This window comes from Actinomadura sp. NBRC 104425, from assembly GCF_030269545.1.
Classification (GTDB): domain Bacteria; phylum Actinomycetota; class Actinomycetes; order Streptosporangiales; family Streptosporangiaceae; genus Spirillospora; species Spirillospora keratinilytica.
The window spans coordinates 1-57,671 of record NZ_BSTN01000023.1 but is presented as its reverse complement, the minus strand read 5'-3'; the positions used below and the strand labels follow the sequence as shown (position 1 = coordinate 57,671).

General features: G+C 73.3%; 45 protein-coding genes, 2 tRNA genes, 2 pseudogenes and 1 riboswitch (1 of these 50 running past the window's edge). Of the genes and pseudogenes, 38 read left to right on the top strand and 11 right to left on the bottom strand.

From position 1 onward, the window contains the following. On the bottom strand, positions 1-621 hold the 5' end (the start) of the coding sequence (locus QSK22_RS34085) for an SNF2-related protein (protein ID WP_285497105.1). It extends 1,932 nt beyond the left edge of the window; 621 of the gene's 2,553 nt are visible here — the first part of the coding sequence; the start codon lies at positions 619-621; its stop codon lies beyond the left edge, outside the window. A gap of 186 nt (positions 622-807) precedes the next feature. Continuing rightward, positions 808-1,224 (bottom strand): annotated as a pseudogene (locus QSK22_RS34080) (SNF2 helicase-associated domain-containing protein); the annotation flags it as partial. A 1,196-nt stretch (positions 1,225-2,420) separates the two neighbouring features. Between QSK22_RS34080 and QSK22_RS26375 the strand changes: the two are divergent. Further along, on the top strand, positions 2,421-3,203 hold the full coding sequence (locus QSK22_RS26375; RefSeq protein ID WP_285497074.1) for an enoyl-CoA hydratase/isomerase family protein: 783 nt from the start codon (positions 2,421-2,423) through the stop codon (positions 3,201-3,203). 3 nt (positions 3,204-3,206) lie between these two features. On the opposite strand, the gene QSK22_RS26370 is transcribed toward QSK22_RS26375, so the two are convergent. Next, positions 3,207-3,575 (bottom strand): winged helix-turn-helix transcriptional regulator, encoded by a 369-nt coding sequence (locus tag QSK22_RS26370; protein ID WP_285497073.1) that lies wholly within the window; start codon positions 3,573-3,575, stop codon positions 3,207-3,209. Positions 3,576-3,672: 97 nt separating this feature from the next. On the opposite strand from QSK22_RS26370, the gene QSK22_RS26365 reads away from it, so the two are divergent. The 8 genes from QSK22_RS26365 to QSK22_RS26330 all read left to right on the top strand — a co-directional run bounded on the left by QSK22_RS26365 (position 3,673) and on the right by QSK22_RS26330 (position 12,647). Further along, positions 3,673-4,323 carry an NADPH-dependent F420 reductase gene (locus QSK22_RS26365; RefSeq protein ID WP_285497072.1) on the top strand — a complete coding sequence of 217 codons (651 nt, stop codon included), beginning with the start codon at positions 3,673-3,675 and terminating at the stop codon, positions 4,321-4,323. Between the two features lie 44 nt (positions 4,324-4,367). Then, positions 4,368-5,162 carry an SDR family NAD(P)-dependent oxidoreductase gene (locus QSK22_RS26360; RefSeq protein WP_285497071.1) on the top strand — a complete coding sequence of 265 codons (795 nt, stop codon included), beginning with the start codon at positions 4,368-4,370 and terminating at the stop codon, positions 5,160-5,162. A gap of 218 nt (positions 5,163-5,380) precedes the next feature. Continuing rightward, a complete protein-coding gene (locus QSK22_RS26355) occupies positions 5,381-6,325 on the top strand; it encodes an acyl-ACP desaturase (protein WP_502872368.1) in 945 nt (314 codons plus the stop codon). Between the two features lie 87 nt (positions 6,326-6,412). Beyond that, positions 6,413-7,237, top strand: a complete 825-nt coding sequence (locus QSK22_RS26350) for a serine/threonine-protein kinase (protein ID WP_285497069.1) — start codon at positions 6,413-6,415, stop codon at positions 7,235-7,237. 75 nt (positions 7,238-7,312) lie between these two features. Beyond that, on the top strand, positions 7,313-9,253 hold the full coding sequence (locus tag QSK22_RS26345; RefSeq protein ID WP_285497068.1) for a serine/threonine-protein kinase: 1,941 nt from the start codon (positions 7,313-7,315) through the stop codon (positions 9,251-9,253). Between the two features lie 39 nt (positions 9,254-9,292). After that, positions 9,293-10,603, top strand: coding sequence for a protein kinase domain-containing protein (locus QSK22_RS26340; RefSeq protein ID WP_285497067.1), 1,311 nt, complete (start codon positions 9,293-9,295; stop codon positions 10,601-10,603). Between the two features lie 289 nt (positions 10,604-10,892). After that, entirely contained in the window at positions 10,893-11,672 is a 780-nt protein-coding gene (locus QSK22_RS26335) for an electron transfer flavoprotein subunit beta/FixA family protein (RefSeq protein ID WP_285497066.1), read from the top strand. Positions 11,673-11,696: 24 nt separating this feature from the next. Continuing rightward, positions 11,697-12,647: an electron transfer flavoprotein subunit alpha/FixB family protein gene (locus tag QSK22_RS26330; RefSeq protein WP_285497065.1), complete on the top strand. Its 951-nt coding sequence runs from the start codon at positions 11,697-11,699 to the stop codon at positions 12,645-12,647. Between the two features lie 68 nt (positions 12,648-12,715). On the opposite strand, the gene QSK22_RS26325 is transcribed toward QSK22_RS26330, so the two are convergent. Continuing rightward, positions 12,716-13,936: an MFS transporter gene (locus tag QSK22_RS26325; protein WP_285497064.1), complete on the bottom strand. Its 1,221-nt coding sequence runs from the start codon at positions 13,934-13,936 to the stop codon at positions 12,716-12,718. A gap of 185 nt (positions 13,937-14,121) precedes the next feature. After that, the gene (locus QSK22_RS26320; protein WP_285497063.1) at positions 14,122-14,643 is read right to left on the bottom strand and encodes a TetR/AcrR family transcriptional regulator; all 522 of its coding nucleotides are present in this window, start codon (positions 14,641-14,643) and stop codon (positions 14,122-14,124) included. A 128-nt stretch (positions 14,644-14,771) separates the two neighbouring features. Here QSK22_RS26320 and QSK22_RS26315 point away from each other — a divergent pair, with 128 nt between their 5' ends. After that, entirely contained in the window at positions 14,772-15,935 is a 1,164-nt protein-coding gene (locus tag QSK22_RS26315; RefSeq protein ID WP_285497104.1) for a cysteine desulfurase family protein, read from the top strand. A gap of 40 nt (positions 15,936-15,975) precedes the next feature. Here the strand turns inward: QSK22_RS26315 and QSK22_RS26310 are convergent, their stop codons facing one another. After that, positions 15,976-17,013 (bottom strand): DUF695 domain-containing protein, encoded by a 1,038-nt coding sequence (locus QSK22_RS26310; RefSeq protein ID WP_285497062.1) that lies wholly within the window; start codon positions 17,011-17,013, stop codon positions 15,976-15,978. 63 nt (positions 17,014-17,076) lie between these two features. Here QSK22_RS26310 and mnmA point away from each other — a divergent pair, with 63 nt between their 5' ends. The 8 genes from mnmA (at position 17,077) to gatB (ending at position 28,171) form a co-directional block, all read left to right on the top strand. After that, positions 17,077-18,153 carry a tRNA 2-thiouridine(34) synthase MnmA gene (mnmA, locus tag QSK22_RS26305; protein WP_285497061.1) on the top strand — a complete coding sequence of 359 codons (1,077 nt, stop codon included), beginning with the start codon at positions 17,077-17,079 and terminating at the stop codon, positions 18,151-18,153. 29 nt (positions 18,154-18,182) lie between these two features. Next, positions 18,183-19,001 carry an LLM class F420-dependent oxidoreductase gene (locus QSK22_RS26300; protein WP_285497060.1) on the top strand — a complete coding sequence of 273 codons (819 nt, stop codon included), beginning with the start codon at positions 18,183-18,185 and terminating at the stop codon, positions 18,999-19,001. 58 nt (positions 19,002-19,059) lie between these two features. Further along, positions 19,060-20,070 carry a methionine synthase gene (locus tag QSK22_RS26295; RefSeq protein WP_285497103.1) on the top strand — a complete coding sequence of 337 codons (1,011 nt, stop codon included), beginning with the start codon at positions 19,060-19,062 and terminating at the stop codon, positions 20,068-20,070. Positions 20,071-20,185: 115 nt separating this feature from the next. Next, the gene (gene ligA, locus QSK22_RS26290; RefSeq protein ID WP_285497059.1) at positions 20,186-22,354 is read left to right on the top strand and encodes an NAD-dependent DNA ligase LigA; all 2,169 of its coding nucleotides are present in this window, start codon (positions 20,186-20,188) and stop codon (positions 22,352-22,354) included. Between the two features lie 279 nt (positions 22,355-22,633). Next, positions 22,634-24,718, top strand: coding sequence for a putative bifunctional diguanylate cyclase/phosphodiesterase (locus tag QSK22_RS26285; RefSeq protein WP_285497058.1), 2,085 nt, complete (start codon positions 22,634-22,636; stop codon positions 24,716-24,718). Positions 24,719-24,851: 133 nt separating this feature from the next. Then, positions 24,852-25,151, top strand: coding sequence for an Asp-tRNA(Asn)/Glu-tRNA(Gln) amidotransferase subunit GatC (gene gatC / locus QSK22_RS26280; protein ID WP_285497057.1), 300 nt, complete (start codon positions 24,852-24,854; stop codon positions 25,149-25,151). A gap of 3 nt (positions 25,152-25,154) precedes the next feature. Further along, a complete protein-coding gene (gene gatA / locus QSK22_RS26275; RefSeq protein ID WP_285497055.1) occupies positions 25,155-26,663 on the top strand; it encodes an Asp-tRNA(Asn)/Glu-tRNA(Gln) amidotransferase subunit GatA in 1,509 nt (502 codons plus the stop codon). Beyond that, entirely contained in the window at positions 26,660-28,171 is a 1,512-nt protein-coding gene (gatB, locus tag QSK22_RS26270) for an Asp-tRNA(Asn)/Glu-tRNA(Gln) amidotransferase subunit GatB (RefSeq protein WP_502872367.1), read from the top strand. The genes gatA and gatB overlap by 4 nt, the downstream gene beginning before the upstream one ends. 66 nt (positions 28,172-28,237) lie before the next feature. On the opposite strand, the gene QSK22_RS26265 is transcribed toward gatB, so the two are convergent. Then, positions 28,238-29,359, bottom strand: a complete 1,122-nt coding sequence (locus QSK22_RS26265; protein WP_285497054.1) for a PQQ-dependent sugar dehydrogenase — start codon at positions 29,357-29,359, stop codon at positions 28,238-28,240. A gap of 626 nt (positions 29,360-29,985) precedes the next feature. On the opposite strand from QSK22_RS26265, the gene QSK22_RS26260 reads away from it, so the two are divergent. The 4 genes and pseudogenes from QSK22_RS26260 (at position 29,986) to ilvC (ending at position 36,699) form a co-directional block, all read left to right on the top strand. Continuing rightward, positions 29,986-33,051: a putative bifunctional diguanylate cyclase/phosphodiesterase gene (locus QSK22_RS26260; RefSeq protein ID WP_285497053.1), complete on the top strand. Its 3,066-nt coding sequence runs from the start codon at positions 29,986-29,988 to the stop codon at positions 33,049-33,051. 311 nt (positions 33,052-33,362) lie between these two features. Then, a pseudogene (locus QSK22_RS26255) lies at positions 33,363-35,120 on the top strand (acetolactate synthase large subunit); the annotation flags it as partial. A 4-nt stretch (positions 35,121-35,124) separates the two neighbouring features. Then, the gene (ilvN, locus tag QSK22_RS26250) at positions 35,125-35,649 is read left to right on the top strand and encodes an acetolactate synthase small subunit (RefSeq protein WP_285497052.1); all 525 of its coding nucleotides are present in this window, start codon (positions 35,125-35,127) and stop codon (positions 35,647-35,649) included. 66 nt (positions 35,650-35,715) lie between these two features. Further along, positions 35,716-36,699 carry a ketol-acid reductoisomerase gene (gene ilvC / locus QSK22_RS26245; protein ID WP_285497101.1) on the top strand — a complete coding sequence of 328 codons (984 nt, stop codon included), beginning with the start codon at positions 35,716-35,718 and terminating at the stop codon, positions 36,697-36,699. 115 nt (positions 36,700-36,814) lie between these two features. Here the strand turns inward: ilvC and QSK22_RS26240 are convergent, their stop codons facing one another. Continuing rightward, entirely contained in the window at positions 36,815-37,606 is a 792-nt protein-coding gene (locus QSK22_RS26240; protein WP_285497051.1) for a hypothetical protein, read from the bottom strand. Between the two features lie 110 nt (positions 37,607-37,716). Here QSK22_RS26240 and QSK22_RS26235 point away from each other — a divergent pair, with 110 nt between their 5' ends. From QSK22_RS26235 to QSK22_RS26215, 5 genes are all read left to right on the top strand, one after another. After that, positions 37,717-38,298, top strand: a complete 582-nt coding sequence (locus QSK22_RS26235) for a PadR family transcriptional regulator (RefSeq protein ID WP_285497050.1) — start codon at positions 37,717-37,719, stop codon at positions 38,296-38,298. 147 nt (positions 38,299-38,445) lie between these two features. Next, a complete protein-coding gene (locus tag QSK22_RS26230) occupies positions 38,446-39,882 on the top strand; it encodes a DUF2079 domain-containing protein (RefSeq protein WP_285497049.1) in 1,437 nt (478 codons plus the stop codon). A 347-nt stretch (positions 39,883-40,229) separates the two neighbouring features. Then, positions 40,230-40,874, top strand: coding sequence for a thymidylate synthase family protein (locus QSK22_RS26225; RefSeq protein ID WP_285497048.1), 645 nt, complete (start codon positions 40,230-40,232; stop codon positions 40,872-40,874). 287 nt (positions 40,875-41,161) lie between these two features. Then, positions 41,162-42,751 carry a phosphoglycerate dehydrogenase gene (gene serA, locus QSK22_RS26220; RefSeq protein ID WP_285497047.1) on the top strand — a complete coding sequence of 530 codons (1,590 nt, stop codon included), beginning with the start codon at positions 41,162-41,164 and terminating at the stop codon, positions 42,749-42,751. A gap of 478 nt (positions 42,752-43,229) precedes the next feature. Further along, positions 43,230-43,943, top strand: a complete 714-nt coding sequence (locus QSK22_RS26215) for a (2Fe-2S)-binding protein (RefSeq protein ID WP_285497046.1) — start codon at positions 43,230-43,232, stop codon at positions 43,941-43,943. Between the two features lie 31 nt (positions 43,944-43,974). Here QSK22_RS26215 and QSK22_RS26210 read toward each other — a convergent pair whose 3' ends face one another. Next, on the bottom strand, positions 43,975-44,712 hold the full coding sequence (locus QSK22_RS26210; RefSeq protein WP_285497045.1) for a CbtA family protein: 738 nt from the start codon (positions 44,710-44,712) through the stop codon (positions 43,975-43,977). A 19-nt stretch (positions 44,713-44,731) separates the two neighbouring features. Continuing rightward, complete coding sequence (locus QSK22_RS26205) at positions 44,732-44,956, bottom strand: CbtB domain-containing protein (RefSeq protein ID WP_285497044.1); 225 nt, start codon at positions 44,954-44,956, stop codon at positions 44,732-44,734. A 34-nt stretch (positions 44,957-44,990) separates the two neighbouring features. Continuing rightward, positions 44,991-45,179, bottom strand: a riboswitch (cobalamin riboswitch). 306 nt (positions 45,180-45,485) lie between these two features. On the opposite strand from QSK22_RS26205, the gene QSK22_RS26200 reads away from it, so the two are divergent. The 4 genes from QSK22_RS26200 (at position 45,486) to cimA (ending at position 51,447) form a co-directional block, all read left to right on the top strand. Beyond that, positions 45,486-47,084 (top strand): cellulase family glycosylhydrolase, encoded by a 1,599-nt coding sequence (locus QSK22_RS26200; protein ID WP_285497043.1) that lies wholly within the window; start codon positions 45,486-45,488, stop codon positions 47,082-47,084. 199 nt (positions 47,085-47,283) lie between these two features. Continuing rightward, a complete protein-coding gene (locus tag QSK22_RS26195; RefSeq protein ID WP_285497042.1) occupies positions 47,284-48,339 on the top strand; it encodes a 3-isopropylmalate dehydrogenase in 1,056 nt (351 codons plus the stop codon). 180 nt (positions 48,340-48,519) lie between these two features. Then, positions 48,520-49,623, top strand: a complete 1,104-nt coding sequence (locus tag QSK22_RS26190) for a branched-chain amino acid aminotransferase (RefSeq protein ID WP_285497041.1) — start codon at positions 48,520-48,522, stop codon at positions 49,621-49,623. A 246-nt stretch (positions 49,624-49,869) separates the two neighbouring features. Continuing rightward, positions 49,870-51,447, top strand: coding sequence for a citramalate synthase (gene cimA / locus QSK22_RS26185; RefSeq protein ID WP_285497040.1), 1,578 nt, complete (start codon positions 49,870-49,872; stop codon positions 51,445-51,447). A gap of 36 nt (positions 51,448-51,483) precedes the next feature. On the opposite strand, the gene QSK22_RS26180 is transcribed toward cimA, so the two are convergent. Beyond that, positions 51,484-51,861 carry an antibiotic biosynthesis monooxygenase family protein gene (locus QSK22_RS26180; protein ID WP_285497039.1) on the bottom strand — a complete coding sequence of 126 codons (378 nt, stop codon included), beginning with the start codon at positions 51,859-51,861 and terminating at the stop codon, positions 51,484-51,486. A gap of 252 nt (positions 51,862-52,113) precedes the next feature. Here QSK22_RS26180 and QSK22_RS26175 point away from each other — a divergent pair, with 252 nt between their 5' ends. The 7 genes from QSK22_RS26175 (at position 52,114) to QSK22_RS26145 (ending at position 56,903) form a co-directional block, all read left to right on the top strand. Continuing rightward, a complete protein-coding gene (locus tag QSK22_RS26175; RefSeq protein WP_285497038.1) occupies positions 52,114-52,527 on the top strand; it encodes an SEL1-like repeat protein in 414 nt (137 codons plus the stop codon). An 87-nt stretch (positions 52,528-52,614) separates the two neighbouring features. Further along, positions 52,615-53,916, top strand: coding sequence for a cellulose binding domain-containing protein (locus QSK22_RS26170; RefSeq protein ID WP_285497037.1), 1,302 nt, complete (start codon positions 52,615-52,617; stop codon positions 53,914-53,916). Between the two features lie 119 nt (positions 53,917-54,035). Next, positions 54,036-54,800, top strand: coding sequence for a fumarylacetoacetate hydrolase family protein (locus QSK22_RS26165; RefSeq protein ID WP_285497035.1), 765 nt, complete (start codon positions 54,036-54,038; stop codon positions 54,798-54,800). 61 nt (positions 54,801-54,861) lie between these two features. Next, positions 54,862-55,494, top strand: a complete 633-nt coding sequence (locus tag QSK22_RS26160) for a DUF2461 domain-containing protein (RefSeq protein WP_285497034.1) — start codon at positions 54,862-54,864, stop codon at positions 55,492-55,494. A 191-nt stretch (positions 55,495-55,685) separates the two neighbouring features. Continuing rightward, positions 55,686-55,757 (top strand) — tRNA-Gln (locus tag QSK22_RS26155). 143 nt (positions 55,758-55,900) lie between these two features. Beyond that, a tRNA-Glu gene (locus tag QSK22_RS26150) sits at positions 55,901-55,973 on the top strand. A 195-nt stretch (positions 55,974-56,168) separates the two neighbouring features. Next, positions 56,169-56,903 carry an alanyl-tRNA editing protein gene (locus QSK22_RS26145; protein ID WP_285497033.1) on the top strand — a complete coding sequence of 245 codons (735 nt, stop codon included), beginning with the start codon at positions 56,169-56,171 and terminating at the stop codon, positions 56,901-56,903. The last annotated feature ends 768 nt before the right edge of the window (positions 56,904-57,671 follow it).

The following is a 57,671-nucleotide window of genomic DNA, read 5'->3' as shown; positions in this document are numbered from 1 at the left end:
GCTGGTGACCTCCAGGTGGGGGGTGCGCGGCGCCGCGGAGACCACCTGCGCCCGGCTCACGTCCAGGCCGAAGCGGGCACCGACGCGTCGCAGCCGCTCCGCCAGGTCGTGCAGGGTCTGCTCGTTCTTCTGGGAGATGAACGCGGTGTTGTGGACGGTCTCGCGGCCCTCGCTGATCTGCCAGGCGAGCAGCACGGTCAGGTCGGCGTCCAGCGGCAGGCCGTCGTGGACCAGGCGGGACGGGACGCAGATCCCCTGACCGGGGGCGAGCTCCCTGGTCCAGCCCTCGGGGCCGAGGAGCCGGTGGCGGCGGGTGACGGTGATCTCACTGCCGTCGTCGAGCCGGACTTTCCGTAGCGGCTCTCTGACGTGCTGCCGGTAGAGGCGGGTCACCTTGGCGGGGACGATCCGCCCTTTCTCGTCGATGGAGTTGACGGTCAGCGGTTCCAGCGGGGTGGCCCATTCGCCTTCACCGTCGCTCACCGCGGCTCCGGCGAAGCGCGCCCAGATGTCGCGGGCCTTGACCAGTGCTCCGTTGGCGAAGACGAGTTCATCGGGGTGGACGCACTTCCCCAAGCCCATCGAATCGGCGACGACGGCGCCCAGGCCGAGGTCGTCCATGAACTTCAACCAGGCCAGGCCGCGCTCCTGGAAGGGACGCAGCCGTCCCTCGAAGCCGTCGGGGGTTCCGACCGGTGCGAGGCGGCGGTCGGCTTCGCCGGACAAAAGGTCGCCGAACGCGCCGTCGGCGTCGACGTCCAGGAGGGGGAGGGCGTCGTCGCCGGCGTGGATGACCGCGCGCATCGCCTCGGCGGCGGTCATCTTGCCGCGGCGGGGGTGGCGCAGGAACTCCAGGGCGGCCTGCAGCTGCTGCTCGTCCAGCTCGACCCATTGGCCGCGCAGCCGCACCAACGGTGTTTTGAGGCGGGCCAGTTCCTCCAGTTCCTCCTCGTCGATGGTCTCGTCGCCGATGGCCAGGTCCCAGCGGAAGTCCACCAGGCTGCGCAGGTCGAACCCGGACGAGGCCGCCGCGCCCGAGCCCTCCCCGTCCTGCGCGCGGGTGGTGAGGCGCAGGCCGAGCTTGGCCTTGCCCGCCCACTTCGGCAGCAGGACGCCGAAACCGGCGGCGGCCAGCATGGGCGCGGCCTGCCGCAGGAAGCGGAACGCCCCCGCGGTGTCGAGGGTCAGCTCGCCGGGCGTGGGGGAGTCGAGCGCGGCCGCCATGTCGGGGAACAGGCGCAGGGCGCGTCCCAGACCGGTGAGCAGCGTCTCCTCGGCGTCCGCGATCGACGTGGCCTCGCCCGCCCAGACCGTGGCGGCCGGGACGTACAGGCTGGGGTCGTCGGTGCCCTGCAGGGCGAACTCCACGCGCCAGGCGTCGTCGCCGGCCTCCTCGTCGGCGTCGTCGGGGGCGTCGGGGGCGTCCGTCGTGACGGCGCCGGGCTCCACCAGGCGGAAGCACACCCGCAGCGGCCCGGCGGGGCGGCGGGTGGCGGCGGCCCAGGCGTCCAGTTCGGCGATCAGGTCGTCGGCGTCGTCCCCCGGCTCGCGCGGCACGCTGTGGTTGGGGCCGGTCAGCGCCTGCACCCAGCGTTCGGCCAGCGGCACCCGGTCGGGCGCCTTGCCGCGGCGCGGCGGCAGCAGCGGATGCGGCACCACGCCCCGCACGGCCGTGTCGACCAGGTCGGTCAGCGCCTCGCGCAGCACCTCGGCGGCGGGACGACCGCCGTCGGCGGCGCGGCAGGCGGCGGGCATCGCGCGCGCCAGGTCGGCGAAGCGGGCGGGATCGTCGATGACGGGACGCCACCGCGCCACCAGGTCGCCGTCCTCGCGCAGCAGCGCGGGCAGCACCTGCCCCCGCCCGGCCAGCCGCATCGCCTCGTCGGCCAGCAGGCACAGATACCGCAGGTCGCTGCCGGGGACCACGTCGGCGCTGTGCTCGGCGAGCTGCAGCAGTGTCATCGCCGGAAACGGCTCCAGCACCAGCGCGGGCACCCGCCAGTCCCGCAGCTCCTCGGGGACGACGCCTTCGGCGCCGCACTCCGGCGACGGCAGCGGATGGTCGTCGTGCGTGGGCAGCGTCATCGTCAGCTCGACCCGGAACGCGCCCTTCACCAGCGGCTCGTAGGAGGTGCCGGTGAAGTCCCGGGTGGCGAACGGGTGCACGTCGGGATGCGGCTCGTACGGGCCGGTGCGCTCCGCCCACAGGCAGAGCGCGCCCCCGTGCCAGGTGGCGTGCGCGACGAGCATGAAGCGTGATCCCCGAGAACGCGGTTACGAGCGGTCCCGAAGCTACCAGCGTGGACCGACACCAGGGGGATGAGCGAGCGCAACGGAGCGCAGCGGAGCGGGGACCGCCCGTCCGGTCCCCGCAGGGCCCTGGTTAGGCTCGGGGCGTTGTCCGATCACGGGAGGTCGTTGTGGGCGAGTTCGTGCGGGTCGAGGTGGAGGACGGCATCGGGACGATCCGGCTGGACCGGCCGAAGATGAACGCCCTGAACGCGGCGATGCAGCGGGAGCTCGTGGAGGCGGCGCGGGAGGTCACCCAGGACGAGGCGGTGGCCGCGGTGATCATCTACGGCGGGGAGCGGGTGTTCGCGGCGGGCGCCGACATCAAGGAGATGGCGCCGCTGACGTTCGCGCAGATGTCGGGTGCACCCTCCCGGCTGCTGCAGGACTTCACCAAGGCCCTGGCGGCGATCCCCAAGCCGGTCATCGCGGCGATCACCGGTTACGCGCTCGGCGGCGGCCTGGAGGTGGCGCTGGCGGCCGACTTCCGGGTGGCGGGGGAGGGCGCCAAGGTGGGCCAGCCGGAGATCCAGCTCGGCATCATCCCCGGGGCGGGCGGCACGCAGCGGCTGGCGCGGCTGGTCGGCCCCGCCAAGGCCAAGGACCTGATCTTCTCCGGGCGGCATGTGGCCGCCGACGAGGCGCTGGCCATGGGCCTGGTCGACCGGGTCGTGCCGGACGCCGAGGTCTACACGGCGGCGCGACAGTGGGCCGCGACGTTCGTCGGCGGGCCGGCGCTGGCGCTGCGCGCCGCCAAGCAGGTGATCGACGCGGGGCTGGAGGTCGATCTGGAGACCGGCCTGGAGATGGAGCGCACCCAGTTCGCCGCGCTGTTCGCCACCGAGGACCAGGCCGCCGGCATGCGCAGCTTCATGGAGCGGGGGCCGGGCAAGGCGACCTTCACCGGCCGCTGAGCCTCACCGGTCGCCGTCCGGGGCGGCCCGCTGCTGGGCGGCGAGGACCTCGTCGGCGTGGCGGGCGCTCCAGCGGCCCAGGGCGGCGATCGGCTCCAGCAGGCCGCGGCCCGGCCCGGTCAGCTCGTACTCCACGCGCGGCGGGGCCTCGGCGTAGCGGCGGCGGGTCACCAGGCCGTTGCGCTCCAGCCGGCGCAGCGTCTCGGTGAGCACCTTGTGGCTGATGCCGCCGATGCGGTCGCGCAGCTCGCCGGGACGCGCCGGGCCGTCGCGCAGCGCGTACAGCACCACGCTGGTCCACGTGCCGGACAGCATGTCGAACCCCAGGCGGGCCTGGCAGTCGGCGAGCAGGACGTCGTCGGTCGTTCTCATGGCGTCGTCCAAAGTCTGCCCCTTCCGATGCGCACCCGGAGGTGCGTAACGAACCGCCTAGCGTCTCCACCGAACGTATTCGAGCCGGGAGGTCGGGATGCGCATCGGGACGCTGGGCGCCGGGAACATGGCGGACGCGCTGGCCACGCAGTGGGCACGGGCGGGCCACGAGGTCTTCATCGGGGCGCGGACGCCGGCCAAGGCCGAGGCGCTGGCGGCGCGGATCGGCGCGGGCGCGCGCGGCGGGACGCTGGGGGAGGCCGCGGAGTTCGGCGAGGCGGTGCTGCTCGCCGTCTGGTGGGAGGCGGCGCCGGACGTGGCGGAGGCCGTGGCGGACGCCCTCGACGGCAAGGTGCTCATCGACTGCACCAACCCCACCGGCCCGCCGGACTTCACCCTGCGGACGGGCGGCGGACCGTCGGCGGCGCAGCGCATCGCCGACGCCGCCCGGGGCGGTGCCCGCGTGGTGAAGGCGTTCAACACCTGCCACGAGAGCGTGTGGCGCCTGACGCCGCCGGTGTTCGGCGGACGCCCCCTGGGGGTTCCCCTGTGCGGGGACGACGCCGACGCCCTGGACGCGGTGCGGGGCCTGGTGCGCGACATCGGATGCGAGCCCGTCGACGGGGGCGGCCTGGACCGGGCCGGGCTGCTGGAGGCGACGACGGCGTTCGCGATCGGCGTGTGGGCGGCGGGCGGCGACCCGGCGGCGATGTTCCCGCCCGTGGAGACGGCCGCGCAAGCTCCGTGACTGCGGCCGGTCAAAGGGGTTGTCAACGGATAGCATCGGCCGCCATGCGAAGCCCCTTCCCCCCGGGCTCCTCCCGCACCGCGTACCGCACCGCGCTCGTCACGGGTGCGTCCAGCGGCATCGGTGAGAGCTTCGCCCGGATCCTGGCCGGGCGCGGCACCGACCTGGTGATCGTGGCCCGCCGCGCCGCGCGGCTGGACGAGCTGGCCCGCGAGCTGGTGGAGCGGTACCGGGTGGCCGTGGAGGTGCTGGCGGCCGACCTCACCGACCCGGTGCAGCGCGGCGAGGTGGAGCACCGGCTGCGCGCCGAGCCGGTGGAGCTTCTGGTCAACAACGCCGGGTACGGGGCGTTCGGGGCCTTCGCCGGGCAGCCGCTGGAGGAGCAGCTGGCCCAGGTGGAGCTGAACGTGCTGGCGTTGATGCGGCTCACCCGCGCCGCGCTGCCGGGGATGGTGGAGCGGGGCCGGGGCGGGGTGCTGAACGTCTCGTCCATGGCGGGGTTCACCCCGTCGCCCGGCAGTGCCGTCTACGGGGCGACCAAGGCGTTCGTGACGGCGTTCTCCGAGAGCCTGCACGCCGAGCTGGCCGGGACGGGCGTGCATGTGACGGCGCTGTGCCCCGGGTTCACCCGTACCGATGAGACCCGGGAGCCGAGCCTGCTGTGGCTGCGCCGTGAGGACGTGGCCCGCGCGGGGCTGGACGCGGTGTCGGCGGGGCGCGCGCTGTGCGTGCCCGGGGCGCAGTACAAGGCGGCGCTGCCCGCGCTGAGGGCGATGCCGCGTTCGCTGCTGCGGGCGGCGGTCAACCGGATGTGGCGCCAGGCCGCCGGCACCCGCTGACGGCGCCGCCCGGTTCCGTTCGCCTCTCGTGGGCATCGGCCCGGTTCCACTCGTTCCCACAAGAAAAAGCCGGGGGTAGTTGTGGCCGCCGTGACTAGCGGCAGGGGCCGGGCGGCCGCCAGCATCGAACCTACGGTTCCGTAGGTTGCCGAAACGCGGGCCGCCGTCCTGCGCGGGCTCCATGTGTCCCGCCCCTGAGCGAAAGAACACCGATGCCCATGACGTTTGACGATAAGGCCGAGATGCGCCTGATGGTGGATTTGGAGCCGGTGGTGGCGAAAGAGCTGGACCGGCACCTGTCGATGGCCAAGGAGTGGTTCCCGCATCAGTACATTCCGTGGAGCCGGGGCCGCGACTTCGACGGGCCGCTGGGCGGCGAGCCGTGGAGTCCCGAGCAGTCCACGCTGAGCACCGAGGCCCGCGAGTCGCTGATCGTCAATCTGCTGACCGAGGACAACCTGCCCGGCTACCACCACGCCATCGCCTCCGTGTTCCGACGCGACGGCGCGTGGGGCACGTGGGTGAACCGCTGGACGGCCGAGGAGAACCGGCACAGCATCGTCATCCGCGACTACCTCACCGTCACCCGGGCCGTTGACCCGGTGGCGCTGGAGCGGGCCCGGATGAAGCACATGCAGCTGGGCTACGAGCCGACCCACGGCACGAAGTTCCTGCACGGGGTGGCGTACGTGTCGTTCCAGGAGCTGGCCACCCGGGTGGCGCACCGCAACACCGGCACGGTGTCGGGCGACCCGGTGTGCGAGCGGCTGCTGGCGCGGGTCGCCGCCGACGAGAACCTGCACATGATCTTCTACCGGAACCTGCTGGAGGCCGCGCTGGAGATCGCCCCGGACGCGACCATGCGCGCCATCACCGACGTGGTCAAGGCATTCCAGATGCCCGGCCACGGCATCGAGGGGTTCCTGCGCAAGTCGGTGATCATCGCCAATGCGGGCATCTACGACCTGCGGCTGCACCACGACGACGTGCTCGGCCCGTGCCTGCGCAAGTGGCGCGTCTTCTCCCGGACCGACTTCGGACCCGAGGGCGAGAGGGCCCGCGAGGAGCTGGCGGAGTTCATGACGGGGCTGGACGCGGCCGCCGCGCGGTTCGAGGAGCGGCGGGAGGAGCGCCGCGCCAGGCAGGCGGCACGCCGCGGCTGACCGCCGGGCCGTCCGCAGCCGGTCAGGAACGACCGGCAGGAACGACCGGTCAGGAACGTCCGCCCCGTTCCCGGCGTCAAAGGGGATATGGGGACGCCTCCGCGACTCGGTGAGCACCGGCTGCTGCACGAGATCGGCCGGGGCGGCACCGCCGTGGTGCACCTGGCGGTCGACGCGTCCGGCCGCGAGGTCGTGGTCAAGCGGCTGCGGCCGGAGATCGCGGCCGACCCGGCGGCGCGGCGCCGCCTGGCCCGGGAGATGGCGGCACTGGGGCGGGTGCGCAGCCCGTACGTGGTGCGGCTGCTGGGCGGCCGGGTGGACGCCGACCCGCCCTACGCGGTGATGTCCTGCGCCCCCGGCTACCCGCTGAGCGAGCTGGTGGAGTCCTACGGGCCGCCCCGCCGCGACCGGCTGCGGCGCCTGGCCCGGGGGCTGGCGCTGGCCGTGGCGGCCGTGCACGACGCGGGGGTGCTGCACCGCGACGTCACCCCCGGCAACGTCATCGTGCACGGGGACCGCCCCACGCTCATCGACTTCGGCATCGCCCACGACGCGGACGCGTGGCAGACGACCCGTCCCGGCATGGTCGTGGGCACCCCCGCCTACCTGGCTCCCGAGCTGATCGAGGGCGGGCCCGCCACGCCCGCGTCCGACGTGTTCGCCTGGGCGGCCACGGTCGCGTTCGCCGCGACGGGGCGGCCGCCGTTCGGCCGCGGGTCCCTGCAGGCGGTCTGCCTGCGCATCGTGAGCGGCAGGGCCGACCTCGACGGGGTGGAGGAGCCCCTGGCCGGGCTGCTGCGGCTGGGGCTTGACCGCGACCCTGGGCGGCGCCCGTCCGCGCGGTGGTTCGCCGGTGCGCTGGCAACGGAGGAGGCGGGCGCGCCCGGGCCCGCCCCCCGCGTCGCGGCATGAGGACGCCTCGTGGCGGGGAGCGCCCTCCGGATGGATCCTGCCGACGCCATGGGCGAAGGTAGGGTTTCGTAAGCGATGAAGGGGGTTGTCACGTCCGGGGACCGCATAGGCCACTACCGCATACTCCAGACGCTGGGGGAAGGCGGCATGGGCGTGGTGTACCTCGCCGCCGATCCCGAGGGCCGCAAGGTGGCCATCAAGGTGCTGCGCCCGGCCGTGGCGGGGGACGCCACCGCCCGGCGGAGGCTGGCGCGCGAGGTGGACTCCATGCGGCGGGTGCACAGCCCGCACGTGGCGGAGATCCTGGACGCCGACGTCACCGCCGAGCAGCCGTACATCGTCACCCAGTACGTGCCGGGCCGCACCCTGGAGGAGGCCGTCGAGGCGGACGGGCCGCTCCAGGGGCAGGCGCTGCAGCGGGTGGCGGTGGGCCTGGCCTCGGCGCTGTCGGCCATCCACGGCGCCGGGATCGTGCACCGCGACCTCAAGCCGGGCAACGTGATGCTGGTCGACGACGAGCCCATCGTGATCGACTTTGGTATCGCGCAGGCCGCCGACGCCACCCGGCTGACCGCCACCGGCATGGTCATCGGCACCCCCGGCTACCTCGCCCCGGAGATCATCGAGGGGGAGGACGCCGGGCCCGCGTCCGACGTGCACGCCTGGGCCGGCACGGTCGCCTTCGCCGCCACCGGGCGGCCGCCGTTCGGCACCGGCACCTTCGAGGCGATCTTCTACAAGATCATGCAGGGGTCGGCCGACCTGGACGGGGTTCCGGAGGCGCTGCTGCCGGTGCTGCGCTCGGCGATGGCCCGCAACCCGGCCGAACGGCCCACCGCGGTCCACCTGGTGCAGCTGATCCGGCGCATCCATTTCGAGGCCACCATCACCGATTCCACCCGGGTGGACGACCACTACCCGCGGACGGACCGGACGTCCCGGCAGCCCGACGCCTCGTCCGACCACTCCCGGGTGTTCTCCATGCCGGAGTCGCCGCCGGCCCCGTCTCCGGCGCCGACGCCGCCGCCCGCGCCCTCCGAGCCGCCGCCCGCACCGGCGCCAGCGCCCGCTCCGGCGCAGCCCAGCGACTTCGTGGGCCTGCTGCCCCCGGCCGCGCCGCCGCCCGCACCGGGGCCGTACGAGACGAGCCCCTACGAACCCGCCGCCTACGAGCCCGCCCACTACGAGCCCGCCCCCTACGAGACGCGCCGGTACGAGCCGTCGCCCTACGACCAGCGGGCGTACGCCCCGTACCCCACCCAGGGGCAGGTGCGCCGCACTCAGCCTCCGGAGCAGTTCCCCCCGCCCGCGCCCTACGACCCGTACAACCAGGGCGCCCCGGGCAGAGGCCTCGAACGGCGCCCCCCGACCGAGCCCGCGCGCCGTCCGGATGAACAGCCCCGCCGCAAGCCCTACGGCTGGTACCGGGTGCTCAGCTTCATCGTGCTGGTGGCGCTGCTGGGCTTCGCCAACATCGCCCCCCTGCTCGCCCTGGGCGTCACCATCGGCGGCGTCCTGGTGCTGCGCATGGCCGACAAGGCCGCCCGCGGCATGGAGGACAAGCGCACCATGCGGGGGCCGCGGTCCGGCGACGCGGTGGCCGCGGCGTTCAAGACGCCCCTGCACTTGCCGGGGGCGGTGCTCGTCACGGTGCTGCTGGCGTCGCTCGCCCTGTTCGCGGGGCTGATCCTGCTGGCAGTGCTGATGTTCGCCGACCCCGACATGACAGCCTCGCGCGCCATCGCCTACTCGTCCATGGCCGTCATCGCGCTGCTCACCCTGGCGCCGGGGAGCGCGCCGCCGCGGCGGCAGCTGGCGCGCATCTGGGGCGCGGTGCTGCCCCGCACGGACGCCGCCCTGGCCGGGGTGCTCATCCTGGGGCTGTTCGCCGTGGTGCTGGTGGTGCTGTCCCAGGGCCAGCCGCCCGACACGACCCCGCTGGACGGGATGAGCCAGTCCCTGGAGGAGCTGCGCGGCGACGTCCGCGACCTGTTCACCGGGCTCCCGTTCGCCTGAGCGCCGTCGCAGGTGCACGGTCGGTAAGGTGGCGAGCCGATGAGCGGGGAGACCAGGCAACGGCAGCAGATCGGTCCCTACCGGCTGCTGGCGCGGTTGGGCGGCCCCACCGGGACGGTCTACCGGGCGGCCGACGCCGGGGGGCGCGACGTGGCGATCCGGCTGCTGCCGGACGCGGCGGTCCCGGCGCCGCGCGAACGCCTGGGCCGCGACCTGGAGCGCATGCGCGAGGTGCTGAGCCCCTACGCGGTGGACGTCCTGGACGGCGACGCCTCCGCCGACCCGCCGTACGTCGTCAGCCGTTTCGTCCCCGGGCGGCCCCTCGCCGACGTGGTGGCCGACCACGGGCCGATGCAGGGCGCCGCCCTGCACCGCCTCGCCCTCGGCATGGCCAAGGCGCTGGCCGCCGTTCACGATGCGGGGCTCTCCCACGGCGACTTCGGCCCCGACTCGGTCCTGGTGGTCGACGGCGCCCCCGTCGTCACCGACTTCGGCATCGCCGCCCATGACGGCGACGGTGAGGCCGGGGACGTGCGCGCCTGGGCGCGGACGGTCGTCTTCGCCGCGACGGCCGAACTCGCCGACACCGACGACGCCGCGGCCCTCGCGGCGGGGAGCGTGCCGGAGCCGCTGCGGCCGGTGGTGGAGTCGGCGCTGTCGGCCGACCCGCCGTCGGCGGCGCAGCTCGCCGAGGCGGTCGCACAGCTCGACCCGGGCCCGGACTCCCCGCCGCCGTCGATTCCCGCCCCGGCGCCCGAACTGCGTACAGCGTCTTCGGTTCCTCCGGCGGCGGCGTCCGGGAGGCCCCGGCAGGCGGCGGTCGTGCGGGGATGGGCGCGGCTGCTGTCGGCCATGGTGGTCGTGCTCGCGGTCGGCCTGGCGATCATGCTGCCGCTGCTGGGGGCGCTGGTGTCGGTGGCGGCGGTGGCCGCGCTGCGGCTGCGGCCCGCCGCGGGCCTCCGGGGCCTGCTGTCGGCGCTGGCCCGCACGGCGGCCACGCTGCCGTACGCGGCGGTGTTCGCACTGGCGGTCGGCGCGGGTCTGATCGCGCTGTCGCTGTTCGGCGTGGAGGCCGATCCGCTGGGGGTGTGCGCGTTCGCCGCGGGCGCCGGAGCGGGCGCGCTGTGGGCGGCGCCGGGCGTCACCGGCCCGTACCGCCGGCTGGAGCAGTGGTTCGCGGCGGTGGCCCGCTCGCCGCGGCGGCTCGCCGCGGCCGGGGCCGCGCTCGGCGTGCTGGCCTTCCTCGCCGTGGTCGGCGCGATCTCCCTGACGCCCAGCCTGGCGCCGATGTACGGGCTGCAGACCTCGACGGAGAGCCTGATCGCCCGGCTGCAGGCCGCCCTGCACTGACCGCCCCCGCGATGTGATCTCGCTCACCCCGGGGTCCCGGGGGCGCCCGGGTCGCCGCGGTCGCGCCCGCGCCCCGCAGATCGCCGTGAACGGCGAGTTTTGCACCCTCATTACTCGCGGGTAACATGAGGTGCGCAGCCGGAAAACCGTCCCCCGGGGCCGAAGCCCGTTCGGGAGTTTGGCAGGCTGTGAGGCATCAGCCCGTCGCGTCGACCCGTTGCAGGGGCGGCGCCTGCGAGCCGCTTTACCTCAGCGGCCGAACTGAGTGCAGGGAGGTCGGCCACCGGCCATGAACATCGTCGTCCTGGTGAAGCAGGTTCCCGACACCGAGAGCCCGCGCAAGCTCAAGTCCGAGGACAGCACGCTGGACCGTGCCGCCGCGGACGGTGTCATCAACGAGCTCGACGAGTACGCCATCGAGGAGGCGCTGCGCATCAAGGAGGCCCACGGCGGGGAGGTGACCGTCCTCACCATGGGCCCGGACAAGGCCACCGACTCCATCCGCAAGGCCCTGGCCATGGGCGCCGACAAGGCCGTGCACCTCGTCGACGACGCCCTCGCCGGCTCCGACGCGCTGCAGACCTCCTACGCCATCCAGCAGGTGCTGGGCCGCACCGGGTTCGACCTGGTCGTGCTGGGCTCGGAGTCGACCGACGCGCGCACCGGGCTGCTGGCGGCGATGCTGGCCGAGCGGCTCGGCGTTCCGCAGCTGTCGCTGGCCAACAAGGTGGAGATCGACGGCACGTCCATCACCGTGCAGCGGCAGACCGACTACGGCTTCGACAAGGTCGAGGCGAGCCTGCCCGCGGTGGTCAGCGTCGTCGAGAAGATCAACGAGCCGCGCTACCCCTCGTTCAAGGGGATCATGGCGGCCAAGAAGAAGCCGGTGGAGACGCTCGGCATCGCGGACGCGGGCATCGACGCCGGCCAGGTGGGGCTGGCCAACGCGGCCACCGCGGTGGTGGACTTCGCCGAGGCCCCGCCGCGCAGCAAGGGTGAGATCGTCACCGACGAGGGCGACGGCGGCATCAAGATCGCCGAGTTCCTCGCGTCGAAGAAGTTCGTCTGAGCGGGGAAGGGGACACGCGAACCGATGGCCGAGATTCTCGTCCTCGTCGACCACGTCGACGGTGAGGTCAAGAAGGTCACCCTCGAGCTGCTGACCCTGGCGCGTCGCCTCGGCGAGGCCGCCGCGGTCTGGGTCGGCCCCGGCTACGAGGGCGCCAAGGACAAGCTGGCCGAGTACGGCGCCGCCAAGGTCTACGTCGCCGCCGACGAGGAGCTGACCTCCTACGTCGTCGCGCCCAAGGCCGCGCTGCTGGCCCAGCTGGTGCGAAGCGCCTCGCCCGGCGCCGTGCTGGTCGCGGCGACCGGCGAGGGCAAGGAGGTCGCCGGCCGCCTGGCGGTCAAGACCGGCTCCGGCGTGCTCACCGACGTGGTGGACGTCGCCGACGGCTTCGTCGGCGAGCACTCCATCTTCGGCGGTGCGATCATCGCGCACGCCAAGGTCACCAAGGGCACGCCGATCATCGCGGTGCGGCCCAACTCGATCGCCCCCGAGGCCGCCCCGGCCGCCCCGGCCGAGGAGCAGGTCTCGGTGACCCTGTCGGACGGCGACAAGGCCGCCCGGATCGTGGAGAAGGTCGTCCAGGAGAAGGGCGAGCGCCCGGACCTGACCGAGGCCGCGATCGTGGTCTCCGGCGGCCGCGGCGTCGGCGGCGCCGAGAACTTCAAGATCATCGAGGATCTGGCCGACTCGCTCGGCGCGGCGGTGGGCGCCTCCCGCGCCGCCACCGACGCCGGCTGGTACCCGCACCAGTTCCAGGTCGGCCAGACCGGCAAGACCGTCTCGCCGCAGCTGTACGTGGCGGTCGGCATCTCCGGCGCCATCCAGCACCGGGCCGGCATGCAGACCTCCAAGACGATCGTCGCCATCAACAAGGACCCCGAGGCGCCGATCTTCGAGCTGGTCGACTTCGGCGTGGTGGGCGACCTGTTCCAGGTGGCGCCCCAGCTCACCGAGGAGATCAACAAGCGCAAGTGAGCCGCTGACGCGCGACGCCCCCGCCCGGCCCCGACCGCGGCGGGGGCGTTCCGCTCTCCAGCCGCCGCTCAGGCGGCGAGGGTGGCGGCCGGCTCCTGTGCGCCGGCGCCGGCGGTATCGGACGCCGCCACGTCGGCATCGCCGCCCAGCGGGACGAACCGGACCCCGGCCGAGACCAGCAGGGCCAGCACGACCACCACGCCGACGCCCACCCGCAGCGACGTCGCCTCCGACAGGAACCCGACCACCACCGGGCCGAGCAGCAGCCCGCCGTACCCCATCGCGCCGACCTGCGCCACCGCGGCGCCCGAACGGCCCGGCGCCGCCGTCCCCGCCAGCGACATCATGGTGGGCACGACCGTGCACACCGCCAGGCCCGCCAGGAAGAACCCGGCGACCGCGACGGGCGCCCCCGGGGCCAGCACCACCACGGCCATGCTCAGCGACGTGCCGACCCCGGCGGCCGCCAGCATCCGCCGGGTGCCCAGGCGGACCCGGACCCGGTCGCCGAACAGCCGGCCCAGCAGCATCGCCAGCTCGAACAGCGGGTAGCCGGCCGCGGCCAGCGCCTGCGAGGCGCCCATCTCCCGGTGCAGCAGCAGCCCGCTCCAGTCGGCGATCGACCCCTCGGCCATGAACGCGACGAACGCCAGCACGCCGATCACGTACACCGCGGCGGGCAGCCCGGCGCGCCGCCGCCCGGCCCCGTCACCGCCGCCGTCGCCGTCGGCGGGCGCGGCCGGGTCGGGCAGGTAGGTGCGGCCCAGCGCGAGCGCGGCGGGCAGCGCCGGCAGCCCGGCCGCCAGCACGGTCGGCGTGAAGCCCAGGCCCAGGGCGGCGGTGAGCACGCCGAACAGCCCGCCGCTCATCGCACCGACGCACCAGCCCGCGTGCATGCCGCTCATGATGGGCCGCCGGTACGTCTGCTCCACCGCGCTGGCCTGGGCGTTCATCGCGATGTCGGTGACGCCGAACGCCATGCCGAACAGCGCCACGGCCGCCAGCAGCACCCCGTACGACGGCGCCAGCGCCACCAGGGCGTAGGTCAGCGCGGTCAGCGGCAGCGCCACGCGCAGCACCCCCCGGCTGCCCGTCCGGGCCATCACGCCGCGCAGGCCCTGCATGGCCGCCAGCGCGCCCAGCCCCCAGACGAGGACCACGATGCCGACCCCGCTCTCGCCGGCGCGGAACTCGTCCGCCAGCGCGGGCATGCGCGCCGTCCACACCCCGCACAGCATGCCCGCCAGCGCGAACGTCAGAAAGGAACCAAGACGCGAGCGGAACAGCACGAATCACCTCTTTCTCGGCTCGGCGGGGCGCGGGCGGCCCCGGTCGGTCCGGGGCGCATGCCGGCCCGGACGGCGGACGTCGGATGGGCGCCGCGGGCGCGTCCGCGGCACGGCCGCCCGGCGGGCGGCGGTCTTCAGCGGGGCCGGAGCGGCCCGGGCCGGGGATCATCGCGCCGTGGCGGCGGTCAGTGTTCGAGCAGCTCCAGCAGCCGTCGTCGCAGCGCGTCGAACTGCTCGGCGTCGTACAGGCCGGGCGCGTGGCCGACCACCTCCCACAGGCCCTCGGCCGCCAGCCGCACCACCGCCCCGGTGAGCGGGTCGGGGTCGCCCTCGCGGGCGCGGCCGTGCCAGCGGGCCATCGCCTCGTTGAGCGGGGCGGCCAGTTCCGGGTCGGTCGCGGCGGCCGTGATCGCCGACCAGCGCCGGTGGGCGCGCGCCTCACCGGTGAGTATTTCGAACGTGGCCTGCACATAGGCCCGGCTGTAGCCGGTGGGCGACCCGTCGTCGAAGGAGTCGATCAGCTCGTCGAACTCCCCGATGACACGCTTGACCAGCGCGGTGACCAGGGCCTCCTTGGTGGGGAAGTGGTAGAGCAGGCCGCCCTTGGACACGCCCGCGCGGTCGGCGACCGCGGAGAGCGTCAGCGCCTGGGTGCCCTGCTCGAAGAGCACGGCCTCGGCGGCGTCCAACAGGGCGTCCTTTCGCACGAAATCTACTGTACCGTCCGGCCGGTACAGTTGCGCGAACGCGCCCGGCCCCGCCCGTATTCCCGCCCGCATCGGCCGCCGGGGCGCTGCGGGGGAAGCCCGGCGGCGCGGCTAATGTTGAGCGAGTGGTGACCTACCTCGACCATGCGGCGACGACCCCCATGCTGCCCGAGGCCATCGCGGCGATGACCGAACAGCTCGGCGCGCTCGGCAACCCCTCCTCGCTGCACGCCGTGGGCCGCCGCGCCCGCCGCGTCGTGGAGGAGTCCCGCGAGATCATCGCCGAGGCGTTCGACGCCCGGCCCAGCGAGGTCGTCTTCACCTCCGGCGGCACCGAGGCCGACAACCTGGCCGTCAAGGGCCTGTACTGGGCGCGCCGCGCCGCCGACCCGCGCCGCACCCGGGTGCTGGCCGCCGCCGTCGAGCACCACGCCGTGCTGGACGCGGTGCGCTGGCTGGCCGACCACGAGGGCGCCACCGCGCAGTGGCTGCCGGTCGACGAGCACGGCCGGGTCCGCCCCGACACGCTGCGCGCCGCCCTCGCCGCTGCCGACGACGTCGCGCTGGTCACCGTCATGTGGGCCAACAACGAGGTCGGCACCGTCCAGCCCGTCGCCGAGCTGGCCGCCATCGCCCGCGAGCACGGCGTCCCGTTCCACACCGACGCCGTGCAGGCCGCCGCGCAGCTTCCGGTCGCGTTCGCCGCGTCGGGCGTGCAGGCGCTCACCCTGTCGGGGCACAAGCTCGGCGGGCCGCTCGGCGTCGGCGCGCTGCTGCTGGCCAAGGGCGTCGACCCGGTGCCCGTCCTGCACGGCGGCGGCCAAGAGCGCGACGTGCGCTCCGGCACGCTCGACACCCCCGCCATCGCCGGGTTCGCCGCCGCCGTCCAGGTCGCGGTGGCGCGCCGGGAGGAGGAGGCCCGCCGCCTGGCCGGGCTGCGCGACTCGCTGGTCAAGGCGGTGCGCACGGCGGTGCCGGACGCGGTGCTCAACGGCGACCCGCGCGACCGGCTGCCGGGCAACGCGCACTTCTCCTTCCCCGGCTGCGAGGGCGACGCGCTGCTGATGCTGCTGGACGCGCGCGACATCGAGTGCTCGACCGGCTCGGCCTGCTCGGCCGGGGTGTCCCAGCCCAGCCACGTGCTGCTGGCGATGGGCGCCGACCCGGCGCGCGCCCGCGGCTCCCTGCGCTTCAGCCTCGGGCACACCTCCACCGAGGAGGACGTGGCCGCGCTCGCCGACGCCATCGGCCCGGTGGTCGAACGCGCCCGCCGGGCGGGCATCACGTCCTGACCCGGCCGCACCCGCCTGCCGAGACCGCCTTGAGGACCGCCTACGGCCGGTAGGGGGCGAGGGTGCGCCAGCCGGGGTCGCTGGTGGAGGCCACCTTGGCCTTGCCCTCCGTCCAGCCCGCCGCCAGCTGGTCCAGCTCGGCGATCACCCCGGAGTCGGGGTCGGCGTACAGGTGGAACACCCGCAGCCCGTCGCCGGTCTCGCGGACCGCCAGCACCGCGCGGTCGCCCAGCGCAGACAGCCGCTTTTCGAACTCGCGCAGCGCGCCCGCCGACGGCTCCACCGGCAGCCGGTCGGGGTTGCTGTTGGCGTACGGCACGGTGATCGCCACATGCAGGTCGCACAGCGGGTAGTCCTGGCGGTGCAGCGGGAACCGGGCGTCCAGCCGGGCCGGATGGCCGCGCGGGGTGCGCGTCTCGCCGTTCAGCCAGGTCGGCTCGCGGAACGGCTCGGCGATCTGCTCCACCACCGCGGGCAGCACGGCGGGCGGCATCGCGTCCATCGGCGCCTCGGTGGCGATCGCCACGTCGCCGATCCAGCGGGCCACGTCGTCCTCGCCGAGCGCCCAGTCCAGCACGTGCAGCGCGACCCGCAGCCGCTGCTCCTCGGCCACGAACAGGAAGTCGGGGTGGTAGGCGGTCACATGCACGCGGGCGCGGCCCTGGTCGGCGCGCATCCCGAACCGCACGTACTCCAGGTCGAACTCGTGGTCGCCCAGCACCAGCCGCTGGTCGAGCATCTGCGGGTCGGCCTGCCGCGCCGGGTGGAAGCGCCAGCCGCCGGCGTCGGCGGGGGCGGCGCGGCACCACCGCTCGGCCAGCCCGCGCAGCTCGGGGTCGCCGCCGCCGGTGATCGTCAGCGCGGGCGGGTTGTCGTCGCCCCCGCCGATCTCCCACTGCAGCCCCGGGTGGATCTTGTGGACGCGGCGGGACAGCTCCTCGACCGTCTCGGTGGACAGACCGTCGCCGAGCCGCTTCTCTATCTCCGGCCGGACCTGCGGCCACCACGCCCAGAAGTCGGCGATCGCCGGCGCGGCGGCAGGCGCGGACGTGTCACGAGGACGGCGGAAGATTCCCATAGCGGATGTCATCGTACGCGGAATGCCCGGCGTCCCGCCGCCGCTGCATAGGCTGGAGGTGTTATGACTTTGCGCGTACTCGCCGCCATGTCGGGTGGCGTCGACTCCGCCGTGGCCGCCGCGCGCGCCGCCGAGGCCGGGCACGATGTCACCGGGGTCCACATGGCCCTGTCCAGCAACCCGCAGTCGTACCGCACGGGCGCCCGCGGCTGCTGCACGCTGGAGGACTCCCGCGACGCCCGCCGCGCCGCGGACGTCATCGGCATCCCGTTCTACGTGTGGGACCTGGCTGAGCGGTTCCACCGCGACGTGGTCGAGGACTTCGTCAGCGAGTACGCGGCGGGCCGCACGCCCAACCCGTGCCTGCGCTGCAACGAGAAGATCAAGTTCGCGGCGCTGCTGGACCGCGCGCTGGCGCTCGGCTTCGACGCGGTCTGCACCGGCCACTACGCCCGCTGGGACGGCGGCGTGCTGCGCCGGGGCGTGGACGCGGCCAAGGACCAGTCCTACGTGCTGGCGGTGTGCACGCCCGAGCAGCTGGCGCACGCCATGTTCCCTCTGGGCGACACCACCAAGGCCGACATCCGCGCCGAGGCGCAGCGGCGCGGCCTGCAGGTGGCCGACAAGCCCGACAGCCACGACATCTGCTTCATCGCCGACGGCGACACGCGGCGCTTTTTGGCCGAGCGGCTGGGCAGCGCCCCCGGCCCCATCGTCGACCAGGACGGCAACACGGTGGGCGAGCACGAGGGCGCGTACGCCTACACCGTGGGGCAGCGCAGGGGGCTGCGCATCGGCACCCCGGCCCCGGACGGCCGCCCCCGCTACGTGCTCGACGTCTCGCCGGTGACCAACACCGTCACGGTCGGCCCCCGCGAGGCCCTGGACGTCGACGAGATCGTGGGGGAGCGCCCCGTCTGGCTGTCGGAGCCCCCGGCGGGGCCGCTGCCGTGCCAGGTGCAACTGCGCGCGCACGGGGAGGTGCACGACTGCGTCGCCGAGACCGAGGGCGACACGGTCCGCATCAAACTCGCCCGCCCCGCGCGGGGCGTGGCCGCCGGGCAGGCCGCCGTCCTGTACGACGGCGACCGCGTCCTGGGCTCCTCCACCATCGCCACCACCGCGCGCGTCGCCGTCTGAGGCGGCGCGCCCAGTCGAAAGGACGACTCGTGCAGTTCGGCGTGTCCACGTTCGTGACCGACGAGGGAATCGGCCCGGCGGCCCTGGGGCGGGCCCTGGAAGAGCGGGGGTTCGGCTCCCTGTACGTGGCCGAGCACACCCACATCCCCGTCAAGCGGGAGAGCCCGTGGCCGGGCGGCGGCGAGCTGCCGCGCCACTACTACCGCACCCTGGACCCGTTCGTGACGCTGACCGCCGCGGCGGCGGTGACCGAGCGGCTGCGCGTCGGCACCGGCATCGCCCTGGTGATCCAGCGCGACCCGATCGTCCTGGCCAAGGAGCTGGCCTCGCTGGACCGGGTCTCCGGCGGACGCGCCGTCCTCGGCGTCGGCGCGGGCTGGAACCGCGAGGAGATGCGCAACCACGGCACCGACCCGCGCACCCGCATGCGGCTGATGCGCGAGCGCGTGCTGGCGATCAAGGAGCTGTGGACCGCCGAGGAGGCCGAGTTCCACGGCGAGTTCGTCGACTTCGACCCCGTCTTCAGCTACCCCAAGCCGGTGCAGGACCCGCACCCGCCCGTGATGGTGGGCGGCTCCGGCCCCACCACGTTCGACCGGGTGATCGACTTCGGCGACGGGTGGCTGCCGATCTACGGGCGCGGCACCGACGATCTGGCCCGGCAGGTCGCCGAGCTGCGCGAGCGGGCCGGGCGGCGCGTGCCGGTCACGGTGTTCAGCGTGCCCGGCGAGCGCAAGGCGGTCGACGAGCTCGCGGCCGCGGGCGTCGACGAGATCCTGTTCAACCTGTCGACCGAGCCGCAGGACGCCACCCTGCGCCGTCTGGACGCCCTGGCCGGGCTCCTGTGACGCCTCGTTCAGGCCGTTCGTGCGGTCCGAGGGTTGGCTAGGGTATCCGGGCGTGACGATGAGCTTTCCCTGGGCGGTGGGGAGCGCGACGGGGGTCGGGTCGTACCCCGGCGACGACCCGGCCGAGGCGCTGCGGATCGTGCTCGGCGAGCTGCCCGAGCTGCCGCACCTGCCCGAGCTGCCGGACCGCGGGCCGGGCGCCGACCTGACCGGCCGCACCGCCGGGCTGCTGGTGGACCTGCCGGTGCACCTGCAGCCCTCCGGCTGGCGGTTCGCCGACCGGCCCGGCCGCGACCTGCGCCGGGCCCGCGACCACCTGGCGCGCGACCTGGACGTGCTGGAGGAGCTGGCGGGCGGGCACGACGGCCCGTTCAAGATCCAGGTGTGCGGGCCGTGGACGCTGGCCGCGACGGTCGAGCTGCGGCACGGCGACCGCGCGCTGCGCGACCCGGGCGCCGTCCGCGACCTGGCCGCCTCGCTCGCCGAGGGCGTCGCCGGGCATGTCGCCGAGGTCCGGCGGCGGCTGCCGGACGCGCGGATCCTGCTGCAGCTCGACGAGCCCGCGCTGCCCGCGGTGCTGGCCGGGCGGGTGCCGACCGCCAGCGGCTTCTCCCGGCTCCCGCCCGTGGAGGCCCCCGTGGCCGAACAGGGCCTGCGCCAGGTGATCGAGACCGCCTGCGCGGACGACGCCGCCTTCCCCGTGGTGCACTGCTGCGCGCGCGACGTCCCCTACGGGCTGCTGCGCGGGGCGGGCGCCCAGGCGATCTCGGTGGACCTGGCGCTGGTTCCCGAACGCCACGACGACGCCGTGGGGGAGACGATCGACGCCGGGGTGGGGCTGTGGCTCGGCGCGGTGCCGGGCACCGACACGGCCCTGCCCGCCCTCAAGGACACCGCCGAGCCCGTGCGGAACCTGTGGCGGCGCCTGGGGTTTGCGCCCGCCCGGCTGGCCGAGCAGGTCGTCATCACCCCGGCGTGCGGCCTGGCGGGGGCGTCCCCCCGCTACGTGCGGGCCGCCGTGAAACGCTGCCGCGACACCGCCCGCATGCTGCACGAGGCGGCCGAGTAGCGCCCCCGGCGACCGGGCGGTCGGCGCGTTGTGGCAGATCAGCGCGGGTGCTACCGGGACGACTCGGACGCCGTCGGGGGGCCGGAATGTCGGTGGGGCGCGCGAGAATAGGTCCATGACGTTGAGCGACGGCGTTCCCACCGAGGCGGCGCAGCGGCACGCGGAGCTGAGCCGGGAGATCGACGAGGCCAACTACCGCTACTACGTGCTCGACCGGCCGACGCTGAGCGACGCCGAGTACGACGCGCTGATGCGCGAGCTGCGCGAGCTGGAGGCGGCCCATCCGGAGCTGGTGACCCCCGACTCGCCGACGCAGCGGGTCGGCGCGCCCATCGTCACCGACTTCGCCACCGTCGAGCACCTCGAGCGCATGCAGAGCCTCGACAACGCGATGAACGCCGAGGAGCTGGCCGCCTGGGACGAGCGGGTGCGGCGCGAGGTCGGCGAGGTCGCCGCCTACCTGTGCGAGCTGAAGATCGACGGGCTGGCGGTCGCGCTGATCTACGAGAACGGTCGGCTGGTACGCGGCGCCACCCGCGGCGACGGCCGCACCGGCGAGGACATCACCCCCAACATCCGCACCATCGAGGCGATCCCCACCCGGCTCGCCGGCGACGGCTGGCCCGAGCTGCTGGAGGTGCGCGGCGAGGTGTTCCTGCCCCGCGAGGGGTTCGAGCAGGTCAACGCCGCCCAGGTGGAGGAGGGCAAGGAGCCGTTCGCCAACCCGCGCAACGCCGCCGCCGGCTCGCTGCGGCAGAAGGACCCGCGCGTCACCGCCCGGCGGCCGCTGAGCATGCTGGTGCACGGGTTCGGGCGCTGGGAGGGCGGCAAGCGGCCCGACAGCCAGGCGCAGGCGTACGAGATGATGCGCGAGTGGGGCCTGCCGGTCAGCGACCGCTACAGGGTGGTGCCCGACATGGCCGGGGTGCGCGAGTACATCGAGTACTACGGCGAGCACCGGCACGACCCCGAGTACGAGATCGACGGCGTGGTCGTCAAGGTCGACCAGTTCCCGCTGCAGCGGCGGCTGGGGTCCACCTCGCGGGCGCCGCGCTGGGCGATCGCGTTCAAGTACCCGCCCGAAGAGGTCAACACCAAGCTGCTGGACATCAAGGTCGGCGTGGGCCGCACCGGGCGGGTCACCCCGTACGGGGTGATGAAGCCGGTGTTCGTCGCCGGGTCCACGGTCGAGCGCGCCACGCTGCACAACGCCGACGAGGTCAAGCGCAAGGGCGTGCTGATCGGCGACACCGTGGTGCTGCGCAAGGCGGGCGACGTCATCCCCGAGATCGTGGCGCCGGTGACCGACCTGCGCGACGGCACCGAGCGCGAGTTCGTCATGCCCGACCGCTGCCCCGAGTGCGGCACGCCGCTGGCCCGCGAGAAGGAGGGCGACGTCGACATCCGCTGCCCGAACGCGCGTTCGTGTCCGGCGCAGCTGCGTGAGCGGCTGTTCTTCCTGGCCAGCCGCAAGGCGCTGGACATCGAGGCGCTCGGGTACGTGGCGGCGACCGCGCTGACCCGCCCGCTGGAGCCCGCCGAGCCGCCGCTGAAGGACGAGGGCGACCTGTTCGACCTGACCGTCGAGCAGCTGCTGCCGATCAAGACGCTGGTGCTCGACCCCGACACCGGGCTGCCCAAGACCGACCCCAAGACCGGCGAGGAGAAGGTCGTCACGTTCTTCGCCAACAAGGAGGGGCAGCCCAAGAAGATCGTCGAGGTGCTGCTGGAGGAGCTGGAGAAGGCCAAGCGGCAGCCGCTGTGGCGGGTGCTGGTGGCGCTGTCCATCCGGCACGTCGGCCCGACCGCCGCCCAGGACCTGGCGCGCGAGCTGCGGTCGATGGAGGCGATCCGCAACGCCACCGAGGAGGAGCTGGCGGCCGTCGACGGGGTCGGCCCGACGATCGCCCGCTCCATCAAGCAGTGGTTCGAGGTCGACTGGCACCGGGAGATCGTCCGCAAGTGGGCCGCGGCCGGGGTCCGCATGGAGGAGGAGGGCGCCGCGGCGCCGCGCCCGCTGGAGGGCGTCACCGTGGTGATCACCGGTTCGCTGGAGGGGTACAGCCGCGACTCGGCCACCGAGGCGGTGCAGCGGCTCGGCGGCAAGGTCACCGGGTCGGTGTCGAAGAAGACCGGGTTCGTGGTGGTCGGCGACAGCCCGGGGTCCAAGTACGACAAGGCGGTCAAGCTCGGCGTGCCCATCCTGGACGAGGCGGGGTTCGGGGTGCTGCTGTCCGACGGGCCGGAAGCGGCCAAAAACGTAACCCTCCGCGGGGACGAATGACCGCCCGTACTCGTTGCAAGGTTAACCAGTATCGGGTTACCCAGGGGTACGATGTCGCTACGTAGGGGTAGTGGACTGGAGCGGAAAGGGAATAACGGAACGTACGCAACCGGTTTCGCGAAGTTGAGCAAAGGCCGTACCCTTCCCAGTCATCACGACCCTCCCGAGCCTCCGCTCGTCACAGAACGGGGGACGGGCCCATGCCGCCGGCGACGAAGCCGGCGGTGACCACGGACCCGCGGCCGACCGGGGGGCGGTTGCCGACCCTTCGAGGATGTGATGAAGGACCCGAACAACACGCGGAACACCGTGCCGCGCCGGGGCTCCCCGCTGTGGATCTACTTCGCGGTCGTCACCGTCGCGGGCGCCGCCGTGTTCGCGGCCGCCCTGGCGGGCATGTCCGGCGCGCAGGTCGACGCGCTGGCGCGCAACCCGGTGTTCTGGATCCTGGCCGCCTTCATCGTCTTCGGCGAGCTGCGGCCGATCATCACCCCCGGCTCCACCGGGAACCACGGCGCCACCACCTCCACGACCTTCTCGTTCGCGGCCCTGCTGTACGCGGGGCTGCCCATCGCCGCGGCGCTGCAGGCGGCCGCCGTGGTCGCCTGCGGCGTGCTGCGCGGCCGCACCCCGCACCGCATCGCGTTCAACGCCGCCCAGTACACCCTCAGCCTGGCCGCCGCCTACGGGACGCTGGCGCTGTTCGGCGTCCACCCGAGCCCGACGGACCTGTGGCTGCCCCGGGGCGGCGACCTGCCGGCGATCGCCGCGGCCGGGGCGGTCTACTTCGTCTGCAACGACGGCCTCGTCGGCGCCGCGGTCGCGCTGCACGAGCGGGTGTCCCTGCTCAAGGCGCTGCACCAGGACCTGGGCTACCAGATCCTGGTGCACCTGGCGCTGCTGGCGCTGGCGCCGCTGGTCGTCGTGGCGATGGACCGGTCCGCCGCGTTCGTCCCGCTCATCCTGCTGCCGTTCATCGCCGTCTACCTCAACGCCTCGGCCTCGGTGCGCCGCGAGCACCAGGCCCTGCACGACGGGCTGACCGGCCTGCCCAACCGCAAGATGCTGACCCTGCGCACCGAGGAGTCGCTGGCCGAGGCCCGCGCCGCCGCCGCCCGCGCCGCGTCCCGCGGCAGGAGCGCCGGCCAGGAGGCCCGCGTCGGCCTCTTCCTGCTGGATTTGGATCGGTTCAAAGAGGTCAACGACACCCTCGGCCACGCGACCGGCGACCGGCTGCTGCAGCTGGTGGCGCACCGCCTCACCCACAGCGTGCGGCCCGGCGACCTGGTGGCCCGGCTCGGCGGCGACGAGTTCGCCGTGCTGCTGCCCGCCGTCCGCGACATCGCCGCGGCCCGCGAGGTCGCCGCCCGGCTGCGCGCCGCGCTCGGCGAGCCGGTCCGGCTGGACGGCATGTCGTTCGACCTGGAGGGCAGCGTCGGCATCGCGCTGTTCCCCGACCACGCCCCCGACTTCGAGCTGCTGCTGCAGCGCGCCGACGTGGCGATGTACCACGCCAAGGAGGGCCGTTCGGGCGTCGAGGTCTACTCGCCCGACAAGGACCGCAACTCCCCGGCCCGGCTGAGCATGCTGGGCGACCTGCGCCGCGCCATCGACCGCGGCGAGCTGGAGCTGTTCTACCAGCCCAAGGTGTCCCTGCACGACGGGCAGCTGGTCGGCATGGAGGCGCTGGTGCGCTGGCGCCATCCCGACAAGGGCGTGCTGGAGCCCGAGCATTTCCTGCCGATCGCCGAGCAGACGTACCTGATGCGCTCCATCACCCACTACGTGGTGGACGCCGCCCTGGCGCAGGCCGCCGCCTGGTGGCGCGACGACCTGACCGTCCAGGTCGCGGTGAACGCCTCCGGCCGCGACCTGTTCGACACCGGCCTCACCGAGACGATCGAGAGCGGGCTGCTCGCCCGCGGCCTGCCCACCGCCGCCCTGCAGCTGGAGATCACCGAGCGGATCCTGATGAACGAGCCCGCCTACGCCTCCGACACCGTCGGCGCGCTGGCCGAGCTCGGCATCCCGCTCAGCCTGGACGACTTCGGCACCGGCTACTCGTCGCTGGTCCGGCTGAAGCGGCTGCCGGTGGAGGAGATCAAGATCGACGCCTCGTTCGTGCGGCGGCTGACCCGCTCGCCCGACGACGCGGTGATCGTCCGCTCCACCGTCGACCTGGTCCGCACGCTCGGCCTGCGCTCGGTGGCCGAGGGCGTCGAGGACCCGCAGACCGCGAGCATGCTGCGCGAGATGGGCTGCGACGCCGCCCAGGGCTGGTACTTCGGCCGCCCCATGGACGCCGCCACCGCCACCGACTGGCTGCGCCGCCGCATGCAGCGCGCCCCCGAACCCGCCGCCTGAACCGCCGTCCGAAACTGCGCCGCCCGGCGAAGGCCCGGCGCCCGGCGCGCGGGACGGCGAACGCGTCGGCCGTGGCCTGCGGGACCCATAGGATGGCAGGGAACCCAATCCGATCTCAGGAACGGTTTTCCAGATGACCGCCATCACCCGTGACGAGGTGGCGCACCTCGCCCGGCTGTCCCGGCTGGCGCTCGGCGAGGACGAACTCGACCACTTCGCCGCCCAGCTCGACCAGATCATCTCCGCGGTCGCGCGGGTGCAGGAGGTCGCGGCGCAGGACATCCCGCCGACCTCGCACGCGCTGCCGCTGACCAACGTGTACCGGGCCGACGAGGTCCGGCCCTCGCTGACGCCCGAGCAGGCGCTGGCGGGCGCCCCGGCGGCCGAGGAGCAGCGCTTCCGGGTCCCGCGGATCCTGGACGAGGAGGCGTGAGCGGTGAGTGATCTGACCAGGAAGACCGCGGCGGAACTGGCGGCGCTGGTGGCCTCCGGCGAGGCGTCCGCCGTGGAGGTGGCGCGGGCGCACCTGGACCGGGTCGCCGCCGTCGACGGGCGGGTGCGCGCGTTCCTGCACGTCGACGAGGAGGCCGTGCTGGCGCAGGCGCGCACGGTCGACGAGCGGCGCGCCGCGGGCGAGGAGCTCGGCCCGCTGGCCGGGGTGCCGATCGCGCACAAGGACGTGTTCACCACCACCGACATGCCGACCACCGCCGGGTCGAAGATCCTCAAGGGGTGGCGGCCGCCGTACGACGCGACGGTGACCGCGCGGCTGCGCGCGGCGGGGCTGGTGATCCTCGGCAAGGCCAACATGGACGAGTTCGCGATGGGCTCGTCCACCGAGAACAGCGCCTACGGCCCGTCGCACAACCCGTGGGACCTGGCGCGGGTCCCGGGCGGCTCGTCCGGCGGGTCGTCGGCCGCGGTGGCGGCCTACGAGGCGCCGCTGGCGACCGGCACCGACACCGGCGGCTCGATCCGCCAGCCCGCGGCGGTCACCGGCATCGTCGGGGTCAAGCCCACCTACGGCGGCTCGTCCCGGTACGGAGTGATCGCGTTCGCGTCGTCGCTGGACACGCCCGGGCCGTTCGCCCGCAACGTGCTCGACGCCGCGCTGCTGCACGAGGCGTTCAGCGGCCACGACCCGATGGACTCCACCTCGATCGACAAGCCGGTGCCGCCGGTGGTCGAGGCGGCCCGCCGCGCCGACGTGGCGGGGCTGCGCATCGGCGTGGTCAATGAGCTGGGCGGCGAGGGCTACCAGCCGGGCGTGCTGGCCCGCTTCCGCGAGGCCGTCGAGCTGCTGGAGTCGCTGGGCGCCAAGGTGGTCGAGGTGTCCTGCCCGCACTTCGGGTACGCCCTGCCCGCCTACTACCTGATCGCGCCGTCGGAGTGCTCGTCCAACCTGGCCCGCTTCGACGCCATGCGCTACGGGCTGCGCGTCGGCGACGACGGCACCCGCAGCGCCGAGGAGGTCATGGCGCTGACCCGGGCGCAGGGCTTCGGCCCCGAGGTCAAGCGGCGCATCATGCTGGGCACCTACGCGCTGTCGTCGGGCTACTACGATGCCTACTACGGCAAGGCCCAGCAGGTCCGCACGCTGATCGCGCGCGACTTCGACGCGGCGTTCGAGCAGGTGGACGTGCTGCTGTCGCCGACCACGCCGACCACGGCGTTCCCGATCGGCGAGCGCGCCGACGACCCGATGGCGATGTACCTGGCCGACCTGTGCACGATCCCGGCGAACCTGGCGGGCAACGCGGCCATGTCCGTGCCCTGCGGCCTCGCCGACGAGGACGGCCTGCCGGTCGGCCTGCAGATCATGGCGCCGGTGCTGGGCGACGACCGGGTGTACCGGGTCGGTGCGGCCGTGGAGAAGGCCCTGGAGGACCGGTGGGGCGGCCCGCTGCTGGCCAAGGCCCCCGAGCTGGCGGAGGCAGGCGAATGACCACCATGTCGCAGGCGGCGTTGATGGACTACGACGAGGCGCTGGCCCGCTACGAGCCGGTGCTGGGCGTGGAGACCCACATCGAGCTGGGCACGGCGTCCAAGATGTTCTGCGGCTGCCCGACCACGTTCGGCGCCCCGCCCAACACCCAGGTCTGCCCGGTCTGCCTCGGCCTGCCCGGCGCGCTGCCGGTCACCAACCGGGCCGCGATCGAGGGCATCATCAAGATCGGCCTGGCGCTCAACTGCGAGATCGTGGAGTGGTGCCGGTTCGCCCGGAAGAACTACTTCTATCCGGACATGCCGAAGAACTTTCAGATCTCGCAGTACGACGAGCCGCTGTGCGTCGACGGCCACCTGGACGTGGAGGTGGACGGCGAGACCTACCGCATCGGCATCGAGCGCGTCCACATGGAGGAGGACACCGGCAAGTCGCTGCACGTCGGCGGTGCCACGGGCCGCATCCACGGGGCCGACCACTCGCTGGTCGACTACAACCGGGCGGGCATCCCGCTGGTCGAGATCGTCACCAAGCCGATCACCGCGACCGGCGACAAGGCCCCGCAGGTGGCCCGCGCGTACGCCACCGAGCTGCGCGAGCTGGTGCGCGCCCTCGGCGTGTCGGACGTGCGCATGGAGCAGGGCTCGATGCGCTGCGACGTGAACGTGTCGCTGATGCCGCGCGGCGCGTCGGAGTGGGGCACCCGCACCGAGACCAAGAACGTCAACTCGCTGCGGTCGGTCGAGCGCGCCGTCCGGCACGAGATCGAGCGGCAGGCCGCCGTGCTGGCCTCGGGCGGCCGGGTCGTGCAGGAGACCCGGCACTTCCACGAGGACACCGGCACCACCACCGCGGGCCGCAGCAAGGAGGAGGCGCAGGACTACCGCTACTTCCCCGAGCCGGACCTGGTGCCGATGGCGCCGTCCCGCGAGTGGGTGGAGGAGCTGCGCCGCAGCCTGCCCGAGCTGCCCGCCGCGCGCCGCCGCCGCGTGCAGCGCGAGTGGGGCCTGTCCGACCTGGAGCTGCGGGACGTCGTCAACGCCGGCGCCCTCGACCTGATCGAGCAGACCGTCGTCGCGGGCGCCTCGCCCGCCGCCGCCCGCAAGTGGTGGATGAACGAGCTGTCCCGCCGCGCCACCGAGCAGGGCGTGGAACTGGCCGACCTGCCGATCACGCCCGCGCAGGTCGCCCGGGTGCAGGCGATGGTGGACGCCGGCGAGCTGAACGACAAGCTGGCCCGCCAGGTGTTCGAGGGCGTGCTGGCCGGCGAGGGCGGCCCGGACGAGGTCGTCGCCGCCCGCAACCTGAAGATCGTCAGCGATGACGGGGAGCTGGCCGCCATCGTCGACCAGGCCATCGCCGACAACCCGGACGTGGCCGACAAGGTCCGCGGCGGCAAGGTCGCGGCCGCGGGCGCCCTGGTCGGCGCCGTGATGCGCGCCACCGGCGGCAAGGCCGACGCGGGCCGCGCCCGCCAGCTGATCCTGGACAAGCTCGGCGCCTCCTGATCCGGTGCCCCGCGCCGGACGGCCGTGCCGCGGCCGTCCGGCGCGTCGGCGACCCGGCGGCTCCCCTCAGGTGACCGGGATGACGAGGATCTTGTCGTCGCCCGAGCGGGGGCTGCCGCGGCCGTCGTGGTTGCTGGTGGTGACCCACAGCGCGCCGTCGGGGGCGCGGACGACGGCGCGCAGGCGGCCGTACCGGTCCTCCAGACGGGCGACGGGCCGCCCGGCCCTGCCGCTGCCGTCCAGCGGCACCTGCCACAGGCGCCGCCCGCGCAGGCCCGCCGCCCACAGCGACCCGCCGGCGTAGGCCAGGCCGGACGGCGACGCCTCCGCGGTCGACCAGGTCAGCAGCGGGTCGGTGAACCCGGAGCGGCCGCCGAAGCCCTCCACCTCGGGCCAGCCGTAGTTGCGGCCCTTCTCGATGCGGTTGACCTCGTCGAAGCGGTCCTGGCCGAACTCGGTGGCGTACATGCGGCCCTGGTCGTCCCAGGCCATGCCCTGCACGTTGCGGTGGCCGAGGGTCCACACGCGGGTGCCGAACGGGTTGCCGGGCGCGGGCCGCCCGTCGGGGGTGACCCGCAGGATCTTGCCTCCGAGCGAGTCGCGGTCCTGCGCCAGCTCCCCTCGGTACACCTCGCCGGTGGAGATGTAGAGCATCCCGTCGGGGCCGAAGGCGAGGCGGCCGCCGTTGTGGTTGGCGCCCTTGGGGATGCCGGTGACGATCGGCCGGGCGTCCCGGAGCGCGCCGTCCAGCCGGTACCGCACCACCCGGTTGTCGGACGCGGCGGTGAAGTACAGGTAGACGAGCCGGTCGCGGGTGAACGACGGGGACACCGCCACGCCCATCAGGCCGCCCTCGCCGCCCGGTTCGACGCCGGGGACCCGCCCGATCTCGCCGACCCGCCCTTGCGGCGTGACGCGCAAAAGCCGGGCGGTGTCGCGCTCGGTCACCAGAGCGTCCCCGCCGGGCAGGAACGCGATCGCCCACGGCACCCGCAGGTTCCCGGCGAGCTCCCGGGGCTCGCCGAGCCCGGCCGCGGTCTGCCGTCCGGACGCGCCGGGGGAGCCGGACAGCGGCGGCGGCGTGCTCGCCGCCCCCCGCCCGCCGCCTTCCGAGCCGGACGAGCAGGCGGAGGCCAGCAGGAGGGCCGCGGCGGCTGCGGCAAGCCGGTGCGCTCTCGGCAGTCCCATGGCACGCCCCTTCGTCTCTCCGTAATACGGATGGTCCGGCGTTCCCGTTCCAGCATTCCCGTTCCCGCGGACCGGTGTCCGGGTTGCCTGTTTCGACGTGTTCGACGTGTTCGACGTTTTCGGCGTTACACGCGTTTGCCGCGACCCCCGTGAGCCCGGACTGTACGATCATGTTCGACGGGGCGCGGGCACCGCGGTGGTGACACAACGTCAGGAGACGGCGGTACGGCCGGGCAGGCGGGACGACCAGTGCATTCCGGACGAGGTCGTTCGTCGCCGGGTGGACGCTCAGCCTCAATCGCTCCGTGACCTACGGAACGTACATTGAGCATCACGGTGATCCCGCACTGCAGCAACGTCGCTGATCCACTGCCGGCGCTCCCGCGGCGTCCGCAGCAGCCCGAGCGCGAACCCTGCGCGGGGCACGATTCACCACCTGCCGGGCGTTACCCGATCGTCCGATCGAAATCCGATACCGACAGATCCGATACCGACAGATCCGATACCGATAGATCCGACACCGACAGGTCTGACACCGACAGATCCGATACCGACGAAGCAGCGGGCGCGGCGCAGCGCCCGATCGGGGCCGTCCGCCCCGACGGCGCAGAAAGGGACACGGCGCGATGAGCGGCGAGAACGCCAGGCGGCTGCCGCGGCGGTTGCCGCCGCGCACGGTGCCGGTCGCCATGGTCGCGGTCGCGGGAGTGCTCTACGCCCTCGGCTCGCTCCTCGGCTGGGGCGGCCGGCTGTTCGTCGCCTGGGGGGAGGCCGCCGCGGCCGCCGCCGCGGCGGGGTCGCTGCTGCTGGCCGCGCGCCGTCCGCGCGGCGCCGGCGGCACGGCGCCCGGCTGGCCGCAGGGGCCCGACGGCGGCTCGGTGTGGCGGACCTCCTGGCGCTGGTACGGCGTCGCGGCCATCTGCTGGTTCCTCGGCGCGGCGGGCAGCGCCGCGTTCTCGGCCATGCCGACCCGCAGCGCCCTGTCGCTGTCGGCGGCCGACCTGTTCTACCTGGCCGCGGTGTTCTCCCTGGTCGTCGGGCTGGTCGCGCCGATACGGATGACGCGGGACGTACGGGCCTGGCTGCGCTATGCCGCCGACACCTACGTATGCGTATGCGCGCTGTTCGTGCTGGGCTGGGTGGCCCTGTTCAGCGACCTGTACCACGGCTCGGGCGAGTCGCCGGGCGAGTTCCTGCTGGAGCTGCTGTACCCGGTGGTCGACCTGGTGCTGGTATGCGGGGCGCTGCCGTTCGTGCTGGGCGCCGGGCCCGGGCGCAGACGCCCCGCCTGGCTGGGCTACGCGGCGCTGGTCGCGCTCGCCGTCGCCGACGTGGTGACGCTGGCGATACGGCTGCGCGGCGGCGCCCCCGCCCAGGACCCGTCCGACATCCTGCGGCTGGGCGCGCTGCTGCTGCTCGTCCTCGTCCCCTGGACGGCCCCGGCCGAGGCCGCCCCCCGCGAGGACGTCGACGACGTGCCGCAGGGCGTGACGATCGACGCCCCGCAGGGCGCGTCCGCCGAGGAGGCCGGCGACGGGCGGGCCGGGCGGATGATCGGCCCCGGCCTCACCACGGCGGCGGTGGCGGCCGCGGCGACGCTGTTCGTCGCGGGGCACTCGCTGACCGCCACGCACGGCCTGGAACCGGTCGTGTCGCTGGTGGCGGGGTCGGCCACGATCGTGCTGCTGGCGCGGCTGGCCGAGCTCCTGCGCGAGAACGAGTCGCTGCGCGGCGCGGTGCGCACCGGCGAGGAGCACTTCCGCGCGCTGTCGGAGAGCATCAACGACGCGGTGCTGATCTGCGGTCTGGACGCGGTGGTGCTGTACGCCAGCGCGGGCGCCCTGCGCACGTACCGGTACACCGCCGACGAGCTGCTGGGCCGCCGCCTGCACGAGATCATCCACCCCGAGGACCTGCCCCGGGTGCGGGCGGTGTTCAGCGGGTTCCTCGACGACCCCGCCGACGACTCCGCCGACGGTCCGGCGGAGGGGGCCGGGCCGGACGTGGACGACCCCGAGGTCGACGACCCGCCCCCGCCGTCCGACGACGACCTCGGCGTCGTCCGCGACGAGGACACCGACTCCCTGCGGCTGTCGTTCCGCATCCGCGCCGCCGACGGCACCTGGCTGCCCACCGAGTCGACGATCTCCCGCTACAGCGGCACCGGGGAGGCCCCCGGACGGCTGCTGGTGACCACCCGCGACCTGAGCGAGCAGGCCGCGCTGCAACGCCAGGTCACCCACCTGACCTTCCACGACGGGCTCACCGGGCTGCCCAACCGCGCCTACTTCGAAGAGCGCACCCGCGAGCTGCTGTCGCACCAGCCGGACGGCGGCCGGGTCGCGGTGCTGTTCGCCGACCTCGACGGGTTCACCGCGGTCAACGACTCGGCCGGGCACGCGGCCGGCGACCAGGTGCTGGCGCAGGCGGCGCGGCGGCTGCGCGCGGCCGTGCAGGCCGACGACACCGTGGCGCGCTGGGGCGGCGACGAGTTCGCCGTGCTCGTCCAGCTCCCCCCGGACGCTTCCGGCGCGGGCGCCCGCACGGGCCCCGGCGCCGACACCCAGGCCGCCGTCGACCTCGCCGAGCGGCTGCTGCGCGCGCTGTCGAAGGAGCCGTACCGGGTCGGCGGCAAGGGCATCGTGCTGACCGCCAGCATCGGCATCGCCTTCGCCGGCGACCGGGAGCCGGCGGCCGGACCCGACCGGCCGCGCGCGCCGGCCGCGTCCGGCGACGCCGAGCGGCGGCTGCGGCGCAGCGCAGCCGACCTCATCCGCAACGGCGACCTGGCGATGGCCCGCGCCAAGGAGCTGGGCGGCGGCCGGGTCGAGGTGTTCGCCCCGCACATGCACACCGACGTGGTACGCCGCCTGGAGCTGGGCAGCGACCTGCAGCGGGCGCTCGCCGAGGAGCAGTTCGCCGTCGAGTTCCAGCCGGTGGTGGACCTGGCGACGTCCCGCGTCACCGGCGTGGAGGCGCTGGTGCGCTGGTGGCGGGGCAGCGAGGCGGTGCCGCCGGAGGAGTTCATCGGACCGGCCGAGGAGTCCGGCCTGATGACCCCGCTGGGCGACTGGGTGCTGCGCGAGGCGTGCCGGGAGGTGGCGGGCTGGCGCCGCGACTCCTGGGAGGTCGGCGTGTCGGTCAACTTCACCGCCCGGCAGATCGCCGCGCCCGGCTTCGTGGAGTCGGTCGCGGCCGCGCTGGAGGAGACCGGGCTTCCGCCGCAGGCGCTGACGGTCGAGGTGCGCGAGGAGGTGCTGGTCGAGGACGCCGGGCAGAGCGTGGCGCGGCTGTCGCAGCTGCGCGACCTGGGCGTGCGGCTGGCCATCGACGACTTCGGCACCGGCTACGCCTCGCTGGCCTACCTGGGGCAGCTCCCCGTGGACGTCATCAAGATCGACCCGTCGTTCGTGGCCGGGCTGGGCCGGGACGAGACCCTCACCCTGCTCACCCGCACCATCGTGCGGCTCGGCAGCGATCTCGGGCTGACCGTGGTGGCCGAGGGCATCGAGCGGCCCGAGCAGCTGGAGCTGCTGCGCGAGATGGGCTGCCCGCGCGGCCAGGGCTACCTGGTGGCCCGTCCGATGGCCGCCGGGCGCGTCGCGTCGCTGGTGCGCACCAACCTCAAGGTGAAGGACGCGCCGAGCGAGGTGACGCTGCCGCTGGAGGACTCCGCGCTGTCCGCCGGCTGAACACCGCCCTGACCTGCGGGGACGGCGGCCGGAAAGGGCCCGTCCCGCCCCATCGCCGTCTCACATTCTGAGATATGCCGTCCAGGGATTTGACCAGCGGCGCGAAGTCGGCGAGAGTGGGGCCCGTGCAGAGCACTTCCCGCATTCTCGTAGTACTTGGTCGGCGCGCAGGCTGACCGAGTCCCTTCGTCCTGCGCGCTTCCCTCGACCGTCACCCGGCGGCGGGGGTTTTTTGTTGGCCGCGTGACCCGTGAAGCGGCCGCGACCCGCGGCCGCGCGTCCGGCGGTCAAGGCCACACCGACCTCTCCCAAGGAACAGGAACATGACGACCGAACAGATGACGGGAGCCCAGGCGCTGGTCCGCGCCCTGGAGAATGTCGGCGTCGACACCGTGTTCGGCATCCCGGGAGGCGCCATCCTCCCGGCCTACGACCCGCTGTACGACTCCAGCAAGCTCCGTCACATCCTGGTGCGGCACGAGCAGGGCGCCGGGCACGCGGCCCAGGGTTACGCCATGGTCACCGGCAAGGTCGGCGTCTGCATGGCCACCAGCGGGCCGGGCGCCACCAACCTGGTCACCGCGATCTCCGACGCCTACATGGACTCGGTGCCGATCGTGGCGATCACCGGGCAGGTGGCGACCCCGCTGATCGGCACCGACGGCTTCCAGGAGGCCGACATCTCCGGCATCACCATGCCGATCACCAAGCACAACTTCCTGGTCACCAAGGCCGACGACATCGCCCGCACGATCGCCGAGGCGTTCCACATCGCCTCCACCGGCCGCCCCGGGCCGGTGCTGGTCGACATCGCCAAGGACGCGCTGCAGGCCACCGTCGAGTTCAGCTGGCCGGTCACCATGCACCTGCCCGGCTACCGCCCGGTCACCCGGCCGCACTCCAAGCAGGTCCGCGAGGCGGCACGGCTGATCGTCCAGGCGAAGCGGCCGGTGCTGTACGTCGGCGGCGGCGTGCTGAAGGCCAAGGCGTCCGCCGAGCTGAAGGTGCTGGCGGAGCTGACCGGGGCGCCCGTCGTCACCACCCTGATGGCCAAGGGCGCGCTGCCCGACAGCCACCCCCTGCACATGGGCATGCCCGGCATGCACGGCAGCGTCGGCGCGGTCGGCGCGCTGCAGCGCGCCGACCTGCTGGTCGCCCTCGGCGCCCGGTTCGACGACCGGGTCACCGGCCAGCTGTCCAGCTTCGCGCCGGACGCCAAGGTGGTGCACGCCGACATCGACCCGGCCGAGATCTCCAAGAACCGGCACGCCGACGTCCCGATCGTCGGTGACGCCCGCGAGGTGCTGGCCGACCTGATCGTGGCGGTCCAGGCCGAGCACGACGCCGGCCGCCGCGGCGACTACGAGGAGTGGTGGCGCCAGCTGCGCGCCTGGCGGAAGACCTACCCGCTCGGCTACGACCACCCCGCCGACGGATCGCTGTCGCCCCAGTACGTCATCGAGCGGATCGGGCAGCTGGCCGGTCCCGAGGCCTACTACGTCGCGGGCGTCGGCCAGCACCAGATGTGGGCGGCGCAGTTCATCAAGTACGAGCGGCCCGGCGCGTTCCTCAACTCCGGCGGCGCCGGCACCATGGGCTACGCCGTCCCGGCCGCGATGGGCGCCAAGGTCGCCGCGCCCGACGCGCAGGTGTGGGCGATCGACGGCGACGGCTGCTTCCAGATGACCAACCAGGAGCTGGCCACCTGCGCGATCGAGGGAATCCCGATCAAGGTCGCCGTCATCAACAACGGCAATCTGGGCATGGTCCGGCAGTGGCAGACGCTGTTCTACAACGAGCGCTACTCCAACACCAACCTGCACAGCCGCCGGGTCCCCGACTTCGTCAAGCTGGCCGAGGCGTACGGTTGTGTCGGGCTGCGCTGCGACCGCACCGAGGACGTCGACGCCACCATCGCCAAGGCCATGGAGATCAACGACGCGCCGGTGGTCATCGACTTCGTCGTCCACCACGACGCCATGGTCTGGCCGATGGTCGCCGCGGGAACCAGCAACGACGACATCAAGATCGCCCGGGATATGGCCCCCGACTGGGAGAACGGAGACTGACCCGATGAGCCAGCACACGCTGTCGGTCCTGGTGGAGAACACGCCGGGCATCCTCGCTCGGGTGGCGTCCCTGTTCTCCCGGCGCGGGTTCAACATCGAGTCGCTCGCCGTGGGCACCACCGAGCACCCCGAGATCTCCCGCATGACGATCGTGGTCAACGTCGAGGAGCTCCCGCTCGAACAGGTCACCAAGCAGCTGAACAAGCTGATCAACGTGCTGAAGATCGTCGAGCTCGACCCGTCGTCCTCGGTGCAGCGCGAGCTGGTGCTGGTCAAGGTCCGCGCCGACGCCGAGACCCGGTCGCAGGTGCTGGAGACCGTCCAGTTGTTCCGCGCCAAGGTCGTCGACGTGGCGCCGGACGCGGTCACCATCGAGGCCACCGGCAACCGCGACAAGCTGGACGCCTTCATCCGTGTCCTGGAGCCCTTCGGCATCAAGGAACTGGTGCAGTCGGGCATGGTGGCCATCGGCCGCGGCGCCCGGTCCATCACCGACCGGTCGCTGCGCGCCCTGGAACGCAGCGCGTGACGCGGCGCCGCCCCTGAAACAGCGAGCAACACCACGTGAAGAAAGGCAGCAGCAACAGTGGCTGAGATGTTCTACGACGACGACGCCGACCTGAGCGTCATCCAGGGGCGGCACGTGGCCGTCATCGGATACGGCAGCCAGGGCCACGCGCACGCGCTGTCGCTGCGCGACTCCGGCGTGGACGTGCGCGTCGGCCTGCGCGAGGGCTCGGCCAGCCGGGAGAAGGCCGAGGCGGAGGGGCTGCGGGTGCTCACCCCGGCCGAGGCCGCCGAGGAGGCCGACCTGATCATGATCCTTGCGCCGGACCACCTGCAGCCCGCGATCTACGAGCAGGACATCAAGCCCGCCCTGGTCGAGGGCGACGCGCTGTTCTTCGGCCACGGCCTCAACATCCGGTACGGCCTGATCAAGCCGCCGGAGGGCGTGGACGTGTGCATGGTCGCGCCCAAGGGCCCCGGCCACCTGGTGCGCCGCCAGTTCACCGCGGGCCGCGGCGTGCCGGTGATCGTGGCGGTGGAGAAGGACGCCTCCGGCGGCGCCTGGCCGCTGGCCCTGTCCTACGCCAAGGCCATCGGCGGGCTGCGCGCGGGCGGCATCAAGACCACCTTCACCGAGGAGACCGAGACCGACCTGTTCGGCGAGCAGGTGGTGCTGTGCGGCGGCGTCGCCGAGCTGATCAAGAACGGGTTCGAGGTGCTCATCGAGGCCGGCTACCAGCCGGAGGTGGCCTACTTCGAGTGTCTGCACGAGATGAAGCTCATCGTCGACCTCATGTACGAGGGCGGCCTGGCCAAGATGAACTGGTCGATCTCCGACACCGCCGAGTACGGCGGCTACACCCGCGGCCCGCGGATCATCAACGCCGACACCAAGGCGGAGATGAAGCGGATCCTCGGCGAAATCCAGTCCGGCAAGTTCACCAAGGAGCTGGTGGAGGAGTTCGAGGGCGGGCAGGCCCAGTTCGCCAAGTTCCGCCAGGAGCTGGCCGAGCACCCGATCGAGAAGACCGGCGGCAAGCTGCGTCCCATGATGAGCTGGCTCAACGACTGAGCACCGTCTGAGCCCCGTCTCCGGGACGCGCGGTCGACGAGTGTGCGCCCGGTCCGGCCGACGCCGGGCCGGGCGCACGCGGCTTTTCCGGGGCGCCCGCGCGTCGGGAAACGCGTCAGGAGCGGGCGAGGAGGCGGCGCAGGCGGGCGAACGGGGAGGGGCGGCGGTCGGCGTCCCTGACCAGGACGGCCAGGTGGCCGCCCTTGGTGAAGTAGGCGGTGGCCTCGGTGGCGGGGCCCAGCAGGCGCTGCCGCGGCTCGGTCTTCAGCTTGGGGCCGCGGATGCTGCCCAGGCGCTCCTCGCGGCGGATCCCGAGCGCCTCGGCGGCGACGAAGGCGTCCCAGCGGCCCGGGCCCGCGGCGGCGATGTCGGCGTAGGCGGTGAAGCCCTCCTCGCCCGGCTCGGCGGGGAAGTGGTGCTCCACCCCCGAGCCCCGCTCCCGCAGGATCAGCTCGACCTTGGTCTCGCGCGCCTGCACGCGCTGCACCGCGGCGTGACCGCGCACCCGCAGCCGCGCGCCGCCCTGCCAGCCGACCGCGTCCAGCCGGTGGTCCAGGCCGATCTCGGCGGTGACGTCGGCGTCCTGGCGGGGCACGCCGCGCAGGTACGGGTAGACCGCGTACACCCGGCCGCCCACCACGACCGTGCCGACCTCGACGCCCTCGACCTCGTCGCGGACCAGGCGCTCCAGCTCCTCCTGCAGGTCGTGGCGGATGCAGAAGGCGCGCAGCCGGTACGCGGCGGGCAGGGCGGTGCGGTCGGCGGCGTCGGCGAGGCCGCCGTCGGCGAGCATCTGCCGCGTCCCGGCCACCATGCCACGCCGGGCGGCGCCGTCGAGGTCCAGGAACCGGTGGTCGTACACGCGCAGCATGTCGCGCAGGAGGCTGGTGGCGGAATCCGGGGTCACGGAGGCTACGTTAAGGGGGCCGCCGACCGGCCGGGGTGAGGCGGCGCCGCGTGTCGTCCGTGTGCATACGCGGTATTGCCTCCGCATACGCCGTCTGCGACGGTGGGGCCATGTCGATCCGCTATGGCCTCCTGGCCCTGCTGGCCCAGGGGCCCCGCTACGGCTACCAGCTGCGCGCCGAGTTCGAGGCCTCGACCGGTGCGACATGGCCGCTCAACATCGGGCAGGTCTACGCCACGCTGTCCAGGTTGGAGCGCGACGAACTGGTGACCCGGGTGGGCGCCGACGACGAGGGCCGCCTCGTCTACCGCATCACCCCGGCCGGCCGGGAGGACGTGCGGCGGTGGTTCGCCACGCCCGTGGCCCGCGGCGACCGCCCCCGCGACGAACTGGCCATCAAGCTCGCCCTGGCCGTCACCACGCCGGGCGTCGACGTGCGCGGGGTCGTGCGGGCCCAGCGCACCGCCACGCTGCGCACCCTGCAGGAGCTGACCCGGCTGAGGGGCGACGACCCCGGCGTGCCGTCCGCGCCCGGCGACCGGGCGTGGCGGCTGGTGCTGGAGTCGATGATCATGCAGTCCGAGGCCGAGGTGCGCTGGCTGGACCACTGCGAGTCCTACCTGCTGGACGGCGGGCCCTCAGCCGTGGCGCGGACGACCGCGCGCGAGCCGGCCGCCGGCGAGCTGCGCTGACCGTTATTGCGGACGCCCGGGGCGGTCGGCGCCGGATTCGGGCACCGGCCGGTGCTGGTAGCGTCCTGGCCCGTGGCGGAGGCGGTTGCGGCTGAGGGGGTTCCCGGCGGGTTCCGGCGGGCCGAAGTCCGGCGACGGTCCGTGCGGGTGGCCGTACCCGTGGTGGCGATGGTCGCGGGCGCGGCGGCGGTGTACGCGGCGTTCTCCCTGCTGCGGCTGCGGACGTTCCGCGCCGGTACCTACGACCTGGTCATCTTCGACCAGGCCGTCCGGTCCTACAGCGAGTTCGGCGCGCCGGTGGCCATGGTCAAGGGCGTCCACAACGGTTTCGGGCCCGACTTCTCGATCCTGGGGGACCACTTCTCACCCATCCTGGCGCTGCTGGCTCCGCTGTACCGGATCCACGACGGGCCCGGCACGCTGCTGGTCGCGCAGGCGGTGCTGTTCGCCGCGGCGATCACGCCGATCTGGCGGTACGCGCGCCGCCGCCTGGGCACGCGCGCCGCCTACTGCGCCGCGGGCGCCTACGCGCTGTCCTGGCCGGTCGCCGAGGCGCTGGCGTTCGACTTCCACGAGGTCGCGTTCGTCCCGCTGCTGTCGGCGCTGGCGGTGGAGCGGCACGACGCGGGCCGCCGCGGCCAGGCCCTGCTGGCCGCCGCCGCGCTGCTGCTGGTCAAGGAGGACATGGGGCTGCTGCTGGCGGGTTTCGGCCTCTACCTGCTGACCCGGCACGGCGAACGCCGCCTCGGGGCGGGCCTGGTCGCCGCCGGGGCGGTCGCGACGTGGGCGGCGTCGCGGGTGCTGATCCCCGCGTTCGGCGGCGACGGCGACTACTACTGGGCGTACGGCTCGCTGGGCGACGACCTGCCGCAGGCCGTGTGGCACGTGCTGACGCGCCCGTGGGACGCGGTGATCACGCTGGTCACCCCGGTGACGAAGCCGTGGACCACGGCGCTGCTGGTCCTGCCGCTGCTGTTGCTGCCGCTGCGGTCGCCGATCACCCTGACCGTCGTGCCGCTGCTGGCCGAGCGCATGCTGGCCGGCTCCTTCCCCAACTGGTGGAAGCCCGAGTACCACTACAACGCCTTCCTGATCGCCGTGCTGGTCATCGCGGCCGTGGACGGCGCGGCGCGGCTGCGCTCCCCGCACGACCGCCTGGCCGCGCTGTGGGAGCGCGTGCGGCCCGACCGGTGGCCGGTGCACCCGCCCGTGGCCGGGGCGCTGCTGGTGGCCGCGGCCGTGACCGTGCCCTTCTTCGCCTTCGGCGACCTGGGGGATCCCTCGTACCTGCGGCGCGACGAGCGTGCGCGGGCCGCGGCCGAGGCGGTGGCCAGGGTGCCCGACGGCGTGCTGGTGGAGGCGGCGAACCGGCTCGGCCCGGCCCTGACGGCGCGCGCCCGGGTGCTGCTGTGGGACGAGCGCCCGCGCGGCGCGCCGTGGGTGGTGGCCGACGTGGAACGCCACACCTTCCCCTTCGGCTCGCTGGACGAGCAGCGCCGCCGCGTCCAGGTGCTCGTCGAGTCGGGCTACCGGAAGGTGTTCCGGTCCGGCGGCTATGTCGTCCTGCACCGTCCGGAGCGCTGACCCCGACGCCATTCGCGGGCCGCACGGGATCGGTAAGCCTCGCCGGTCACGATCGTCAGAAATCCCGGTGAAGATCCGGCCGGTCATTTTCGCCCTACCAATTGCGTCATGTTTGCTCGATACTGGAAGAAAATACGGGCGGCGAACGCGACACGCCGGGCGCACCAGCGCCGACACCGGTCCGCGTCCGCGTTCGCCGTGACGCTTGGGGCGGATGCTCATGGGTGGCGATCATTTTCCCGGCGGGCGCTGCTGCCCGGCGATGAATACCGGGCGCGCATTGTGGGGGGGAGATTTTTCTCCGATTCCGGCGGCGCGCGGACCCGATTGCGGCGAGGAGTCGTGAGGTGGCCGCGGCAAAGGAGCGGGCCGTCCGGCGCTGGGACTCCTGCGGCAGGGCGTGGATCGCGGTGCTGCGGCACGTCTGGACGGCCGGAGAGGCCGGCATGGACGACCGGGGGGCCATCATCGAGGGGCCCCCGATCGTTTTCGAGGTGACCTCGCTGACGTGGCAGGACCCGATCCTGCGCGAGCACGGGGAGGATCCGGACGGCGGGCGGCACGGGGCCGAGGGGCGGGGGCGGCCGTCGGCGGCGGCCGAGCGCGAGTGCGCCCGGCTGCGCGACCTGCAGGGCGCCGACCAGGTGCGCTGGGTGGTGGACCTGCTGCGCGCCCGGCCGTGGACCACCAGCGCGTGGATCTCCCTGGCCGTGCCGTGCGAGCCGCGGGACGCCGCGCCGTGCCTGGTGGCGCTGTCGTTCCGCATCCGCGCCTACACGCTGATGATGACGGCGATGTTCCGGGCGCAGAACGTCTACCGGGGCTACCTGTCCTACGTCCCGCTGCGGGAGGTCCAGTTGGAGGTGGCCGAGGAGCTGGGCCTGCCGCCGGGCCCGATGCGGGTGTTCGTCGACGTCCCGTACCTGAGGGTCGCCGACACCGAGCGCGTCGCGCGGATCCTGACCGCGTTGCCCGAGCCCAACGCGGCATGACGTCCGGCCGCCGGGTGCGCGGGGAGGGCGTACCGGGCGAGGCGGGTTCGTGAGGGACGGGTACGGGGGCAACTGGGGGCACCGGCAGTATAGGCGGGCGGGCCGCGGCGCAAGCGGGCGCCCGCGGCGGCTTCCGGAGGTGACGTAAGGGTCTATTCCGGGCGTATGCGGATGTGTCTCCACCGCCGTCGGGGCGCGCGGGCCGGGGGGTCTAAACTCGGTAGGTGCGGGGGCACGACGGGGTGACTCGCGATTTCATCTGCCCGACATCTTCCGAAGGATCTTCCTTGAGCAAGCCTGTCGTCCTCGTCGCAGAAGAACTCTCCCCGGCCGGAATCGCCGAGCTGGAGGCCGACTTCGACGTCCGGTACGTGGACGGGTCCGACCGGGCCGCCCTGCTGCCGGCGGTGGCCGACGTCGACGCGCTGATCGTGCGCAGCGCCACCAAGGTGACCGCCGAGGTGTTCCAGCACGCGAGCAAGCTGCGCGTGGTGGCCCGCGCCGGGGTGGGCCTCGACAACGTCGACGTCGAGGCCGCCACCAAGGCCGGGGTGATGGTCGTCAACGCCCCGACGTCGAACATCGTCACCGCCGCCGAGCACGCGATCGCGCTGCTGCTGGCCACCGCCCGGAACGTTCCGCAGGGCCACGCCGCGCTCAAGCAGGGCGAGTGGAAGCGCTCCAAGTACACCGGCGTGGAGCTGCAGGGCAAGACCGTCGGCGTGCTCGGCTTCGGCCGCATCGGCGTGCTGGTCGCCCAGCGGCTGGCCGCGTTCGACATGAACGTCATCGCCTACGACCCCTACGTGCAGGCGGCCCGCGCCGCGCAGCTCGGCGTCCGCATGGTCGGGCTGGAGGAGCTGCTGCGCGAGAGCGACTTCATCACCGTCCACCTGCCCAAGACCCCCGAGACCCTCGGCCTGATCGGGGACCGCGAGCTGCGCATGGTCAAGCCCAGCGTGCGCATCATCAACGCCGCGCGCGGCGGCATCGTCGACGAGGCCGCCCTCGACCTGGCGCTCAAGGAGGGCCGCGTCGCCGGGGCGGGCCTGGACGTGTTCAGCACCGAGCCGTGCACCGACAGCCCGCTGTTCCACCACGACAACGTGGTGGTCACCCCGCACCTGGGCGCCAGCACCCACGAGGCGCAGGAGAAGGCCGGCACCCAGGTGGCCCGCTCGGTGCGGCTGGCGCTGTCCGGCGAGTTCGTGCCCGACGCGGTCAACGTGCAGGGCGGCGCCGTCGCCGAGGAGGTCAAGCCCGGCCTGCCGCTGGCCGAGAAGCTCGGCCGCATCTTCACCGCGCTGGCCGGCGGCGTGCCGGTGCGGCTGGAAGTCGTGGTGCGCGGCGAGATCGCCGGGCACGACGTCAAGGTGCTGGAGCTGGCCGCGCTCAAGGGAGTGTTCGCCGACGTGGTCGAGGAGTCGGTGACGTTCGTCAACGCCCCGCTGCTGGCCCGCGACCGCGGCGTCGAGATCACCCTCACCACCAGCGACGACAGCCCCGACTGGCGCAACGTGGTCCAGGTGCGCGGCACCATGGGCGACGGCACGGTGGTCTCGGTCTCCGGCACGCTCACCGGCCCCAAGCACTACGAGCGCATCGTGGAGATCAACGGCTACGACATGGAGCTGTCGCCGACCGACCACATGGCGTTCTTCTCCTACAGCGACCGGCCCGGCATCGTCGGCGTGGTCGGTCGGCTGCTCGGCGACCAGGGCGTCAACATCGCCGGCATGCAGGTCGGCCGGGACGCCAAGGGCGGCACCGCGCTGATCGCGCTGACCGTAGACTCGGCCATCCCGACCCAGCTCATCGACGTGATCCGCGACGAGATCGGTGCCGAGATGGGCCGCCGCGTCGACCTCGACGGCTGATCTCGGGCGGCCGACCTCGGCAGGGGCGGGCGGAGCGCGCTCGGCGCACTCCGCCCGCCCCAGCCATGTCCAGGACACCCCCTACCTGCGGATTCTTCGCGGAGTGTCTCAGTATTCGGAAAGTTCGGCCACGGATCGGGACATTCCGGGAATCGGGCCGGTAACGTGGTCAGGGTCATGCGCTTGGTGGTACGCATCCTTCGCCGCCGCGGCGGGGCCTGACACGGCAGGCCGGCGACCCGCCGCGGAGCAGGATGCCGGCCGTAAGCCCGTCGCCCACTTTTCCGACGAACCACCACGAGGACTAGCGATCATGAGCGACTCCGGCAACACGCCCACGCCCGCCGACGACGCCGCCGAGGAGGCGGCCCGCGCGCTGCAGACAGCCCTGGACCGCCGCGACAACGGCGGCCGCTCCGCCCGCTGACCCGCGGTCCGCTCCCGCCGGACGGGCCCTGCGCCTGGAATGATCGCCGACATGGCGGCATTCGACCGGGCGGGAGCGGACGAGGTCCGCCGGGCGCTGGCGGACGCGGCCCGGCTGGGCCCCTACTTCCAGATCGCCACCGACCCCGCCGAAGCGGCCGACCCCGCCTGGCGGCCCCTGCCCGAACCCGACCCGGCGCGGCTCGGCGGGCTCACCGACGCCTACGCGCGGCGGCTGGGCACCTCCGAGCGCCGGGTGGCGGCGTCCATCCTCTTCCAAGGGCTGGCGTCGCGGCTGTGGTCACCCGTGGTGGCGGCCGCGGCGCACGGCGTCGTGCCCGACCTGTCCGGGCTGCACTGGCGCTGGGCCCCCGGCGCGCCGATCGCGCTCTGGTTGGCCGACCCCGGCGGCTGGCGCGCCGCCGGCGACCCCGCCGCCACCGCGAGGCTCGTGCACCGCACGGTCGTGGAGGGGCAGTTGCGGCCGCTGCGCGCCACGCTGCTGCGGGTCGTCCGGCTCGCGGACGGCCTGCTGTGGGGCGACGCGGCGGCGGCCCTCGCCGGGACGCTGCGCGCCGGCGCGCTCCGCCCCGAGCTGGCCGAGCCGGTCGGGACGCTCGTGCGGGAGCTGTTCGGGCATGCGCCGCTGGCGGGCACGGGCTCGTTCACCCCGGCCGGGTTCGTCCGCCGGAGCTGCTGCCTGTACTACCGGGTGCCGCCGGGCGGCGAGATGTGCGGCGACTGCGCCCTCCTGCGCCGCGCCTGAGCGTCCGGCACGGCGCAGGAGGGCGCGTCGATCAGGCCGCCATGGCGGCCGGTGACGGCCGCCGCTGGAAGGAGTGCTCGGCGAGCACGCCGAACACCAGGCCCAGCGTCGCCCACAGGACGACCTGGACGCCCAGCGACGCGATCCTGAAGTCCCACAGCACCGTGGCCGGGAACCCGTCGGCGACCGCGTCCGGCTTCGGTGTCAGCCGGTACACCAGCGCCAGCACGACCGCGAACCCCGCCGTGGTGGCGATCGCGGCGTTCCAGGCCCCCAGCTTGGGCAGCAGGCGGCGGAACACCAGGACGGCGGCGACGACCGACAGCACGCCCAGCGCCACCATGCCGAAGTACAGCGCGGTGCGGCCGCCGATCGTGTCCGGATTGCCGACGGCCGGGGGCGTCGGCGGGTACTTCAGAAACGGCACCAGCTCGACGGCGACGAACCCGCCCAGCGCGACCAGCGCGGCGGTGGCGCGGGCGCCGAACGCGCCGACGCGGCCGTAGGCGACCGCGAACGCGATCGCGAACAGCCCGCCGAGCGCGACGCCGTACACGCCGAGCGCGGTGATCAGCCCGGCCGTCTTCTGCACCGTGCGGCTGACCACCTCGTCCTCGTGCCCCCCGTGCCCCTCATGGGCGGCGTGGGCCTCCTCGAACGCGATGGCGTGCTCCACCTGCGGCTCTCCGTACAGCCAGGCGACGAGCAGCGCGAGCGCGGCCGCCGCCAGCCCCGCGAGCATGCCGCGGACCAGCAGTGTCCTCATCATCTGCGGACCCGCCCGCCCGTCAGTGGCAGGGGAAGCCGAGCAGGTGGCGGCCGTCGTGGGTGAACTCGTGCACCCAGTTGCCGCTGATGAGGGAGGTGGCGCCCTGCTCGGCGCCGACGAAGTAGATCAGCACCAGGCCGAGCACCGCGGCGAACACCGCCCACGGCAGGACCTGGCGGAGGGGGATGCGGACGGGTGCGGGACGCTCGCCGGCAGGCGTCGACGGAACGGCGGTCTGGGCCATCTTGAAAATCTCCTCACGGGGTTCACTCGCCCCGGTTGCGGGAGGACGACGGGTCAGTGTCCTGACTCCCAGATCAGCGCCTCCCGCCGACCTTCCAGCCGGGCGTGCGGCCGTGGTCGTGAGTGGGGGAGGCTCCCTGGTCACAGTGGCGGGACCGTCCTGGATTCGCACCAGGTTCCTGCGCACCGTCGCCTCGATGTGCACTTGTCGAGAAGAGCGTCCCCTTTGCGGCGGTTCAACGTCAAGTTCGGGTTCTGTGGCGGAGCGGGTGGTGGCGGGGGCGCGTCCGCCCGTGAAAGGGCGCTGTGCCGGACGCGGCGGCGCTTTGCGAGGTGAAACGGGTGCCGTGCGGGCGGGCGGCGTGAAAATCCGCCGCCCGGTCCGGGGTTCGTTGACCGTGCGGACGGCGTGTTCCCACAATCTCCGGCGATTCGCCCTCCGCGTTCGCTCCCACGAACCGCGCACCGCGACCGCACTCGCCTTCCCACCTGTTTCCCGACCTGTTCTCCGACTTGGAGGCGCCCGAGCCATGACCCGTCCCCCAGCAACACGACCACCGGTGGCGCGGGCGGTGGCCGCGCTGGCCGTCTGCCTGAGCCTGGTGGCCGCCGCGCTGACGGCCGTGCTCTTCCGCCCGCCGGGCGCCGCCGCGGCCCCGGCAGGCACCGGCACCGGCTACCTCAGCACCAGCGGCAACCGGATCGTGGACGCCACCGGCCAGACGGTCCGGCTGACCGGCATCAACTGGTTCGGCATGGAGACCGACAACAAGACCTTCCACGGCCTGTGGTCACGCGGCTACCGGTCGATGCTCGACCAGATGGCCGAGCTCGGCTACAACACCCTGCGCGTGCCGTACTCCAACGACGCGCTCAAGCCGGACGCCCAGGCCACCAGCGTCGACGCGGTCTCCAACCCCGACCTGGTGGGCCTGCACCCGCTGGAGATCCTCGACAAGGTGATCGCCTACGCCGGGCAGAAGGGCATGCGGGTGATCCTGGACCGGCACCGGCCGACCAGCGCGGGCCAGTCGGCGCTGTGGTACACCTCCGCCGTCTCCGAGACGACGTGGATCGAGGACTGGAAGGCGCTGGCCCGCCGCTACGCGGGCAACCCCACCGTGATCGGCGCCGACCTGCACAACGAGCCGCACGCCGACGGCACCGACCCGGGCGGCACCGGCGCGTGCTGGGGCTGCGGCGACCCGGCCCGCGACTGGCGGCTGGCGGCCGAGCGCGCGGGCAACGCCATCCTGTCGGTCAACCCCAACTGGCTGATCTTCGTCGAGGGTGTGAGCTGCCCCAGCGGCGGCAACCCCAACTCCTGGGACGACATCCCCGACGAGCACTGCGGCTGGTGGGGCGGCAACCTGTCGAAGGCCGGGGAGTACCCGGTGCGGCTGGACGTGCCCAACCGGCTGGTCTACTCGCCGCACGAGTACGGCATCTCCGTCTACCGCCAGCCCTGGTTCGACGCCGCCGACTTCCCCGACAACCTGCCCGCGATCTGGGACCAGCAGTGGGGCTACCTCTACAAGCAGAACACCGCCCCGCTGCTGCTGGGCGAGTTCGGCACCACCCTGGCCGACCCCAAGGACAAGGTGTGGCTGGAGAGGCTGCTCGCCTACACGGGCACCGGGGTCACGGGGATGAGCTTCACCTACTGGTCCTGGAACCCGAACTCCGGGGACACCGGCGGCATCCTCAACGACGACTGGACGACGGTGAACCAGGCCAAGCAGAGCATCCTGCAGCCGTACCTGATCCCGCCGACGCCCGGGGACGGCGGCGACCCCACGGACACGCCGACGGGCTCGGACGCCTGCGAGGTCGCCTACACGGTCGTCAACCGCTGGTCCGGGGGCTTCCAGGGCAGCGTGGACGTGACCAACACCGGCTCCACCGCGTTCCGGGACTGGACGCTGACGTTCGACGTCCCGCAGGGCGTCACGGTGTCCAGCGGGTGGAACGCCGAGTTCAGCCAGAGCGGCACCACGGTCACGGTCAAGGGCCCGTCCTGGAACGCCGACCTGGAGGCCGGTGAGACGGTGAACGTCGGCTTCACCGCCAACGGCAGCGACACGCCCCAACCGCAGGCGTACGCCGTCAACGGGACGTCCTGCGGCTGACCAGGGCGCGACCCGCCCCCGCAGCGGGGCGCCGCCCCCTTCCTCCGCCGAACCGGGGGGCGGCGCCCCCTCAAAACCGCGCTGAGCAGGGGCGGCGCCACCCGCGGAGCGCACCGCGGAGGGCGCCGAACACGAGACATCCATCCCACAAAGTGAGACCGATGCTCAGGAACTGAGACGTTTGCAGTAGAGTGCGCGCATGGCATCCCGCAGCATCCGTCTGGCCGTCATCCCCGGCGACGGGATCGGCCCCGAGGTCGTCGCCGAAGGCCTGAAGGTTCTGGACGCCGTCGCTCCGGCGCACGACCTGAAGTTCGAGCAGACCTCCTACGACCTGGGCGCCGCCCGCTGGCACCGCACCGGCGAGACGCTGCCCGATTCGGTCCTGGAGGAGCTGCGCGGCCAGGACGTGATCCTGCTGGGCGCGGTCGGCGACCCCAGCGTGCCCAGCGGCGTGCTGGAGCGCGGGCTGCTGCTGCGGGCCCGGTTCGAGCTGGACCACTACGTCAACCTGCGGCCGGTCAAGCTGTTCCCCGGCATGAGCACGCCGCTGTCGGGGGTCAAGCCCGAGGACGTCGACATGGTCGTCGTCCGGGAGGGCACCGAGGGCCCGTACGCGGGCGTCGGCGGCGTCCTGCGCAGGGGCACCCCGCAGGAGATCGCCACCCAGGAGAGCGTCAACACCGCCTACGGCGTCGAGCGCGTCGTCCGGTACGCCTTCGAGCAGGCGGCCTCCCGGCCCCGCCGCAAGCTGACCCTGGTGCACAAGGACAACGTGCTCACCTTCGCCGGCGACCTGTACCAGCGCGTCGTCAAGCGGGTCGGCCAGGAGTACCCGCAGGTCACCACCGACTACGTGCACGTCGACGCGGCCACCATGTTCTTCGTCACCGCGCCGCAGCGGTTCGACGTGATCGTCACCGACAACCTGTTCGGCGACATCATCACCGACCTCGGCGCCGCCATCGCCGGGGGCATCGGCCTGGCCGCCTCCGGCAACGTCAACCCCGACCGCACCGCGCCGTCGATGTTCGAGCCGGTGCACGGCAGCGCTCCCGACATCGCCGGGCAGGGCAAGGCCGACCCGACCGCCACCATCCTGTCGGTGGCCATGCTGCTGGACCACGTCGGCGCCCCCGAGGCCGCCCGCCGGGTCGAGCAGGCCGTCGCCGACGACCTTGCCGCCCGCCGCGGCCGCCCCGCCCGGGGCACCGCCGAGATCGGCGATGCGATCGCCGAGCGAGTAGCCGGCTAGGGCGCGCCCCGGCCGGACCGCTTACGCGAGACAAGCCACAGCACCGGGCGCGCCGACGCGGCGCGCCCGGTTTTTCGCGTGCGCCGCGATAGGGAGCAGGGCTGGACGAAGTACAACAATGAGGATAGGAATGCCCGGACGGCGACGGGGCCGGGCGGGCGATCCGGGAGAGGACCCACCATGAGCAGCACGCTGGACTTCGACATCAGGCTCTCCGAGCGGCGGCGCAGCACCGCCGAGCGCGAGGCGATCCTGGCCGATCCCGGATGGGGCCAGTACTTCACCGACCACATGATCACGATCCGGTACGCCGAGGGGAAGGGCTGGCACGACGCCCGGCTCGAACCGTACGGCCCCCTCGCCCTCGACCCCGCCAGCCAGGTCCTGCACTACTCGCAGGAGCTGTTCGAGGGGCTCAAGGCGTACCGGCAGGCCGACGGGTCCATCGTCACCTTCCGCCCGTACGCCAACGCCGCCCGCATGAACCGCTCGGCCCGCCGCATGGCCATGCCGGAGATCCCCGAGGAGCTGTTCGTCCGGTCGCTGGAACTGCTGGTCGAGACCGACCGCGACTGGGTGCCGACCCGGGAGGGGCACAGCCTCTACCTGCGGCCGTTCATGTTCGCCACCACCCGCGCCCTCGGCGTCAACAGCCCCGCCGACGAGTACCTGTTCGTGGTGATCGCCTCCCCGTCCGGCAACTACTACGCCAAGGGGATCCGGCCGGTGTCGGTCTGGCTGTCGCAGGACTACACCCGGGCCGCGCCCGGCGGCACCGGCGAGGCCAAGACCGGCGGTAACTACGCCGCCTCGTTCGCCGGGCAGGCCCAGGCGGTGGCCCACGGCTGCGACCAGGTGGTCTGGCTGGACGCGATCGAGCACCGCTGGGTCGAGGAGGTCGGGTCGATGAACCTGGTCTTCGTGTACGGCTCGGGCGCCGACGCGCGGCTGCTCACCCCCGCCCTCACCGGCACCCTGCTGCCCGGCATCACCCGCGACTCGCTGCTCAAGCTCGCCCCCGACCTCGGCATCCCGGTGGAGGAGGGCAAGATCAGCATCGACGAGTGGCAGGCGGGCTGCGAGTCCGGCGAGATCACCGAGGTGTTCGGCTGCGGCACCGCCGCGGTGATCAGCCCGGTCGGCAGCGTCAAGGCCGCCGACCGCGCCTGGACGATCGGCGACGGCGAGGCCGGCCCGGTCTCCATGCGGCTGCGCGAGGAGCTGATCGGCATCCAGTACGGCAACCGCCCCGACCCCTACGGCTGGGTCCACAAGATCTGCTGACCGTCCGCGGTCCCCTCCGGCGCATAGGTCACAAAAGGGCACATCCGTCTCATCAGGCGAGACCGATGTCTCAACAGCGCGGCGGATGTGGCAGACTGTGACCACCATGCGCCTCAGCCTTGTCATTATCGGCTGGCGCGCCGGCGACTGATTTCGGGACACCGCCGGCGCGCAGACCTCTCACGTCCGTGAGAGGTCTTTTTTATTCCGGCGGGGCTGCTTTCCATCCCTGGAGGGGACTGCGACATGCACGGCGACGGATTCCACGTCTACGACACCACGCTGCGGGACGGCGCGCAGCAGGAGGGCCTCAACCTCTCCGTCGGCGACAAGCTCGCCATCGCGCGCCACCTGGACGACCTCGGCGTGAGCTTCATCGAGGGCGGCTGGCCCGGCGCCAACCCCAAGGACACCGAGTTCTTCCGGCGGGCTCGCACCGAGCTCGGCCTGAAGCACGCGCAGCTCGCCGCGTTCGGCGCGACCCGCCGACCCGGCACGAAGGCCGCCGACGACCCCCTGGTGGCCGCCCTGCGCGAATCCGGCGCGCCGGTCGTGACGCTCGTCGCCAAGAGCCATGACCGGCACGTCGAACTGGCCCTCCGCGCCACCCTGGAGGAGAACCTCGCGATGATCCGCGACACGGTCTCCCACCTGCGTGCGGAGGGCCAACGAGTCTTCCTGGACGCCGAGCACTTCTTCGACGGCTACCGGGCCAACCCCGCCTACGCGCTGGAGGTCGTGCGCACCGCCGCCGAGGCGGGCGCGGACGTGATCGCGCTGTGCGACACCAACGGCGGCATGCTCCCCGACGAGCTGGCCGACATCGTCCACGAGGTGGTGGGCGTGGGCGCCCGGGTCGGCATCCACTGCCACGACGACTCCGGCTGCGCCGTCGCCAACTCGCTGGCCGCGGTCAAGGCGGGCGCCACCCACGTCCAGGGATGCGCCAACGGCTACGGCGAGCGCAGCGGCAACGCCAACCTGTTCACCGTGATCGGCAACCTGCAGCTCAAGCGCGGTATGCGGCTGGTGTCCGACGAGCAGCTGGCCGAGATGACCCGCATCGCGCACGCCGTCTCCGAGGTCACCAACGTCGTGCTCGGCTCCCAGCAGCCGTACGTGGGGGTGTCGGCGTTCGCGCACAAGGCCGGGCTGCACGCCTCGGCGGTCAAGGTGGACCCCGACCTGTACCAGCACATCGACCCGGCCGCCGTCGGCAACGACATGCGCATGCTGGTGTCCAGCATGGCCGGCCGCGCCTCGGTCGAGCTCAAGGGCCGCGAGCTGGGCTACGACCTGTCGGGGGAGAAGGCACGCAAGGTCGTCGAGCGCGTCAAGGAGCTGGAGTCGGCCGGGTACACCTTCGAGGCCGCCGACGCCTCGTTCGAGCTGCTGCTGCGCGAGGAGCTGACCGGGGTGCGGCAGCGGCACTTCGAGGTCGAGTCGTGGCGGGCCATCGTGGAGCGCCGCCCCGACGGCTCCATGGTCACCGAGGCCACCGTCAAACTGCACGCCAAGGGCGAGCGGATCGTCGCCACCGGGGAGGGCAACGGGCCGGTCAACGCGCTCGACAACGCTTTGCGCCTGGCCCTGGAGCGGCTCTACCCCGAGCTGGCCCGGCTGGAGCTGGTCGACTACAAGGTGCGCATCCTGGAGGGCGCGCACGGCACCGGCGCCCGCACCCGCGTGCTGATCGAATCCACCGACGGCGACCGCGAGTGGGGCACCGTCGGCGTGGAGGAGAACGTCATCGCCGCGTCCTGGCAGGCCCTGGAGCAGGCCGTCACCTACTGCCTGCTGCACGCCGGCTACGAGGCGAGCTGACCGCCCGGGCGCGGGCGCGGCGGCGCGCCGGGCGGCTCAGCCGGACGCGGGCTTGGGGTCGGCCTCTTCGACGATCTCGAAGCTCCACAGCTCGGCCGCCGTGGCCGCCGGACCGCCGTGCCCGTGCCCATGGCCGTGGCCGTGGCCGTGGCCGCCCGCGCGCTCGGCGTCCGCGGCCGCCTGGGCGTGGCCGCGCTGGAAGGCCTGGCTCTGCGTCCAGCGCTCGAAATCCTCTTCGCTGCGCCAACGCGTGTACACCAGGTAACGGTCGGTGCCCTCGACGGGGCGCAGCAGCTCGAAGTGCTCGAACCCGTCGGCGGACTCCACCAGCCCCGCCCGGCCCGCGAAGCGCTTCTCCAGCTCCGCGCGCATCTCCTCGCTGACGGTCAGCACGTTGATCTTCACGACGGACACGGTCACGCCCCTTCGGTCGAACCTGTCGGCGATCACCACAACCGTACGCGGCTCGGTGCTCGCGCCGCCTGCGGGGGGACGGTCTGCGGACGGCCCGGCGAGGTCTTTGCCGGCTTGTTGCCAAAGCCGGCAAATCAGTGGCGAAACGGGATGCCGGTCGCCACGATATGTAGCTTGGCCGGTGTCGCCGTCTGTTGACGTCTGCTGACGCCGAGCCGTCGAGACCTGTGACCGAAACTCCGGAGCGCCGTCATGTCCGTCCCCTCCTCGCGTCCCCAGCCGCTGGGGGACCCGCGTCCGGCGGGGAGAGCGAAGGACGGCGCGTTCAGCGAGTGGCCCGACTTCGCCTACTGGCTCGGCACGCTGTACGAGAGCGAGGGCGACCTGGAGCAGGCCGCCGGATGGCTCCGGCGCGCCGCCGAGTCCGGCCATCCGCGCGCCGCGCTGGCGCTGGTGGACGTGCTGGGACGGCTCGCCGACGAACGGCCGCCCGGCGCCTGCGACGTGCTGCTGGCCGAGGCGACCCGCTGGCTGTCGGTGGCCTGCGCGTCCAGCGGCCGGGACGCCGCCGCCCCGGACGCCATCGAACTGGTTACCGACATGCTCAACCGCCACCAGCGGCGGGCCGCGCGGCGCGGTGTGCCCGAACCTGCCGCCACATCCTGAAGGTCCGATTTCCGGCGACCCTGAACCGGTCGCGTCCGCCCGTCGTCGCATCGTCAGTAGACGACGCAGTGCGGAAAGGTGACGCAGGTGAGCGGTCACGAACCGGGACAGGCGCCCCCGGACCACCGGACGACGGCCGAGTTCGGTATCCCCAGAATCAAGGCCGACAGCACTGCCGTGGACGCCTCGCCGGACCCTGACGCCACGTCCGTGGACGGCCCCTCCGGGCGCCCCGCCCGTGCCGACCGCGCCGACCGCGCCGCCGGGACGGCGACGCACGAGTCGGCCACCGTGCCGGGCGTGGAGCCGTGGACGATGCAGTTCGGCTCCGCGGCCGAGAGCGGCAACGCCGTCGAGGATGCGCCGCGAACCCCTGACGTCACGTCGGTGGACGGCCCGTCCGGGCGCTCGGCTTCCGCCGGCCGCTCTTCTGAGGCGGCGACGGGTGAGTCGGCTGCTGCGTCGGGTGAGGAGCCGTGGACGATGCAGTTCGGCTCCGAGGCCGAGAGCAGCGAGCCCGGCGAGCAGTCCGCCGTCGGCGAAGTGCCACCCACCCCGTACACGCTGGCATCCGCCATGGCCGAGATGCCCGCCGCCCCCGCGGAGCCGCAGCCCGACGGTCAGACGCCGAAGGCGGACAACGCGCCGACCGGGCCGCACATCGAGTCCCCGAGCCCGCCGCTCGGCGTGCCGGCGAACCCGGCCCCCGACGTGTCGGCGAACCCGGCCTTCGAAACACCGAACCGCAAGCGGCGCCTGCTGGTGCCGGCCGTCGTGCTGGCGGTCGTAGCCGTCGTCGCCGCGGCCGGTGTCGTCGTGTTCACGTTGGGCGGCGGTGAGGACGGGCCCGAGGCGACCCGGCGGTCGCCGGCCGCGTCCCCGACGGCGCCGGGCGGCGGCACCCCGACGTCCGCGCAGCCGTCGTCGTCCCCGGGCGCCGAGGAGCCCGCGCCGTCCGAGTCCCCGGGGGCGGCCGCGCAGCCGTCCTCGCAGGCGCCCGGGTCCGGCGGGGCCGATCCGTCCGCGGGCACGGCCGACGAGCCGCCGCCCCTGTCCGCGCCGCCGCCCGGGCCCCTGGTCCGCGGCGAAGGGATCACCTACCAGGTCGTCCAGCAGGACCCCGGCTACTTCGAGGGCGAGTTCGCCGTGACCAACCGGACCGGCGCGCCGCTGACGAACTGGCGGATCACCTTCGAGGTGCCCGGCGCCAACGTCAAGAACATCTGGGGCGGACGGCTGGTGCGCGGCGGGTCCGCGGTGGAGATCCGCAACGTCGAAGGCGCCCGGCCCATCCCGGTCGGCGCCACCTGGCAGGTGCGGTTCGGCGCGGAGGGCACCCCCTCCGACCTCGAGAACTGCCGGGTGAACGGCTCTCCGTGCGGTTTCTGACGGCCGATCCTGCGGCGGCCTCAGCACCGCGGCGCGGTGGAAAATGCGCCTCTTGGGGGCTGTCCGGGCGGGTGACCTGCTGGACGGGACGTTCCGGGACCCGTACTAGGCTTCCGGACATGCGCATCGCCAGGTTCTCCACCGAGGAGGGCATGTCCTTCGGGGTGGTCGAAGAGAACACCGTCGCCGCGGTCGCGGCCCATCCGTTCGGTGAGCTGACCTTCACGGGCGTGCGGTACCCGCTGGCCGACGTACGGCTGCTGGCGCCGATCCTGCCCAGCAAGGTCATCGCGATCGGCAAGAACTACGCCGACCACGCCCGGGAGATGGGCGGCGAGCCCCCCGCCGAACCGGTGATCTTCGCCAAGCCGTCCACCGCCGTCATCGGCCCCGGCGAGGCGATCGCCTACCCCGAGAAGCTGTCGCAGCGGGTCGACTACGAGGGCGAGCTGGCCGTGGTGATCGGTCGGATGTGCCGCGAGGTGCCCGCCTCCCGCGTCCCCGAGGTGATCCTCGGCTACACCTGCGCCAACGACGTCACCGCCCGCGACCTGCAGAAGAAGGACGGGCAGTGGACGCGGGCCAAGGGCTTCGACACCTTCTGCCCGCTCGGCCCCTGGATCGAGACCGAGGTCGACCCGTCCGACCTGGCCATCAGCACCTCCGTCAACGGCGAGGTCCGCCAGGACGCCCGCACCTCGCTGCTGCTGCACGACGTCCCCGCGCTGGTCGAGTACGTCAGCCAGGTCATGACGCTGCTGCCCGGCGACGTCATCCTGACCGGCACCCCGGCCGGGGTCGGCCCGCTGGAAATCGGCGACGAGGTCACCGTGCGCGTCGAGGGCATCGGCGAGCTCACCAACCGCGTGGTGGCCCGCGAATAGCCCGTTCCGTCGTACCCGGCGCGTAGCGTGGACCCGTCGTGACCGGGGATGAGGGGGCGCCGTGACGTTCACCGGCTTTCCCGGCGAGGCGTTCGACTTCTACGCCGGGCTCCTCGCCGACAACTCCAAAAGCTACTGGGCCGCGCACCGCGACGCCTATGAGCGTTGCGTGCGCGAACCCATGCTGGCGCTGTGCGCCGAGCTGGAGGAGGAGTTCGGGGCGGCCAAGCTGTTCCGCCCCTACCGCGACCTGCGGTTCTCGCCTGACAAGACGCCCTACAAGACCCACCAGGGCGCGCACGTCGGCGGGTATTACGTCCAGATCGACGCCGACGGGCTGATGGTGGCTGGCGGCATGTACGCGCCGACGCCCGAGCAGCTGCGGTGCTACCGGGAGGCCGTGCAGGGGCCGCCCGGCAAGCAGCTCCAGGCCATCGTTGACGAGCTGCGCGCGGCCGGTCTACAGATCGCGGGCGACCGGCTCAAGACCCGGCCGCGCGGCGTCCCCGCCGACCATCCCCGGCTGGACCTGCTGCGGCACCGCTCCCTGTACGCCCACCACGGCTGGCCCGCCGACCCCTGGATGGAGACCCCCGAGGTGGTGCACCGGGTGCGCGAGTATTGGCGCCGGCTGCGCCCCCTGGTCGAATGGGGCCACGACCACATCGGCCCGCCCGACTTCACCCGCCGCTGAACGCGTTGGGGCGCCCGCCTCCGGGGCGACGCCCTCCCGCCCCGGGCCTTCGTCGCTGCGTGACCGCGCCCCATCGGCCACTGCCGCACCGCCTGTCGGCTAATCGTTTTGGTCCGCGGTCCCCGGTTCCTGTATTCTCTTCGAGGCGCGAGCGACCGGCCGGGTAACCTCGGCGGGGAGCCGTACCACAGTGGGGTATGGTGTAATCGGCAGCACGACTGATTCTGGTTCAGTTAGTCTAGGTTCGAGTCCTGGTACCCCAGCTGGGTCCCCCCCGATCTTGATCGGTAAGACCCGCCTCCTTGGTCCGAAGCGATTCACCGAGAATCGATTCGAACAAAAGGAGATCGTCCGGTAAGCTGGGCGAGGCCCGAGCGAGAGATCGCAAAGGCCGAACAAAAGACAGGCCCCCGTCGTCTAGTGGCCTAGGACGCCGCCCTCTCAAGGCGGTAACGGCGGTTCGAATCCGCTCGGGGGTACCGATGAAACCGCAGGTCAGGGATTTCCGACCTGCGGTTCGCGCTTTTATGGATCTTCATCCGCGTCCCGGCCGGGCAATTCCCGATCCCACCCGCGCCCTGCCCGTCCCAGAGGCCGCATGTGGCCGAGGTGGTGATTGTGAAAGAGGCCGCGTCTGCGCCTCCGCCGCCCCATGCTCCGCCTAGAGTCGGTACATGGGGTCGTACCACCATGGGCGCACCGCCCGTCTCGAACTCGACGACCAGACTCTGCGCGAATGGGACGCGGTCGTGCTCGACGCCGACGCCGAGGGCATCGTTCTCGACCGGTCGGCGTTCTATCCCGGCGGGGGAGGGCAGCCGCCGGACCACGGCGTGCTGTTGTGGCAGGGGGTCCAGACCCGCATCGCGGGCGTCCGCAAGGGCGACGACCTGCGGCTCATCCCGGTCGAAGGCGATCCGATCCCGCCCGTCGGCACGTCCGTGCGCGGCGCCGTGGAGGACGAACGCCGCACCGCTCTGATGCGCACCCACTCGGCGCTCCACCTGCTGTGCGGCGTGGTCTTCCGCGACTACGGCTGCCCCGTCACCGGCGGCAATATGGAGCCGCTGGTCGCCCGGATGGATTTCGATCTTCCCGAGGTGCCGCCGGGCTTCAAGCAGACGATCGAGGAGGCCTGCAACGCCGAGATCGCCAAGGACCGGCGCATCGACGTCAAAACGCTGCCGCGCGCCGAGGCGTTCGCGATCCCCGACATCATCCGCACCGCCACCAACCTCGTCCCGCCGGAGGTCGAGGACGTGCGCATCGTCGACATCGTCGGCCTGGACACCCAGGCGGACGGCGGCACCCATGTCGCCTCCACCCGCCAGATCGGTCGCATCACGGTCGCCAAGGTCGAGAACAAGGGCCGCGGCTTCCGCCGGATCCGCATCAAAATCACCGACTGACGCCCTCCCCCGCGGGGACTCGTCCGTCGCCGGGCACGGCTCGGCGGTGAAGCGGGATTCCGCGCCTGGCGATCACCACGAGACAGGCGGCGTCGCGACGCGGATGTGCCGTGATGCGATCCAACAGCGGTGTGCGGACGCCCGGCGAAGCGGCGCGAGCCCCCGTCTCCATCTGAGCTGCGGCCACGCAGGTGCAGGAGCAGTGCGACGAGTCGACAACGTTCGCTGTACGTCACCTGCCGACGGCGGCTGACCGAGTGGCCGTCCTTCCAGCCGGTGAAGTGACGGTGCTCCGACCGCTCGCGGGGTAGGGCCGTGAAGCCCGACGGTCGGAGAGTCAACGCATTGCTTTACGGTGACGCGGCATGGATGATCTCCCCAACGCGTCGTCCGGTTCGGACGCTTCGGCCGTCCCGGCGGCCGCCCCGCGTCGTCGATGCGGCTGACCGATCGACGCTGTGGTGCCGGGGACGCCGGGCACTTCGCCCTTCTCAGCGACGCGACGCCACGCTGCCGTCGGCCGAGCGCCGAGCGTGGCGCGGACGCTGCCGAACGGCCCGGCCAGGCGCTGACCGCGCCCGTCGGCCGGCGCCCTGGTCGGCCCGGACTTTCAGAAGAGCCGGAACCGATCCATGGAAGATCGCGTCCGTGTGTGTTGTCGCGGTCCATCCAGTGGGGGGAGTGCCCGGAGGATGTTCGGTGTGGTGCGTCCGTGCAGGCATGTGCTGTGCGGGGGGCTGTTTGAGGACTGGTTGGCGCATCTGTGCG

Coding starts and splice junctions, on each gene's coding strand:
- QSK22_RS26200 (WP_285497043.1), top strand. CDS start 45,486: ATGACCCGTCCCCCAGCAACACGACCACCGGTGGCGCGGGCGGTGGCC.
- QSK22_RS26265 (WP_285497054.1), bottom strand. CDS start 29,359: ATGGGACTGCCGAGAGCGCACCGGCTTGCCGCAGCCGCCGCGGCCCTC.
- QSK22_RS26260 (WP_285497053.1), top strand. CDS start 29,986: ATGAGCGGCGAGAACGCCAGGCGGCTGCCGCGGCGGTTGCCGCCGCGC.
- QSK22_RS26165 (WP_285497035.1), top strand. CDS start 54,036: ATGCGCATCGCCAGGTTCTCCACCGAGGAGGGCATGTCCTTCGGGGTG.
- gatB (WP_502872367.1), top strand. CDS start 26,660: ATGACCACCATGTCGCAGGCGGCGTTGATGGACTACGACGAGGCGCTG.
- QSK22_RS26335 (WP_285497066.1), top strand. CDS start 10,893: ATGAACATCGTCGTCCTGGTGAAGCAGGTTCCCGACACCGAGAGCCCG.
- gatC (WP_285497057.1), top strand. CDS start 24,852: ATGACCGCCATCACCCGTGACGAGGTGGCGCACCTCGCCCGGCTGTCC.
- QSK22_RS26310 (WP_285497062.1), bottom strand. CDS start 17,013: ATGGGAATCTTCCGCCGTCCTCGTGACACGTCCGCGCCTGCCGCCGCG.
- cimA (WP_285497040.1), top strand. CDS start 49,870: ATGCACGGCGACGGATTCCACGTCTACGACACCACGCTGCGGGACGGC.
- ilvN (WP_285497052.1), top strand. CDS start 35,125: ATGAGCCAGCACACGCTGTCGGTCCTGGTGGAGAACACGCCGGGCATC.
- ilvC (WP_285497101.1), top strand. CDS start 35,716: ATGTTCTACGACGACGACGCCGACCTGAGCGTCATCCAGGGGCGGCAC.
- QSK22_RS26345 (WP_285497068.1), top strand. CDS start 7,313: ATGAAGGGGGTTGTCACGTCCGGGGACCGCATAGGCCACTACCGCATA.
- QSK22_RS26145 (WP_285497033.1), top strand. CDS start 56,169: ATGGGGTCGTACCACCATGGGCGCACCGCCCGTCTCGAACTCGACGAC.
- QSK22_RS26285 (WP_285497058.1), top strand. CDS start 22,634: ATGAAGGACCCGAACAACACGCGGAACACCGTGCCGCGCCGGGGCTCC.
- mnmA (WP_285497061.1), top strand. CDS start 17,077: ATGACTTTGCGCGTACTCGCCGCCATGTCGGGTGGCGTCGACTCCGCC.
- QSK22_RS26195 (WP_285497042.1), top strand. CDS start 47,284: ATGGCATCCCGCAGCATCCGTCTGGCCGTCATCCCCGGCGACGGGATC.
- QSK22_RS26330 (WP_285497065.1), top strand. CDS start 11,697: ATGGCCGAGATTCTCGTCCTCGTCGACCACGTCGACGGTGAGGTCAAG.
- QSK22_RS26350 (WP_285497069.1), top strand. CDS start 6,413: ATGGGGACGCCTCCGCGACTCGGTGAGCACCGGCTGCTGCACGAGATC.
- QSK22_RS26355 (WP_502872368.1), top strand. CDS start 5,381: ATGACGTTTGACGATAAGGCCGAGATGCGCCTGATGGTGGATTTGGAG.
- QSK22_RS26365 (WP_285497072.1), top strand. CDS start 3,673: ATGCGCATCGGGACGCTGGGCGCCGGGAACATGGCGGACGCGCTGGCC.
- QSK22_RS26215 (WP_285497046.1), top strand. CDS start 43,230: ATGGCGGCATTCGACCGGGCGGGAGCGGACGAGGTCCGCCGGGCGCTG.
- QSK22_RS26205 (WP_285497044.1), bottom strand. CDS start 44,956: ATGGCCCAGACCGCCGTTCCGTCGACGCCTGCCGGCGAGCGTCCCGCA.
- QSK22_RS26370 (WP_285497073.1), bottom strand. CDS start 3,575: ATGAGAACGACCGACGACGTCCTGCTCGCCGACTGCCAGGCCCGCCTG.
- ligA (WP_285497059.1), top strand. CDS start 20,186: ATGACGTTGAGCGACGGCGTTCCCACCGAGGCGGCGCAGCGGCACGCG.
- QSK22_RS26235 (WP_285497050.1), top strand. CDS start 37,717: ATGTCGATCCGCTATGGCCTCCTGGCCCTGCTGGCCCAGGGGCCCCGC.
- QSK22_RS26295 (WP_285497103.1), top strand. CDS start 19,060: ATGAGCTTTCCCTGGGCGGTGGGGAGCGCGACGGGGGTCGGGTCGTAC.
- QSK22_RS26360 (WP_285497071.1), top strand. CDS start 4,368: ATGCGAAGCCCCTTCCCCCCGGGCTCCTCCCGCACCGCGTACCGCACC.
- QSK22_RS26340 (WP_285497067.1), top strand. CDS start 9,293: ATGAGCGGGGAGACCAGGCAACGGCAGCAGATCGGTCCCTACCGGCTG.
- QSK22_RS26175 (WP_285497038.1), top strand. CDS start 52,114: ATGTCCGTCCCCTCCTCGCGTCCCCAGCCGCTGGGGGACCCGCGTCCG.
- QSK22_RS26190 (WP_285497041.1), top strand. CDS start 48,520: ATGAGCAGCACGCTGGACTTCGACATCAGGCTCTCCGAGCGGCGGCGC.
- QSK22_RS26210 (WP_285497045.1), bottom strand. CDS start 44,712: ATGATGAGGACACTGCTGGTCCGCGGCATGCTCGCGGGGCTGGCGGCG.